This is a genomic window from Mesorhizobium sp. M1403, assembly GCF_040317695.1.
Lineage (GTDB): Bacteria > Pseudomonadota > Alphaproteobacteria > Rhizobiales > Rhizobiaceae > Mesorhizobium.
Genome location: NZ_JAMYKY010000034.1, coordinates 1 through 43748, shown reverse-complemented (window position 1 = coordinate 43748; position 43748 = coordinate 1). Strand labels below are relative to the sequence as shown.

Here is a 43748-nt window from a genome sequence, read left to right as displayed (position 1 = left end):
CAGCGCAAGATCGTTCATGGTGGGTGTGGTCTCCGGGAAATGGTTCGGATCGGCTTAAGCAACCAAATCCTACGTCATTTCAACGATCAGATCCCGAGCAGCCAGTCAGTATTCGACCGTCGCTGGCGCCTCCGCCCACTGAGGCCTTGTGCTTCCTCCAGCGAGTCAAGCCGATCACCATGCGTGTCGCCAGTTCTGGTGCTCACCCACGTGCCATTTGCGATCTTGTGTCGGTGAGAGCACCGCAAGCACCTCCCCTGCTAGAGCGCAAGGCGGCTCGCGTCGCCGTGTTGTTACTATTCTTCGCTGTGGTCGGAGTTTTTTCCTTGGCTTCGGAATCGGGACATTCGGCTTTGCAAAAAAATAGGCCATCGTGGTCGATCGTCACGCCCCCGAGTTCGGCGGCACGATGGGACGACAACGGCAGCGCAAGCTCCATTTGCGCGAGGGGCTCGTCCCTTCAAATACTTGATGCATTTGCGCTTTGCGTCCTCCGTGCATGTTGCTCGATGCCAGGCGGAGACCTCTGTCTAAACGATCGCGCATCGATGCAACGCCCACGCGTAGATCGCCATCATCGCGGCGATCGCTTTGCCGCGATCGCCGCCGCCGTTTTCGAGCACGACAATCATGCCGGCGGTTCGGCAGCGATGCGCATGCAAAAATTCACAGATGCATTCTGGCCAAATGCTAGCTGCCCAGCAAATGTCCGGCATTTCGCAAGGCCCCTAGGAAGAGACTGGCATGGCCGTTGGCATCGATCTTGGCCTGCATCGACAGGGGCATGCTGTGCCAGGTCTCCAAGGGCGCAATGAAATGTGAGAACGTACCGTTGACGATGCAATGGTGGGTAACAAGGCCCTGTCTGTCCAACGCCAGCACGCCGATCTGGTCGCCCTGATATCGGATGGCTGCGACCCGCTGGACCCCCGCATGACCGTCGACCCGCACGTCGAAAAGCAGGATGCCGCGGCTCCTGGTGGCTACCTCGGCGGCCTTTTCAGCGAAGCTTAAGGAGAGCGAGCGGACGCTTTCGACCGCCAGCCGTAAAACCATCAAATCCAGTTCATCCACTGCCATAAGGTACCTGCGCGCAACACATGGGTGATAGCAATCGACCACACCGCTTGTTCACAGATGTCGGCTCACGACCGATCATTCAGGGTTTGCCGGTCGTCCATTGACCGAGGGCGTGCTCCGGTTCGAACCGATCCTGAAGCGGAATGCGCTGGATCTACGGAACCCGAGGCCAAAGTTGCCGCGACAATTGATGTCGTGATCATTCCAGACATCTGCATCGGCGTCGCTGAACATCCCACTGGTAAGTCCGTTCTCTTGCGGCAAGCCCATCTTCGGGCCGTCTTGTACCTGAAACCCTCGCGGTGGCGTCCCTCGAAGCTCTGGACCGCCGGGCGCTTGATCGTCGAGAACTTTGTTTACGAAGGTCCGGACCTCCTGCAGAGCATATTCCGGTGCGCTCGCCTTTGAGCATTCCGCTGAAGCGTGACGTTTCGCTAGTCCGTGTTCCTTGCAGGCTCACCGCGAGGGCGCCTTGCACACAGCGGCACGTCAGCGCATGAAACTCGTCCCCCGTTCACTTCACAAAATGGATTTCCTGAAGTACTGGGAGCGCAGAGAAATCTCCGGTCGCAGCCTACCCGGTTAAAACAAGGACCCAAAAATGAAGACTCTCGTCGTCTGCTCCGGCGGATTGGACTCCGTTACCCTTGCTCACAAGGTGGCAGCGGAGCACGAACTCGCCGGCCTCCTATCTTTCGATTACGGCCAACGGCATAGGAAGGAATTGGGCTTCGCCGCCCTTTGCGCGGAGCGACTGAGCGTCCCGCACCGCATCATCGACATCCACGAGATCGGCGGCGGCCTTTCCGGCTCCGCGCTGACCGATAATGTGGACGTGCCCGACGGGCACTACGCCGAAGACACGATGAAGGTCACGGTGGTGCCGAACCGGAACGCCATCATGTTGGCCATTGCCTTCGGCTTCGCCGCAGCGCACGGCGCTGAGGCGGTGGCGACGGCCGTGCATGGTGGGGATCATTTCATTTATCCCGACTGCCGTCCGGCCTTCATCGACGCTTTCCAGATGATGCAGGACCACGCGCTCGACGGCTACGCGGAGATTCGCATTTATGCACCCTATGTGAATCTCACGAAGGCGGACATTGTTAGGAATGGAGCAGCATACGGCACGCCGTTTGCGCAGACCTGGTCCTGCTACAAGGGCGCCGAGCGTCACTGCGGGAGGTGCGGGACCTGCGTCGAGCGGCGCGAGGCGTTTCATCTCTCTGGGCAGCCGGACCCCACCGACTACGAGGACTCCGACTTCTGGCTCGATGCGCTGCGAAGGAGGACCGCGTAATGTTCCGCATCACCAAGGAATTCCACTTCTCAGCCTCGCATCAGCTCACCTCGTTGCCACCCGATCACCAATGCGCGCGCCTGCACGGGCATAACTACATCGTTGAAGTGGAGCTTTCAGCGAATGGACTGAACGACAACGGCTTCGTGCGCGACTATCACGATTTGGCGCCATTCAAACGCTACATCGACGAGAGCTTCGACCACCGACATCTCAACGACGTGCTGGGACATGAGCAAGTCACGGCGGAATATCTGGCCAGACATTTTTATGAATGGTGCAAGGCACGCCTGCGCGAAACCTCGGCCGTGCGGGTGAGCGAAACGCCGAAAACCTGGGCGGAATACCGGCCATGACCGATACGCATCCCGCAATCCGCGTGAGTGAGATTTTCGGGCCGACGATCCAGGGCGAGGGCGTGCTCATCGGTTTGCCGACGGTCTTCGTCAGAACCGGCGGGTGTGACTATCGCTGTTCCTGGTGCGACAGCCTGCATGCGGTGGACAATCAATTCCGCCATGAATGGGAGATGATGTCCATTGGCGCGGTGTGGCAAAACGTGCTTGCGCTTTCCGGTGGCCGCCCGCTGATGGTGTCGCTGTCAGGCGGCAATCCGGCCATCCAGCCGCTCGGCGCGCTCATCGAGCGAGGCCATGGTGAAGGTTACCGTTTTGCGCTGGAAACCCAAGGTTCGGTGGCCAGGGACTGGTTTGCCGACCTCGACGTGCTAGTCCTCAGCCCAAAGCCGCCGTCAAGCCAAATGACGACCGATTGGGCCGCTTTCGAGGCGTGCCTCCAGGCGGCACAAGGCAGGCCGCAAGTCGTGCTCAAGCTCATTGTTTTCGACGAAAGGGACTACGCCTACGCGAAAGACGCCGCTGCGAGATTTCCGCGACTTCCGATCTATCTGCAACCCGGCAATCACACGCCGCCACGCCCCGCAAATGAAGACGCTCCTGTCGACCTTGACGGAATATTGAAGCGCATGGAGTGGCTGGTTGATGCCGTGACCCGCGACAGGTGGTTCGAAGCCCGTGTGCTGCCGCAGCTGCACGTTATGCTCTGGGGTAACAAGAGAGCCGTCTAGCCTAGGCCCGCTTTTCACTGAAACTGCGCCGGCGGATATTCGGGTGGACGGGTTGTCCCACGCTTGACGGCGCTGCCGGGGTGCTTGCGGACTTTCTGCCACCGGCACCAAGAGCGTGGCCAGCCGCTTACGACTCGGAATGTTGCCGAGGCTCGGTTTCGACGGGCGTCGGCCTGGCGCGAACCAATCAAAGGTTAGCGCGAGCCACGGGTGGATAGTGTGGTGGTGCGATGCGGCGGCGCCTGCTGCAGCTGGCACGGTCCTTGCGGATTCTTGTTGCAAGGCCGAAGGGAGCTGTCGGCCGACAACCATGATCTGGCCAGGACGATTGTCGACTGCTTCCGATACAGAAAAGAGGCCGGACTCGACGTGGCGCTTCAGGGACTGCGAAATGGAATACGGCGCCGGAAGGCACGACCGGACGATATCGTCGCTATACCAAGACGCGTCTGGTCCGCTCCGAATCCTGTCTCGACACGACGGTCGCCGATCAACAGTGAAAAATGTAGCGCAATCGGTTCACGATCGACTGAGAACCATGACCGTTCCTCTGCGGTGCTCAGACTGCCGCTGAGTGCCTGGCCGTTCCACTTTCGAAATATTTGTCGAACTTTGCCGCGATGCTCCTGACAAAGGGCCGGCTTTCCGCAGGCACGACGAAGCGGTCACCATCAAGTTCAAGCAACCGCGCAGGATCTTGGAGGGCCGTGGAACTCGCCTTGAGGAGAAGTCTTTGGCCGGCTTCGCCAAAGCGCTCCACCAGCTCAATCGCCGAGAAGGCGAAGTCACACATCAATCGCTCGATGATCCAGCCGCGAACACGGTCGTCGTCGGAAAGCGCGATACCCCGAACAGCGGCCAGCCCGCCATCAGCAACCATGCGTCCATACTCGGCGGTCGAAGGCATATTCTGTGCATAGCCCTGGCGAAACTGGCTGATGGACGATGGGCCAAGGCCGATCAAGGTCTCGTAGCAGTCCTCGGTGTAGCCTTGGAAGTTCCGGTGCAAAGTCCCGGCGCGTGCCGCAAGCGCCAGCGCATCGCCCGGCTTGGCGAAATGATCGAGCCCGATTGCTTCGTATCCCTGGTCCATGATCGCCCGCGCTGCCAATTGCGATTGGGCAAACCGCTCCGCCGGACCCGGCAACCAGGCCTTGTCGATCATCGTCTGATGTTTCTTGAACCACGGCACATGGGCGTAGCCAAAAAGCGCGATCCGATCCGGTTCCAGGGTCAGCGCCTGTGCAACCGTGGAGGCGACGCTCTCCCTGGTCTGATGCGGCAGGCCGTAGAGCAGATCGAGATTGACGGATTCGACGCCGCGCGAACGAATGCCATCAACAACTGTCTTGGTCTGCAGAAAGCTCTGCTCGCGGTTGATCGCTTTCTGCACCTTCGGGTCGAAATCCTGGACGCCGAGGCTCGCCCTTGTCATGCCGATTTCGGCAAGTGCATCGAGGCGGGCATCGTCCATATCGTTGGGTTCGATCTCAACGCTGATCTTTGCACCGGGGAGAAACGTGAAGCTGTTGCGCAGGACGGTTCCCAGCGCCACGATATCTTCCGGTTTGAGCATCGTCGGCGAACCGCCGCCGAAATGAACCGCGCGAACTCGGCCCTTGCCGGTGACAAGACTGGAGACGGTGGCGATCTCGGCATGCAGTGAGCGCAGATATGTGGTCACTGGTTCGTAGTGGCGCGTCTGTTTGGTATGGCACGCGCAGAACCAGCAGAGCCTGTCGCAATAGGGAATATGCAGGTAAAGCGATATCTCGTCACCACCTTCGAGCGCCTCCAACCAGCCTCGGTAAACGACGGCATCGACCCCCGCATGGAAATGCGGCGCGGTCGGATAACTGGTATAGCGCGGGACGTTCTCGCCAAGTCTGGCAGCTAGCTCCAGTCGCATGTCGTGGTCCACCGTGTTTGCGTCGCCGGAACTGTGGATGCTTGGATGAGCCTAAGCCCTGATTTCGATCAACGTTCAGCACGGACAAACTGCCGCAAGGATTTTTCTACCGTCGATTGCTATCCTGCCCGCAAGTGGACCGGTAGAGCGATCGAATGACATTACGGCAGGACATTCACAGTTCCGGCATTCCCGTTCTTTGCCTGTCTTGCGAGGCACGGCACCGCGGTGTCTGTGGTGCGCTCGAACCAGACCATTTGGCTCAGCTCGCCAAGACGTCGTCGCGGCACAATATCGAGCCGGGGGTCGAACTGATCGGCGACGCCGAGGCGGTCGACTGTTATTCAAACGTGCTTTCAGGCGTGGTGAAGCTCACGAAGAGCCTTTCGGACGGCCGCCAGCAGATCGTCGGTCTCCAGTTCGCGCCGGATTTTCTGGGACGGCCCTTCAAGATGAAAAGCGCGATCAATGCGGAAGCGGCAACAGCTGTCTCGCTATGCTCGTTTCCGAGAGCGGCCATCGAACGGTTGATGAAGGAATCACCGGAATTTGTGCATCGCCTGTTCAAGCAGGCGCTGAACGAACTCGACGAGGCACGCGAATGGATGGTGACTCTGGGGCGCAAGACCGCACCGGAGAAGGTGGCGAGCTTTCTCCTCATGATCGCCCGGAACATCGGTTCCAGTGTTGACCCGGCGGCCAGGTCGGCGTGCTTCGAGCTGCCGATGACGCGTGCCGACATCTCTGATTTCCTTGGAATTACAAACGAGACCGTGAGCCGTCAGCTGACCAGCCTGAGAATGGACGGCGTGATTCGGATCGAGAACAACCGCCGTATCACCGTGGACAGCATGAGCCGGCTGGAACGGCGCTGCGGCGGCCGAGGCGCAACCGCCGTTTGAATGACACCGAAGCTGCATGGCCTACGTCACTTACTTCGTTCGGGGCAGGGCATGCTCGCGTTGGGCGTTAGAAGAAGTCGCATAGCGACAGCCCGCTCTCCATCCGATCGCATGAGCCAGGTGCGTTTCGGCCAACTCGTCGGCGAAGCATCCATCCTCGACGTGCTCGACGTGCAACCGGCTGTTCCAGGCAGGATCGCACTCGGCCGAAGTCAATACGCTTCATACGCAGGGGAAAATCGCCGTCTCCCCGAACCATGTATGTCACGAAGTTAGCGCAACGCTGGCGCTGGCTGTCCCAAGGCATTGAAACGATCGACGTTCGGCAAGGCATCGGCCTACTTTCCAGCGTCACAGAAGGCGCGCTTCCCACACGCCCGCGATCGCCTCCAAACCCGGCCCGACCTGGGACGCCGGGCCTGTCCATAAGCGTGGCGGCCGGTGCCGCGCTTCCACATTCGATCGCCACAGTCTGATCGCACCGAACTCGATCCTGCTCGAAGCAAAATCGTGCGGCTCTGACATGGATCAGGGCGAGCAGGCCACGGCTGCGCAATAAGGCACTGCGGTTTGGCGCCCGCCGGAATCGGAAATCGGGGCTTGCGATGAAATTCGGCACAGAGATCGTCCTTCTAAGCCTGTTTGCGTTTGCGGCCCTGGTGGCTGCCGGCTTCGGCGTAGATGAACCTTTTCGCCGGCATATGTGGGTTTTGTTCTTCGCCGTGGCTGGCTTCACTGCGATTCTGTTGCGCAACACGGAGTTCAAGCCGGCAGTTCCGATCGACCCCGCCGCTTACATGGATGGGCCGATCCGCTACGGTGCCATCGCCACCGTATTCTGGGGCGTCGTCGGCATGCTGGTCGGCGTGGTCATCGCCCTGCAGCTCGCCTACCCGGATCTCAACATCCAGCCCTGGTTCAATTTCGGCCGTTTACGGCCATTGCATACGTCGGGCGTCGTCTTCGCCTTCGGCGGCAATGCGCTGCTCTGCACGTCGCTGTATGTCGTCCAGCGCACCTGCCGCGCTCGGCTGTTCGGCGGCGATCTCGGCTGGTTCGTGTTCTGGGGCTACCAGCTCTTCATCGTCATGGCGGCGACCGGCTACCTGCTCGGCATAACCGAGAGCCGCGAATACGCCGAGCCCGAATGGTATGTGGACCTGTGGCTGACCATTGTCTGGGTCGCCTATCTCATCCTGTTCCTCGGCACGATCCTAAAGCGCAAGGAACCGCACATCTATGTCGCCAACTGGTTCTACCTTGCCTTCATCGTGACCATCGCAATGCTGCATGTGATCAACAACCTGTCGATGCCGGTCTCCTTCCTGGGCTCCAAGAGCTATTCAGCCTTCTCCGGCGTACAGGACGCCCTGACGCAGTGGTGGTACGGCCACAACGCCGTCGGCTTCTTCCTGACCGCCGGCTTCCTCGGCATGATGTATTATTTCGTTCCCAAGCAGGCCAACCGACCCGTCTATTCCTACCGGCTGTCGATCATCCACTTCTGGGCTTTGATCTTTCTCTACATCTGGGCCGGTCCGCACCACCTCCACTACACCGCCCTGCCGGACTGGGCCCAGACCCTCGGCATGGTGTTCTCCATCATGCTCTGGATGCCGTCATGGGGTGGCATGATAAACGGCCTGATGACGCTCTCGGGCGCCTGGGACAAGCTGCGCACCGACCCGATCATCCGCATGATGGTCATGGCCATCGCCTTCTACGGAATGTCGACCTTCGAAGGCCCGATGATGTCAATCAAGGCCGTCAACTCGCTCTCGCACTACACCGACTGGACCATCGGTCACGTCCATTCGGGCGCGCTCGGATGGGTCGGCATGATCTCGTTCGGCGCGATCTATTTCATGGTCCCGAAGTTATGGAACCGCGACCGGCTTTATTCGCTGCGGCTCGTCAACTGGCACTTCTGGCTGGCGACGCTTGGGATCGTCGTTTACGCCGCGGTGATGTGGGTCTCCGGCGTCATGCAGGGCCTTATGTGGCGCGAATACAACGAGCAGGGCTTCCTGGTCTACTCCTTCGCCGAAACCGTCGCAGCCATGCATCCCTACTACATCATGCGTGCCATCGGCGGCGCGATGTATCTGTCGGGCGCCCTCATCATGGCCTGGAACATCGCCATGACCATCCTCGGCTACCGGCGCGAGGAGGATCCGATGCCGCGCTCCATCCCCGCCCTCCAGCCTGTGCGATCAGGAGCCAGAAAATGGGCTTGATGGACAGACACGCGGTCATCGAGAAGAACGCCACACTGCTTCTCCTCGGGTCCCTGCTGGTCGTAACGGTCGGCGGCATCGTCGAGATCGCACCGCTCTTCTATCTCGACAACACCATCGAGAAGGTCGAAGGCATGCGGCCCTATTCGCCGCTCGAGCTCGCCGGGCGCAACATCTATGTGCGCGAGGGCTGCTACCTCTGCCACAGCCAGATGATCAGGCCATTCCGCGACGAAGTCGAGCGCTACGGCCACTATAGCCTGGCGGCCGAGTCGATGTACGACCACCCGTTCCAGTGGGGCTCGAAGCGCACGGGGCCGGATCTCGCCCGGGTCGGCGACCGCTACTCCAACGCATGGCATGTCCAGCATCTCACCGAACCACGCTCCGTGGTGCCGGAATCGATCATGCCGAGCTACGCGTTTCTGAAGGACATGCCAATCGAGGTGAAGGATTTCTCGACGCATCTGATCGCCAACAGCCGTGTCGGTGTGCCCTATTCAGACGACATGATCGCTCATGCCAATGCCGATCTCATGGCGCAGGCCGATGCGAATGCCGACACATCGGGCCTGGAGAGACGCTATCCGAAAGCCAAGGTTGGGGACTTCGACGGCGATCCGCAGCAGGTCACCGAAATGGATGCGCTGGTCGCCTATCTCCAGATGCTCGGCACGCTGGTCGATTTCAGGACTTATGACGAAGCCGCCGGCTACCGCTGAGGAGAATGGCGATGACCTACAATTTCATGCGGGAGTTTGCCGACAGCTGGGGCCTGCTTGCCATGGCGCTTTTCTTCGTCGGATGCGTTGCCTTTGCACTTCGCCCCGGCAGCCGCAGGCAAGCCGAGAGAGCCGCTCACATTCCTCTCAAGGACGACTGATCATGGGCAGCGAGCATATCGACGAGGTTTCGGGTATCTCGACGACCGGCCATGAGTGGGACGGCATCAAGGAACTCAACAACCCGCTTCCGCGCTGGTGGGTCATCACCTTCTACATCACCATCGCCTGGGCGATCGGCTACACCGTCGTCTATCCGGCATGGCCGATGCTGACTTCCGCGACCAGGGGTGTGCTGGGGTATTCGAGCCGCAGAAACGTCAAGAATGAACTGGCGGCGGCCGAAGTGGCCAAGGGTAAATTTGTCGCTGCCATTCAGGCGAAGACCGTCTCCGAGATTACTGCCGACGATACGCTACGCGAATTCGCCGTCGCCGCAGGTGGCGCCGCGTTCAAGGTCAATTGCGTGCAGTGCCATGGCTCGGGCGCTCAAGGGTCCAAGGGTTTTCCCAACCTAAACGACGACGATTGGCTGTGGGGTGGCAACGCCGAACAGATCCAGCAAACGATTGCGCACGGCATCCGCTTCGCATCAGACCCGGATACGCGCCTGTCGGAAATGCCTGCTTTTGGTGACATCATCACGACGGATCAGATCAAGCAGGTCGGCGCCTATGTCGCAAGCCTCTCCGATCCTGTTCAGGACACAAGCCTGATCGAACTCGGCGCCAATGTTTTCGCCGAGAATTGTGCGGCCTGTCATGGTGAGAATGCAAAGGGCAACAGGGAGCTCGGCGCACCCGACCTGACCGACGCGATCTGGCTATACGGGTCTGGCGAAACAGCCATCGCCGCGCAGGTCCGCGCGCCGAAGCACGGCGTCATGCCGGCCTGGATCGGGCGTCTCGGCGAGATCAAGGCCAAGGAACTCGCGGTCTATATCCATTCGCTTGGTGGCGGAGAATAGGTACGCAAGCCTATTCTCGTCCTCCCCCCCACCGCCAAGCGACGAGGCCCGGCGCGAGCCGGGCCTCGGCATCATCCAGAAACCGATGGGTTGGGCTTCCGGCAAAATCGTCGCTGGTGACTGGAGCTTCTCGTGCTCGATAACACGCAAATAGAACGGCTCGAAGCCGATGCGGTCAACTCCGCCAAGACCCGTCAGCCGCTCTATGCCGCACGCAAGAAGATCTTCCCGAACCGGGCCTCTGGCAGTTTCCGCCGCTTCAAGTGGTCGGTGATGGCAATCACGCTGGGGATCTACTACCTGACGCCCTGGCTGCGGTGGGATCGCGGGCCATTTGCCCCGGACCAGGCCGTGCTGGTCGATCTTGCCAACCGCCGCTTCTACTTCTTCTTCATCGAGATATGGCCGCAGGAATTCTACTACGTCGCCGGCCTGCTGGTCATGGCCGGTATCGGCCTTTTCCTGATCACATCCACCGTCGGCCGGGCCTGGTGCGGCTATACGTGCCCCCAGACCGTGTGGGTCGATCTGTTTCTGGTCGTCGAGCGAGCCATCGAGGGCGACCGCAACGCGCGCATCAAGCTCGATGCCGGTCCCTGGACTGCGCGCAAACTCGTGGTGCGAACATCGAAACACGCCATTTGGCTGGTCATAGGGGTTCTGACCGGCGGCGCCTGGATCTTCTATTTCGCCGATGCGCCGACGCTGCTTGGGGAACTCTTCACCGGCACCGCCGCCCCCGTTGCCTACATCACCGTGCCCGTGCTGACGGCGACGACCTATACGTTCGGCGGGCTGATGCGCGAGCAGGTCTGCACCTACATGTGCCCATGGCCGCGCATCCAGGCGGCCATGCTCGACGAGAATTCCCTCACCGTCACCTATAATGACTGGCGCGGCGAACCGCGCTCGCGTCACGCCAAGAGGGTCCTTGCCGCCGGGCAGCCCGTCGGCGACTGCGTCGACTGCAATGCCTGTGTCGCGGTGTGCCCGATGGGGATAGACATTCGTGATGGCCAGCAGCTTGAATGCATCACCTGCGCGCTCTGCATCGATACCTGTGACGGTATCATGGACAAGCTCGGCAGGGAGCGCGGACTGATTTCCTATGCGACGCTGGCCGACTACAACGCCAACATGATGCTGGCGACCCCGGGCGGCTCCGGTTCAGTCAACCCGTCACTGGTCAGGAGCGCTGACGGCCTGTTCTCCGACAAGGTGGCCCGTTTCCATATCCGCAAGATCTTTCGACCGCGCACCTTCGTCTACATGGGCGCCTGGTCGGCGGTCGGTCTCGCGCTGCTCTATTCGCTGCTGACCCGCGAACGGCTCGAATTGAATGTCCTGCACGATCGCAACCCGCAGTTCGTGACGCTGTCCGACGGTTCGATCCGCAACGGCTACATCGTCAAGCTGCTCAACATGATCCCCGAACCAAGAACGATCATTGTCACGATGCAGGGCCTGCATGGAGCCGAAATGAGCGTTGTCGGCATCGACCTGCCGGCGGATCGCTCCTTCGCCATCCCGGTCGAACCCGACCGGCTGAAGATGCTCAAGGTTTTCGTGCGTCAGCCGGCAGATCAGGTTCGGGGTGCAGCGCAAAGCTTCAAGTTCCGGGTCGAAAACAAGGCAACGTTCGAGTCGGACGAATACACGGCCACTTTCAACGCACCGGAGATCGCCAGATGAGCGACACCTCGCGACAATCCCGCGAATTCACCGGCAGGCATATGCTGTTCACCATCCTTGGCTTCTTCGGCGTGGTCATAGCGGTCAATCTGACCATGGCGACGCTCGCCAACACGAGCTGGACCGGCCTTGTCGTCGAAAACACCTATGTGGCGAGCCAGCAATTCAACAAAAAGGCCGAGCAAGGGCGAGCTCAGGCAGCCCTCGGCTGGACTGGCAAACTGACCATCGCAGGCGGTGAGGTCCGCTATGGCGTCACCGACGCCGCCGGCAAGGCGGTTCCCTTGCATGGCGTCAAAGTGCTGTTTCGCCATCCCGCTTACGAGAAAGAAGATGAGTCCATCACGCTCGCCGCCGCCTCGGGCCAGGAGTTTGTACTGCAGCACATCCCAAGGGACGGTGTGTGGATCGTCGAAATCGACGCCGATGCCGGTCTGGCAAGACCTTTCCGCGACGTGCGCAGGATCATGATCTCCGATGGAGCGCTGCAATGAGCTGCTGCGCGCCAGGCGCCGAAACGGCATTGGACCTGGAAAAGGTCACACTGGTCCTGCCTTCTGGCCAGGAAATCAGACTGGCGAGTCGCTCGATTGGCGAAAATCTTCGCCAGACCGACCTCTCGGTGCCGGCTGTGCATTGTGCCGCCTGCATCCAGACGATCGAGACGGCGATCGGCAAGCTGGATCGCGTCGAAGGCGCTCGTGTCAATCTTTCAACGAAACGTGTTTCGGTCCGGTGGCGCGGCGACGAGGTTCCGCCATTCGTCGCCACACTTGGACGGCTGGGCTATGGCGCGCACCTGTTCGATCCCGAGGCTGACGGGCAGGACAGGACGCTCTCGGAACTGATCCGCGCCGTCGCGGTCGCCGGCTTTGCGGCGGGCAACATCATGCTGCTATCAGTCTCCGTCTGGTCCGGCGCGCAAGGCGCGACCCGCGACCTGTTCCATTGGGTCTCGGCCTTGATTGCCATTCCTGCGCTCGCTTTCGCCGGCGGCATCTATTTTCGCTCGGCCTGGAATGCGCTGCGCCACAGCCGCATGAACATGGACGTGCCGATCGCGGTCGGGGTATCGCTCGCTTACGCCATGAGCCTCTACGAGACGATCAACCATGGCGACCGTGCTTATTTCGACGCGTCGGTGTCGCTGCTGTTCTTTCTGCTGATCGGCCGCACGCTGGATCACGTGATGCGGGAACGGGCACGCACGGCCGTAAACGGACTGGCTCGGCTGGCGGCGCGCGGCGCCATGGTGCTGCGCGAGGATGGTTCGCGCGACTACTTGCCGGTTGGCGAGATCGAACCAGGAATGGCGCTCTTGATTGCGGCTGGCGAGAGGGTGCCCATCGACGGCAGGATCATTGGCGGGGCATCGGATCTGGACTGTTCCCTGGTTTCCGGGGAAAGCACGCCCAGAACGGTGGGCCCGGGGGCGCAGGTCCAGGCCGGTACACTCAATATCACCGGTCCGCTGACCATCGAGGCGACGGCCGCCGCGAAGGATTCATTCCTGGCCGAAATCGTTCGGCTGATGGAAGCGGCAGAGGGCGGCCGCGCCCGCCATCGCAGGATCGCCGATCGCGTCTCCGCGCTCTATGCCCCCGTGGTCCACCTCACCGCCTTTGTGACGTTCCTCGGCTGGATGGCGGCGACCGGCGACTGGCACCGGGCAATAACAATCGCGATCGCCGTTTTGATCATTACATGCCCGTGTGCGCTCGGTCTCGCCGTGCCGATCGTGCAGGTGGTCGCTGCGCGGCGGCTGTTTGAAAGCGGCGTCATGGTCAGGGACGGCTCCGCCATGGAGCGCCTGGCGGGGATCGACACGGCATTGTTCGACAAAACCGGCACGCTTACGCTCGGACTGCCCAGGCTGATCAATGCGCCGTCCATCGATCCGACGATGCTCGCCATGGCGGCCGAGATGGCAGCGCATTCCCGCCATCCCTTTTCGAAGGCAATCGCTGGCAATGCAGCCTTTGCCGGCCAGCCGAAACTCGCGTCCGTCAGCGAGCATCCGGGCTTCGGCATCGAAGCCATCGCCGAGGGCAGTACCTGGCGGCTGGGTCGCCGCGGATGGGGTGAGTGGAAAGCCCGCACCGTCGGCGAAGGCAAACAAGGCTATGGCGGAACCGTTCTGACGAAGGACGGGGTCATTGTCGCGACTTTCGATTTCGAGGATGAGCTGCGTGCCGATACCAAGGCGGCCATCGAGCAACTGAACGGCGCCGGCGTGTCGGTGGAGATGCTGTCGGGCGACACAGAAGCTGCCTGCGGCGAAGTCGCGGAAGCGCTGGGCGTCGAGCGCTTCGTTCCCACGTTGCTTCCCTCCGGGAAGGTCGAACACATCGAAGCATTGACGCGAACTGGCCACAAGGTGCTGATGGTCGGCGATGGGCTCAACGACACGCCTGCATTGGGCGCCGCACACGTTTCGATCGCTCCGGCCACGGCGGCGGATATCGGTCGCAACGCCGCGGATTTCGTGTTCCTGCGTAAAAGTCTTCTGGCGGTCCCACTTGCTTTAGACATTTCGCGGAAGGCCGGACTGCTGATCCGGCAGAACATCGCCATCGCGATCGTTTACAATGGCATCGCCGTGCCGGTCGCCATTCTGGGGCACGTTACACCACTGATCGCGGCGGTCGCGATGTCCGCCTCCTCCCTCCTGGTCATCGGCAATGCGCTACGCCTGCAAGGTTTCGTGTCACATGCATCGGTGCAAGATGCCCGACATGACAGGCGCTCCGACATTGGCGCACTGGCACACTCCTCATGACGACGCTCGCCTACCTCATACCTGTGGCCCTGTTCCTCGGAGCGCTTGGGCTGGCCGGGTTCCTGTGGGCCTTGAGGAGCGGCCAATATGAAGATCTCGATGGCGCCGCCGAGCGGATCCTGATCGACCGCGACGAGCCGCGCAGTTGACCCAGCCTGCCCTGCGACGACTCGCTCGAATATTTTCCGCGGTTGCTTCGCGTCATGCCGATTTCGGCGCGCGACGGGTGCGAACGGATCAGCCAGAATACGTTGCCGAACTTTCGGCCAGGAAAGGGCCGCACCGAACGGGGAAGCCGGCCATTCCATGATGACCTGACCAGACCATGGCGTGGCGGTCGACCAGTCGACCGTGAACCCGCCGTTGCCGCGTTTATCGAGCCTGGTTGATCCACATCAGGGTTATCTCTTCATAGGCATGGTTTCATTGAGCATTTTTGAACGAGAACGGATGTCTAACGGACGGTTAGGTCGCGTGGAGACGCTTGGGGAAATGAGCCGCAAACCGTGGATCGATTGCGATGCGTTCCAGTGCCCTTCGTCGCAGATAGCCGACGCAATGGCGGCACGCTGATGGCCGGCTCTGTCGATAGATTCGACGTTATTGTGGTCGGAGCCGGGCCGGTCGGACTTTCCTTCGCCGCGTCGCTTGCCCAGAGCCGACTCAAGGTGGCAGTGGTTGAACGGCAGTCGCTCGAAAGCCTGGCGAATCCGGCTTTCGACGGTCGCGAGATCGCGCTGACCCACGCATCGGTTGGAATCCTTCGCGAGCTCGGCGCCTGGGATGCCATCCCCGCTTCGGACAAATCACCGCTACAAGGCGCGCGCGTGCTCAACGGATCGAGCCCTTTCGCCCTGAGCTTCGACTCTCCCAGCGGATCTGGGGAACCACTCGGAATTCTGGTCCCAAATTGTCGGATCCGCGACGCCCTGTTCAAGCTTGTCCACTTCCAGGATCATGCCCAGCTGCTGTGCGGCCGCTCGGTCGTCAATGCAACAACCAGCCACAAAGAAGCAGTCATAACGCTCTCTGATGGCAGGCAATTGGCCGCTCGGCTGCTCGTTGCAGCGGATTCGCGTTTGTCCGCGACGCGCGACCTGCTCGGCATTGGCGCCGACATCAATCGGCTTGGCAACTCCATGCTGATTTGCCGGGTGAGGCACGAGCGCGCCCATCACCAGATCGCGGTCGAATGGTTCGATCACCATCAGACGATAGCGATGTTGCCGCTCATGGAAGGCGTGTCGTCGCTGCTTCTCACTTTGCGCTCAAGCGAGGCCGACAGACTGCTTGCTCTCGACGACGATTTGTTCCTCATGGAATTGACGAGCCGGTGTCGAGGACGCCTCGGAGAGATGACCTTGGCAAGCACCCGCCATGCCTATCCGCTGGTCACGACCTGGGCGCACAAGTTCTGGGCTCCGAGTGCGGCACTGATCGGCGATGCTGCCCTCGGCATGCACCCGGTGACCGCGCATGGCTTCAACATCGGCCTCAGTGGCCAGAAGCAACTCGCCGATAGAATCCTGGCGGCATGTCGCGAGCGCCGCGACATTGCTGATCCCGACATACTCGGCAGATACGAAAGCCGGCTGCGTCTGTCGGCGGCACCGCTCTATCATGCTACGAATGCACTTGTCGCTCTCTACTCAGGCGAGCACCCGGCGGCACGGCTTGCAAGACATGCAGGGCTTCGCTTTGCCCAATATCTTCCCTTTATCCGCCATGGCATTTCGGCCATGCTCAGGCGGTGAATCGCAGGCAGCGCTGCCGCTCTGGAACGCTATCTCGGCCCGGCTTTTTGTCTCGCCGGGCGCGTTGATGCCGTTGGCAGGGCTGCTTCCATGGTGACGTTGCCGATTCTGGGATGATTCGGATCAAGGCACGCGTGCGGGCAAGAGCTCGATGGTCAGACGGCAAGGCCAAGAGCAGACGTGCGCCCCGAAGACATGGTGAGCGCACTGGTTAGCCCCGCTGGATAGTTAACCCGTCCTTCAGTGGGCCTGCGTAAGCTTGTCCTCGCGAACAACGATGGGAGCAAGCCGGTCCGTCCATGGCCCCGAAGAAAGTAGACACGCTGGAGGCCAAAATCCGTCAGGATCAGCTTGCTGACCTGAGGACCGGCCTCTTCGTGTCGATGCCGATAAGCGCTATCCTGTCAGGCCTGATTTTGACGGTGCACGCCCTTTCTGGCAGCGGCTTTGCCGCTGCAATCTGGTTCCTGGCCGTCAATGCGATAAATGCCGCCCGCCTTGCACTCGCGCGTTATCAGCTAAAGGAAACGGGGCGCCATGACGGTTTAGTGGGGGTTTTGCCGCGGCTTCGCTGGTTTGGCATCCTTGCCCTTCTGGCAGGGTTTGCCTGGTCCTTCCTGGCCGTCCTGACTGTTGGATACACGACACCTCAAGCACCGCTGCATCTGGTCATTCTGGCGGGCATTTCCGCTGGTGCGGTTACATACGGCAGTTCGTATGCCGCGGCGGCGACCAACTTCATCACACCTCCGCTCCTCATCACGGTGGGTTGCCTTTTGGCGAAAGGCAATTTTGAAGACTACATTCTGGCTTTTACCGTTCTGCTCTTCATGGGCGGCTTGGTTCGAGCTTCGTTTGTTGGGCAAGCACGGTTCCGCGAAGCGAGCCGCCTGAGGCATGAGGCCGAGCGGCTTGCGGCGGAGATGAAGGCCAGTTCCAGGCAGGACCACCTGACGGCCCTTCTCAACAGGCGTGGCCTCGAACACGCTATCGGACGGTTCGAGACCGCGGATAGCCCCTTCGTGGCAATGCTGATTGATCTGGACGGGTTCAAATCCGTCAACGATACCTACGGTCACAGGACCGGTGATGAACTGCTTGTCAGGATCGCCCGCCGCATAGAGGAGGAAGCACCGGAAGGCTCAACGCTCGCTCGTATCGGCGGCGATGAATTCGTGCTGTTTTTTCCCTCAACGAGGGTTTCGCTTTCTGCCAGTGATCTCGCCTCCAATATCATAGCCAAAATTGCCCGCCCCTATATCGAGGTCGCGTCCGTCCGGGTCGGGGCATCAATAGGAATATACCTGGCGGAAAGCCCGGGCCTGACCGAAATGTTGTTGCGGGCGGATATCGCCCTTTATACGGCCAAGCGTCGTGGCAGGAACGAATTTTGCCTGTTCGATGCCGAACTCGACAGGGAACTGCAACGCCGCCAGTCCGTCGAACGGGACCTTCATTCGGCGATAAAGACGAGAAGCTTGCAACCTTGGTTCCAGCCGATCGTGAAACTCGACACCGAGGCTGTGGTCGGCTTTGAAGCCTTGCTGAGGTGGTCCCATCCGACTCATGGTGCCATCTCTCCACCCGAAATCATCACAGCTGCACGCGAAACCGGAATGCTTCAGCTGCTGACGCAAACCGTATTCGCCGACTGTTGTGCTTTTATCGACGACTTGGTGAAAGCTGACTGTCGTGATCTCCGTGTGGCGATGAATGTTTCACCGCGCGAACTGGAAGCCGGCGATATCGACGACATGGTTCTGGATGGTCTGGCGGCAAGAGGTCTCCCTGCAACGATGTTCGAGATCGAGATTACCGAAGAATCCCCGGTTGACCCGGACAGAGTGGATGAAAAGCTCGGACGGCTTTCACATGCCGGCATTTCCATCGCGCTCGATGACTTCGGCACCGGCTTTTCTACGTTGGCATCGCTCAAGGACAGTCGGATACGCAAGGTGAAAATAGACCAGGGCTTCATTCGCGGCTTGGCCAAGTCCCGAGAGGACCGACTGCTTGTCAAATCGGTCATCGATCTCGGTAACATGCTCGGGATCGAGGTCATGGCCGAGGGCGTCGAAACAGAGGCGGATCGGCAAACCCTGCACAAGCTTGGCTGCCGAACCGCTCAAGGCTTCCTGTTCTCCAAGGCTGTGCCTCTGAGCCAAGCACTAGAAATGGCAGTCAAACAGCACGCGAACCAGTTGTGACCGCTCCCGCCGCGCCGTCTCTCGCGGCCGTGCGCTCATGAATGGCGGGTATCTGAACGTCCTTGTTTGAAGAGCATGACAGTCCGTGCTGTGCGTCAGCCGGCGAACAGTTCCTTGTAGCCAGTCGTCACAATCCAGTTCGCACGGTCGATATGGCTGCGAAGAGCCTTGCGGGCGCGGACCGGTTCAAGGGCCGGGTCGATGCCGAGAATGAGATCGGCCATCTCCTCTTCGCTGGCATTGTCGGCGCAGGCATCCAGGATCCGCAGGTAGATCGTGAAATGCTGCCTGTCGTAGCTCGTGAGGTTATCCGACCAGGGGACTTCGTCACACAGAGTTGAGCTTCGAGTCTCATCTGTTCCCATTGATCGATTCATGCCTGTTGCGAGCCTCGGCTGTTGAGCGCTGGATGCAACGCAGCATATCCCAAAATGGGATAATCCGAAACCGGGATTAGTCGCTGATCCGGTCTTTACCCGACCGGTTCGCCTACATGCCCAAGTCTCTTCGATCGCCCCGCCACCAGCGGTTTCTGGCCCAGCTGGTTTCCTTGCGCAAGGCCAAAGGCCTGACTCAGGCGCAGGTGGCCGAGAAGCTTGATCGTCCCCAATCCTTCGTGGCCAAGTACGAGGGTGGAGAGCGTCGTCTCGACGTCATCGAGTTTCTCGACTTAACTGCGGCGCTTGACGCTGATCCGTGCGAGATTCTGTCCAGCCTGCGGTCCTAGCGGGCGCCCGCGCGCCTAACGGCTCGCGCCGGTGCCGTGAACCGAGCGCGCTTTTCTTCGGCAAGCTGCCATTCCGCTGCGGGTGGGTCTTTACCAAGCCATGCCGATATAGGATGATAATCCTAGGTGGGGCGATTCCTCAACGGAGATCGCAATGGCTAGGACCAAACTTTCCAAGCAGCTTTCACAGGCTGAAATCGAGCGCTTTCTCGCGGAGGCGGAACGGCTGCACCAGAGCATCGTCCAGCCGCTTCTATCACCTACCAGCAACCATTACCGGGCTCTCCAACGCACCCATGAAGCGCTGTTGAAGACGGTGAAGGATATCACCGGGAAGGATGCGCCGTTCATTCAATGGTTCGGAACAGGACCGGTGAATTAGACCAGACTTATAGACTCCAGGCTGCAAACGTCGCATTCTCTCTTCGGGGAGAAGGGGCGTGGGCAACCATCGCTATCAAGACAACTCCTGGCTGGCTTTCTTGCCTTCGAATCGACCCTCGGCTGCAACATCAAAGCCAATATCAAGCTACAAAACGGGCGAGCGCGTCTATCATGATCCCGGTCAGGAATATTACTGGGACACGCGCCTCAACCTGTTGAAAGGCGAGCGCTGGTTTTGTTCGGAGGAAGCCGCGCCACGGGGGCGATGTCGTCGAGTTTCTCGACGTAACTGCGGCGCTTGACGATGATCCGTGCGAAAAATCTGTCCAGCCTGCCGTCCTGGCGGGCGCCCGCGCGCCTGACGACGCGCACCAGGTGCTCGTGAACCGAGCCCGCTTTTCTTTGGCAAGCTCAGGCGGTCTCGGCCATTCGGCTTCGCCCCTTGGCGTGGGCAGCCCTTCGGGCTGTGACGGCCGCCGCCCTTGCGGGCGGCGCGGTTTGTCTGTTGGCCTTTCCCGGTGGCGCGGGGTGGGCGGCACTCCCTTCTAGGCCCGCCGCGGCAGCCCGCAACCCTTCGCTGCCGCTCAGGGTCCTCCTCTTCGTTCCGGTCCTTCGGATGCGGTCCGCCTACCACGGCGGGCCTTTCCGGTCGCGACTCGCCGCCCACCCCGCTTCCGGGGAAAGGCGCGGCGATTGGCGAGCGGAGGATGAGACGATGCATGCAAACAGCAAGCGTACCCCCAGCGGAGAGGCTGGCGCAGGCAAGGGCGGGCGCCCCGGCGCCAGCCTTTATCAGGAGATCACCGACCGCATCATTGCCGAACTGGAGCGCGGCACCGTGCCATGGGTCAAGCCATGGGGCAGCGCAAAGGCAGGCCTTGGCCTGCCGAGGAATGCATCCTCTGGGCGCATCTATTCCGGCATCAATATCCTCATCCTGTGGGGCGCGGTCATCGAGCGCAGCTATCCCAGCCAGAACTGGCTCACCTTCCGGCAGGCGCTCGTGCTTGGCGGCAATGTCAGGAAGGGCGAGCGCGGCACGACCATCGTGCATGCCGACCGCTTTGTCCCCAAGGACGAGAAGGAGCGCGCACGCCACGAGGGCGATGAACCACAGGCCGTGCCTTTTTTAACGCGCTTCACCGTCTTCAATGTCGCGCAGTGCGATAATCTTCCGGAAGACCTCTATGCCGCCGCCGAGCCGCTGCCTCAGTGCGAGATCGTGCCGCACGCCGAGACGCTCATTCGCGCCAGCGGTGCGGATTTCAGGGTCGGCGGCGATCGCGCTTTCTACATGCCGGGCAGCGACCACATTCAGGTGCCGCCGCAGCCGGCGTTCCATCACCAGATCGACTATTACCGGACCTGCTTTCACGAGCTTGGCCACTGGACCGGCCACCCGACGCGGCTTGCTCGCGACCTCTCCGGCTCGTTCGGCTCCAAGGCTTACGCGCGTGAAGAATTGGTCGCCGAAATCACTGCCGCCTTCGTCTGCAGCAAGCTCGGTATCGAGCCGACCGTGCGTCATGCCGATTACATCGGCTCATGGCTAAAGGTGCTGCGCGAGGACAACCGCGCCATCTTCCGTGCCGCCAGTCTTGCCTCCAAGGCCGCCGATTTCCTGCTTGGCCTTCAGGCCGATGCCGAAGGCGAGGCGCAGGAAGGGATTGCGGCATGACGATGCGCGATCCTCAACTGACCGCGACCGAGCCGACGCCGCAAGGCGAGCAGCTGCTCATTCCCGGCGTTCGGCCGATCACCACGCGCGATCGGCTCACCCTCCTGATGGACGCGCCGATGTGTCCGCGCGCGGCGCAAAAGCCGCTCGATATCGGCCTCTTCGATGAAGCCAGCAGAAATCAACTCGACCTGTTCTGACAAGGAGTCTTTCCATGATCCTGATCACCGATCCACTGCGCGCACGACTGCTCGCCAATAGCGCCGCCGACGCCGACATCGACCATTTTCCCGTTGTGAAACTGTTTAATCCCACAGGTGCCGCCACGTGGCTTCTGAGCCAACTCGACGCCGATGGCGACACGCTGTTCGGCCTTTGCGATCTCGGCTTCGGCTTCCCCGAACTCGGCAGCGTCAGTCTGGCCGAGCTTGCATCCGTAAAAGGTCCGCTTGGCCTCGGCATAGAGCGCGACCTGCATTTCCACGCGCGCTTTACGCTCTCCGTCTATGCCGAAGCCGCCCGCATTTGCGGCCACATCACCGAGGCCGAGCGACTTCTGCGGCAGGCAGCAGACGCCCTTTCAAAGCCCCATTCCGAGCTTCCGCCCGACACGGCGGAACAGCAGCGCCGATAGGGGCAAAAACCGTCCCGCCGCGCCGGCCTTCGGCCTCTGCGGCGGGACAACCTCAACCAAAGCGAAAGAGAGTAACCATGCAGCTTGCCCACATCCCCTTGGATCAGCTCAATATTTCCGCGCTCAACATGCGCCATGGAAAACGCGCGCCCGACATATCCGACATCCTGCCCTCCGTGCGTGCGCGCGGCGTGCTGGTGCCACTCCTTGTGCGGCCCAACGGCCAGCCGGAAACCTTCGAGATCGTCGCCGGCAGGCGGCGCTATTTCGCCGCGAAATCGCTTGCCGACGAGCGCGGCGAAGGCGATCCCTTGCCCTGCGCCATCATGGAGGATGGCGACGACGCCGATGCGCTGGAAGCCTCGCTGATCGAAAACCTCGCCCGCCTCGATCCTGACGAAGTCTCGCAATGGGAGACGTATTCGCGGCTCGTCAGGCAAGGCCGCACCGTTCCAGACATCGCTGCGACCTTCGGCATCACTGACCTGAAGGTCAAACGCATTCTGGCGCTTGGCGACCTCTTGCCCAAAATCCGCGAAGCCTATCGCCGCGAGGAGATCGACGCCGAGACGGTGCGCCATCTCACCATGGCGTCCAAGGCGCAGCAGAAGGACTGGCTGGCACTCTGTGCCGATCCCGATCAATACGCGCCGCGTGGCTTTCAATTGAAGCAATGGCTGTTCGGCGGCCAGTCAATTTCCACCAAGGTGGCGCTGTTTGCCATCGAGGAGTATCCCGGCCTGATCACCTCGGACCTGTTCGGCGAGGACAGCTATTTCGCCGATGCCGACCTGTTCTGGCAAAAGCAGAACGAAGCGATTGCCACCAGACGCGACACATATCTCAACGACGGCTGGAGCGAGGTGGTGCTGCTGGAACCGGGCCAATATTTCCACGCATGGGACCACGAGAAGACCCCGAAGAAGAAGGGCGGCAAGGTCGTCATCACTGTCTCGCATCGCGGCGAGGTCGAGTGTCACGAGGGCTGGCTGTCACGCAAGGAAGCGCGCCGCGCCCGCGAGGGCGGTGAGCAAGAAGAAACAGCCGCCAAGCCGCCGCGCCCCGAACTCACCGGCCCGATGCAGAACTATGTCGATCTGCATCGCCATGCTGGCGTGCGCGCGGCCATGCTCGACCATCCCGCCGTGGCGCTGCGCCTCGTGGTGGCGCACGCCATCACCGGTTCCGGCCTGTGGCAGGTGCGCCGTGAGCCACAGCGCGCAGTCAACGAGACGGTGACTGCCAGCCTTGCCGGCTGCAAGGCTGAAGCTGCATTCGGCAAAAAGCGGCGCGAAGTGTTGGCCCTGCTCGGATCACCGGATGAGGATGGCGTGGTCGCCGGCGGCAATGGCGACGCCTTTGCTATCGCCGGCGTGTTCGCGCGCCTCTTGGCGCTGTGCGACGACGATGTCATGCGCGTTCTCACCCTTGTCATGGCCGAGACGCTTGCAGCCGGCAGCACCGTCATCGAGGCGCTCGGCAACCATCTGAACGTCGATATGGGCACATGGTGGCAACCGGACGATGCCTTCTTCGACCTCTTGCGCGACAAGGAAATCGCCAATTCGATGCTGGCCGAGATCGGCGGCAAGCTGGTCGCGGACGGCAATGTCGCCGAGAAGGTCAAGACGCAAACGAAGATCATCCGTGACTTCCTGGCGGGCGAGAACGGCCGCCAGAAGATTGAGACCTGGCTGCCGCGCTGGATGAAATTCCCGGCCGAAAGCTACACCAGCCGCGGCGGCTTCCGCACCGCCGATCAGTGGACACATGTGCAGCCGCTGTTCGTGCGCGAATGAACCGATTAGCCTCAAGCGGCGGTTCTTTCGAGTGCCGCCGCTCAGGTCGCGCGCGCCGCTCCGGACCGCGCCGGCTGCCGATCGGTCGTCTTGTCGAGCCGGTGCCGCGCGCGAGAAATCCCGACGCCAACTCGCCCCATTTCGGCAGCCCTGCACCACGCCGGGTTGCTTGCCGAGGCGCTCCGCGCATGGGGCCAATTGTCCGATCCGGTTGCCGACAGAGCCCGCGCAGCCAGCCCCCTGCATTGCCGCCCGCTCTTGTGCCACCGATCGCGCCACCTGTCTCCATGGTGTCTCAGGACCATTCCACTGCGGCTGGCTTGACGACCTATGGGCGGATCCGGCCCGCCCGAAACCCTCGCCAGCAGCTTTTTTCCCCGCCGCCTGCGGCGGCTTCCTCGCGCCGCTTCGCTTCAAAAAAGCTGTCCGCTCGGGTCCTCCGCTATCGCTGCGGCCGTCCCGGTTCCGGCGGTCCGGACGCGCCCATCACGGTCCGCCATCGCAGGGGAATGGTCCCCTGCGAGCACCAAAGGAGACTGAAAATGACCGCGATCGGATACGTCACCAAACAGGAAAACGGCGGCTACAAGGGCCAGCTCAAGACGCTCAGCGTCCGCGCCGACATCGACATCGTGCCCAATCAGGCAAAGAGCGCCGACACCCATCCCGACTTCCGGGTGCTGACGCAAGGGGTCGAAGTAGGGGCCGGCTGGATCCGCACCGGCGAGACCTCCGGCAAGGACTATGTGAGCCTGTCGATTGCCGCCCCGGAGTTCGGTCCGCGCAAGCTCTACGCCAATCTCGGCCGCGCCGCCGGCCAGGATGACGACGACACATACGCCATCATCTGGAACCCGGTCGACTGAACCGCCAGCCTCGAGCCCCGCGCCGCAACCGGCGCGGGGCTCTTTCGGGAGGGGGCGGCGAAAACTCGCCCCCCACTCTTCGCCCGTCCCCGAAACGATCTCGCTCGCCGATCCTCGCCTTCGCTTGTCCGTAGCGAAACGAGGATCATCATGGACGACGAAAACGAACGCGCGGCCCGCGCCAAGAAGGGCAGTCCGTTTCTCAACACCGCGCAGGCCGCCTTCTATATCGGGCTGTCCCAGCGCACGCTGGAGAAGATGCGGCTCAAAGGCAGTGGCCCGCAATTCCGCAAGCACGGCCGCTATGTCCGCTATCACATCGACGAGCTCGACGACTGGTCGAAGGGACGCGCGCAGGAGACCCGATCCGAGGATGGCGGGCACGATTCCCGCTCGGCCGGTGAGGGAGGCCGCTCATGAGCCGGCGTCCCACTATCCGTTTGATCGGCAGCCATCTGCGACGCATTCGGGCGCGCAAGACGATCGCCGTGGCCACAATAGGCCTCGGCCTGATCGGCTTCGCCGCTTTCGACAACCCATCGCCCTGGCTGGTCTGGAACGCCTCGGCGAGTGCGCCGGTCGGCCTCTATCGCGTCGCGTCCGGATCGCCGGCTCGTGGCGATCTGGTGCTCGTCCGCCCGCCAAAACCGGTCGCCGATCTCGCCGCCGAACGCTTCTATCTGCCCAGCAATGTGCCGCTGGTCAAGCGCCTTGCCGCGCTGCCTGGCGAGCATGTCTGCGCCTTCGGCGACGCCATCATCATCGGCGGCGAGATTGTCGCGCGCCGGCTGGCAACCGACACGCAGCACCGTCCGCTGCCTTGGTGGAATGCCTGCCGCAAGCTCGCCGCCACCGAGGTTTTCCTGCTCGGCAACGATAGAAACCGCTCCTTCGACAGCCGCTATTTCGGGCCGGTGCCGGCCGAAAATATTGCCGGGAGGCTCGTGCCGCTATGGACCGAGTAACCCTCCTGATGCTGGGCATGGTCGCGATAGCGCCATGCGCCTGTTCCGCCGCGACCGACGCTGAGCCGGCCGCCATCTCCCGTGGTCCGCAGCTCCAACGATGGCAGCCCTTGGTGGCCGAAGCAAGCCGGCGATTCAGCATTCCACAGCCCTGGATTTATGCCGTCATGGATGCCGAAAGCCGGGGGCAGACAATGCTGGACGGACGGCCGATCGCCTCACACGCCGGCGCCATTGGCCTCATGCAGGTGATGCCCGACACCTACGAGGAGATTCGCGCAGAGCTTGGCCTGGGAGCCGATCCGCACGACCCTCGCGACAACATTCTGGCAGGCACTGCCTATCTGCGCGCCATGTATGACCGCTTCGGCTTTCCCGGCCTGTTTGCCGCCTATAACGCTGGGCCGGACCGCTACGAACAGCATTTGCAGCGTGGGCGACCGCTGCCCAGCGAGACGGTTTCGTATCTGGAAGAGCTCAAGGCTGCCGGGATTTCGGCCGCCGACATGGACGCGTTCACCGGCAAATCCCGTTCCGGAAAAGCGCCGGAAATCCCGTCCGGGCAGTCGCTGTTTTTCCTGCGAAACGGTGTTTCCGCGACCGATCCGAATGGCCAAATTGTGGTGCCGCTCGGATCGGAGCGAGCAAGGTCAGACCGGCCGGATCGCAGGTGAGGGCAGGGGTACCGTGGGTCGGGCCGGGCAGGGAGGCAGGTCCGGGAAGGCAAGATAAAGGCATCGCCTCCTGGAGGCGGCGAAGTCTTTGTCTGCACATCGTTTTTCATGGAGGCTGCCTTCAGCGTCAGGAGAGCTTCTGCCGACAAACAGTTGATTTTGCGCAAGATTACTAGGAGGCTCAATGCAGGATGAAGAGTTCAAGCCGAGCCTGGGCAAAATCGGATCGCGCGGCTCGAAGGCAGGCAAGCGTTTCGCCGGCCAGATCCGCGCCGCGATCAACCGAGCCGGCGGCGGCAGCGGTCGCCGTGGCCGCTTCATCGGAAGCCGGGCGGGGCGCGGCGGGGCTGCTGCCGCCGTTCTCAGAGCGCGCGACCGCCACGCGGCGTTTCGGCAGCGGCGCGCCGTCGTCAAGGCGCGTATCGTCAAGCTGGCCGGCAAGGGTGTTGACGGGGCACGTGCACACCTTCGCTACCTCCAGCGCGACGGCGTGACCCGCGAAGGGGAGCCTGGCGAGCTCTATAGCGCCGACAGCGACCGCGTCGATGGCAAGGCGTTCATCGATCGTGCCGATGGCGACAGGCATCAGTTCCGCTTCATCGTCGCACCTGAAGACGGCATCGAGTATGATGACCTGAAGCCGCTCACGCGGCGCCTCATGGCGCAGATGGAAGAAGACCTCGGCACCAAGCTCGACTGGGTGGCTGTCGATCATTTCAACACTGGTCATCCGCATACCCATATTATCGTCCGCGGCAAGGACGACCGCGACGAAAACCTCGTCATCGCGCGGGACTACATCTCGTCTGGAATCCGTGAACGGGCGGCCGAGCTGGTCAGCCTCGACCTTGGCCCGAGAACGGACCGCGAGATCGAGCAACGCCTGCGCCAGGAAATGGAGCGGGAACGCTTCACCAGCATCGATCGGCAGCTGCTCCGCATGCGCGACCATGAGGGGCATATCTCACCGGCCAGCCGAGACACGTTTCGCCAGACGCTGCACCAGGGCCGCCTGCGCAAGCTCGAGCGGATGGGTCTGGCTGAGGAAGTCGGCTCGGGCCGCTGGCGCCTTGATGGCGAGCTTGAAGCGACACTGCGCCGCATCGGCGAGCGGGGCGACATCATCAAGACCATGCACCGCGAACTGACCGGCAAGGGGCTCGCCCGCAGTGCCGCCGACTATGTTGTCCATGATCGATCTGCAGAGCAGATGCAGCCTGTCGTCGGCCGCATCATTGCGCGCGGCCTGGCCGACGAAATCACTGACCACCATTACCTCGTCGTCGACGGCGTGGACGGCAAAAGCCACTATGTTGATATCGGCAAAGGCGAGGCCACCCAACCGACGCCAGAGGGCTGCATAGTGCGGGTCACGCCGAGCGACACCGGGCCAAGGCGAGTCGACCGCACAATTGCCGAGATCGCCACAGCCCATGACGGGCGCTACAGCATCGATATCCATCTCAAGCATGACCCGTCGGCCACCGAACGCTTTGCCGAAACGCACGTGCGGCGACTGGAGGCGATCCGCCGGGCGACCGGTGGTGTCGAGCGCGAGCCGGACGGCACATGGACTATCGCGCCGGACCATCTCGACCGCGTCGCGGGCTACGAGCGTCAGCGAGCGAGGGCCGAGCCTGTTGTCGTCGACAAGCTCTCATCAATGCTGCTGGAGAGCCAAGTCAGCTTCGACGGCGCCACCTGGATCGACCAGGAGCTCGTATCAGCTCATCCTGAGCCCTTGCGTGACTCTGGGTTCGGTCGCGAAGTACGTCAGGTCCAGGCCCGTCGACAGCAGTGGCTGATCGCGCAAGGTCTCGCGCATGAAGCCCAGGATCGGGTCATCTATCGCGCGAACATGCTTTCGATGCTGCGCCAACGCGAGTTGAACCGCGTGGCCGGCCAGTTGTCGAACGAACTCGGTCTGCCCTATTCTGAAGCCCAGAGTGGAGATCGAATAGAAGGCACGCTCCGCCGCTCCGTCGAGCTCGCCGGCGGAAAATACGCTGTCATCGAGAAATCGCGCGAGTTCACGCTGGTGCCATGGCGGCCGGTGCTTGAGCATCATATCGGCAAGGAGGTTTCCGGCGTCGTGCGTGCAGAGGGGATTTCATGGACCATCGGCCGGCAGAGAAGCGGACCAAGCATTTCGTGACATGGCCTACACAACTTCTTTTGCCCGCTCGGCGGCAGGCCGGCGCGCAGACCTGCCGCTTCCGGAGGCGCTACGCGCGCGGAGCTAGTGGCCTTTGTCGGCCAGCCAGAGGCTCACGTCCTGGATCGAGCGCATGAGCACCGACGGATTGTCCCGCGCGGGAATGAAGCCCCAGCTCTGCCAGTAGCGCTCTGCCTCGGCGTCGATCGCCCGCACCACCACCGCGCGGCCGCCGACGATGTCGGCGCCGGCGACGCAGCGATACAGCGCGTCCTTGACCAAGCCGCTACCGACGCCTTGTCCGGCATAGCGGTGGTCGACGGCGAGTTGTCCGATCAGCAGGCAGGGGATCGGATCGGGCGGGCGTCCGGTGCGGATGGCGCGCGGTGCGCTATTTGGCTGGATCACGCCCGGCGCGAGGCCGTAATACCCGACGACTGTTCCCTCGTCGTGAACGACCAGGACGCGGGTAAACCCGCGGGCCTGGTTCGTTCGCGCGAAGCCGGCCAGCCAAGCATTGAGCGCCGGCTTGCCGCAATCGAAGCTGTCGAGGCGGTGTGCGTGGTCGAGGAGTTCGATGCCTGAAAGCGCCACCTAGCGGTCCCAGGGCGGGGACCGACGCAGCCGCTCGGCCGCCTTCGCCGGGGGCGCAGCGGCCGGGGCTGAGATCGCCTGCATGAAGGCGTCATAGGCTTCCGGGGACACGCGGATGACGGTTTCGTTGAGGATGGCCGCCTGCGCCTCGTGCAGCGCGGCGCGCCGCATGAACTCCGTGCGCGACAGGCCGAGCAGCTCCGCGCCGCGGTCGATGATGGTGAGATCATCGTCGCGAAACCGCATCGAGACGGGTGCTTCCTTCCTGGTGGGTGTGGTGGCCATGGCGCGCTCCTGTGCTGCGGACGTATATACGTTAGTGTAACGCGGAACGCAATACTTCGTTCCCTGGCGACGTCTCGTGGCGGATGGTCTCAGGATTTCTCGCCGCATCGGTTCTTCTCGGCTTCTCGCCCCAGTCGCCATTGCCGCAACCCAGAGCAAGGTGGCTTTGGTCAGCTCCGGCGGATCAATTACGGCTTAGAAAGCGCATTTGTTTTTGGCGGCCGGATGAGCGGGTCCAGAAGCGAAGTCGCTGCCATGACTGTCGCCGGACGAGCCCCGGCTATCCCGAAGCTGATGAACATCTGACGCGATGGCGACTTTCGGGCCGTCACGCCACAAAGGAGGAACGGCTATGAAGGCTGGGCGGCGGCACTTTCATTCTCAGGCGCCGCTCTATGCCACCTGTCGGCCAATGTGACATCGCCACTGCGGTCCTTCGAACAAGTCGATTCGATTCTGAATTTCGGCCTTTAGATGATTGTAGCGATTGAATCAGCGACAAGGGCTGGGCAATCGCGGTTGTGGTGACCGCGAGCCACTAAGCTTGTGCCGTACCCTTACAATGATTCATCAAGGCGTTTACCTCGGCAATCACGAGATCCGGCGTGATGTCGAACTTGCATCGGACTTTGACCGGACAATGCCGCACTTGGTCCAGACCACATCCGCGACATTCAATAACACTCATAAGCATGCTGACCAAGGGACCTCGAAACCCCCAAATCTCCGGTAGATGTGACGCCGTGAAAATGCCGATAGTAGGGCGGCCAAGCTGGGCAGCGACATGGCCGGTGCCTGAATTGTTCGAAACGACGAGGGCGGCCGAATTCACGAGACAATTGAATTCCAATTCTGACAAGTCGACAGCCGTCCGAATGTTCGCGGCCCCACGTTCCCTAGCTATCTTCGCAACCTCCTCAAGCGCTTCCAGGCATTCGCCACGGCCAACGAGGACCACCTCACCACGGGTCGAAAGAGCAGCGACAACTTTGCCAAAACTTTCAATCGGCCAATCTCGCAGGCTGGAATTGGAGAACGGAGCCACGACAATCGGGGCATTGCCTGTAGTCGAATTCTGTGGGTGACCCGCTCCGCTTTCGAAATAGGCAGCTGCCTTTGCGACCAGAAAGAGGAGGATTTCTGACACATGCTGGAGACGCACCTGCTTACGGTCAATGAACCAATCAAGCCATCTACGGGGGATTTTGTTAGCAAGCCCTATTTTTTGGACCAGCTTGTAGAAAATGGTTCTGCGCAGTTTCAGATTGAATGGCGCTATCGCAATATCGATCTGATGCATGCTGTACGGATCAACTATCGCCGCACGGTGCCTGGCGGGAACTTCAAGCAAGATCGGCCTTGTTTCTTCCGGAACACGCATATCAATGGCAAGATCAAACTCGCCGGTCAGCAGCGGCCTTATGTCCGCGGCTTCTTTGCGCGTTTTGACTTTTGGGTTGCGAGGAAAAAAGTCAAAAGCAACGTGATCGTCGGCGAGGTCGAACTGTTTTGCAGTAGCGATGTTCCAGCTTCCCACCACCAGCGTAATGTGGGCATGCGCAAAACGCTGACGAAGGTCCTTTAGAGGCCCTAGAGACATCCAAAAGTCGCCGACATGATCAAGCTTGAGGACCAAAATTCTCATCCTTGCGCTTGACTGTTCCGGCTCTTCCCAGCTGCGGTATATAATTTGATTGCCGTCGTGCTTTGTAAAATATGCCATTGCCATTCCGAAGATTATACGGTCAACACTGATAGCCCGGTGACGCGTGTGTAGGTTGGAGTGCTCCCCACTTTGTCCGCGTCTCCGCAAGAATTCTGCCATCAGATCCAAGCCGCGCTCCAGCAGGAGTTGTTGGGCGAAGTCTGCATCTCTAGCGATGGTAGCGCGCCAAGAAAGCCAGCTATGTCCCGACCCGCAATGTGAGGGGCTTCGTCACGGTCTCGCATGCAGTGAGTTCGGCAACGCCGAGTAGACGGTGATCGCCAAGCCGCCGTCCCCAGATCTCGGAGCATAACGGCAGTGGCCTCGCTCTTTGGTCGATGCTGATCCTGAATGCGACCGTCGCCGCCGGCGACGACACCGCCGGCCGCATTGACCGTCTCGGGCACGCCCTGTCGCTGTGGTCCCGCATCACGGTCGCTAGCAAGAACCCGCCGCAGCCGCTTTTTTCTGCGCGTCCGGTCGTCCAAGGTGAAGTGGACGAATCAACCCTGTGATGAAGTCGACTGCCTGCCAGCGGTGAGGTGGCAGGCGGCATCGATGAACACCATTATTCGCCGAGCTTGGATAGCGGCACCTCTATCACGCTGAGAGCCTGTTATGCTGGTCCAGCGTTTGATCGCAGTCTTGATCCATGCGAGCAGCTTGTGAGGGATGCAATCGAACGAGGCGCTGCTCCCACAGCCGTCGCAGGCCCTCCATCAGAGCTTCACGCTTAGCCTGATCCGGCGCAATTGTATTGAGGAGATCTCCCAACACGGCTTCGCCCTCAATCCGCATCAGCAGATTAAACAAGTCGTGTGAAATTCGTACACTGTCACTGCTGAAGTGGGTCGTGCTGATCTCGCAGTGAGTCTCCCGACGATCTGGCGCTTTGTAAGCGCGGGTTTGATGGAGGGACACATAGGGCGGCAACGAAACCGCAAGCGCAGTCCAATCCTGCAGCGTTGCAGCCCGCTTTTTTACCAGGAAGGGCCCGACCACAAGTCCATCCAGCTCTGTCGTCAGAAAGGTGGCAATCGCGTCTGCAACCGAATCCACGATCGGTTCGGCATTGTTGTTAAAGGACGTATTGAGCAGAATTGGAGTGCCTGTGCGCTTCTTGAACGCATTGATGACCTCCCAGTACGCGGGATTGGCGTTGCGCGATACTGTTTGCAGGCGAGCGGTACCGTCGACGTGCGTGATGGCACCGAGCAAGGCGCGCTTTGAGTCACGCACGCGAACGACGAAATTCATGAATGGAAATTCGTGCCTACCGTCCGGGAGGTCGAAAAATTCGCTCGCATCCTCCTCCAGCACAGATGGCGCGAAGGGCCGATAGCCTTCGCGCTTCTTGACCATCGCATTGATCCGGTCCTTGTTTGCGGCGGGCCGAGGGTCGGCAAGAATGCTGCGGTTGCCCAGCGCACGTGGCCCAAACTCCGAACGACCCTGCACCCAGCCGATCACGGCGCCGTTGGCGATCCAGTCGGCTGCACTGCTTGCCACGTCATCAGAGCGTTCAACCTCGAGATGTCCGGCCCATGCATTCAGTTCCTGTTGCACGGCGCGCTCGCTCCCGAGATCAGGACCCCAATAGACCCCCTGCAGTCGCTCACACGGCGCGGGGCGGCCCATCTCGTTAGAGACTATCAGCGCAGCTCCCAATGCGCAGCCAGCGTCGTGAGACGCGGGTTGCACGAAAATGTCTTCGAAAAGCCCTGAATACAGCAGCTTACCGTTCATCGTGCAGTTGTGGGCCACCCCCCCCGCCAGGCACAACCGCTTCATGCCGGTGGCCTCACGGTGATGCCGGAGAATGTGGAACACGATCCGCTCAAGCGCTTCCTGCAGTGACGCACTCACATCTCGATGCTGCTGGGTGAAGGGCATTCCCTTTCGCCTGACCTCGATATTGCGGAGCAACGCCGGACCGATGCGGTCGAGGTGAACACGGTAGCCACCGCCGTTGGCGGAGAGCTCGTAGAACTGCTCGAAGAGCTCGCGATAGGGAGCGGGGTCGCCGTAGGGCGCGAGTCCCATTACCTTATACTCGTCGAACAAGCCGTAGCCGAGATAGCGGATCGTCTCGAGATAAAACAGCCCAAGAGAATTGTTCTCGGGGAAAGCCTCGAGTTGCGTAATTTCTGTGCCAGACCCTACCGCTAAGAGGCCCGATAGGAAATCACCAGAGCCATCAATCGCTAGAATGAGACTTTGTTCGAAGCCCGACATTGCAAAGGCGCTCACGGCGTGCGCCTGATGATGACTTACGAATGAAATACGCGAACTGTCCAACTTAGTGCCGAACTCACGCGTTAACAGATCCTGCACCAACGTTTTAGCATCCAACGGAATGGAGAGAATGTCCGGGTGGGATGCGGACATACCTTCAAGCATGGCGTTGGCATAGGGCTCGCTGGCGTAGAGCGCGACACGATCAATGTCGTTGAGCTGAACCCCCGCCGCTGACAGACAGTATTGAATCGAACGAATTGGGAGCTTGTTGGAGTGTTTCATCCGATTGAGGCGTTCCTCTTCGACGGCTGCTATCACCCGTCCGTCTCGGACGAGCACCGCGGCGCCATCGTGCATAAAGGGGTTCCGAAGCTCGAATCGGTTTTCATGGACTTGGTCAAGTCCGCCGCTAATTCCTAGACACAGCATTTCTTTCTCCACATAGTGACGGGCAAGCCAAATTGGCCTGCCTCAGACCGTTTCCAACTAAATAGGCCGCGTTGTCGCTTGCAGCTGCAACCGCCTGTCAGGCATCACCGGCATCAAAGAACGCCTCATAAGGGTCCGCCTGAATCAACATGAGATGCTTCGATCGTGGCGCCTGCCATTCCATGACGCCGAGAGCTTGGCTGGATCATCGAATCTTGAGCGGCTGCTGACTTGCATGCCGGCGATGCCGTTTTCATCTGCAGCACGAACTTGTGACGCGGGCTGCCTATATCCTTGCGAAGGGGCGGCTGTTGACGAATAATGCCGCGCCGTGAACTGGCCCGATTTCATTCCCCGAAAGACCGTCGCACAGGCGACTGACATGTGCTGCACTGTCCGCCTGCTTCCCGGTCGCACATCCGATAACGCCTTCGCTTGTGCAGGAGGCCGCATCGCGTCATTCGTCGGCCAAACATGGCACCGACTGGAAGCCCGGCAATACCGCGTAGATGTAAAGTGCGCTGATGTTGTATGGTAGCGCTGCCGGCCGGGTCTCCAATCCTCTGCCCAAACGAGCGGACTGCCTGCGGCAAAAAGCCCGCCACAAGCAGAATCGCGCTGGGCAGCTGGCTCGCCTGCAAGACTTCGCAGCTCAGGAACATTGGGGACGACTAGCGTCGAACCGCCGACATGATCGGCCAGTTGCAACTCACTTCTCGGCACGACCTCCACTGCACGTCAGGGCGCATGGAAGATTTTCTCCTTTGGATGGGTGACCGGTGCGGACGTGCTTTTGTCCATGCAAGATTTCCGAAGAGTTATGAAATCGTTTGTTTCGATCAAAGTCATCCACGCTATGAATAGCTGCCGGACATGCGCTTCAAAGGGGCTTAGGCTTCCCGGATGGCTACTCCGATTCGAAGCGCGTGGCATTCCATGCGCTCTATGACAACATTTTTCAGCAAAGGGTATGAGAGCAAACCCACACTTCTTTTTCAGAAGTCGCTTCGAAGCAGCCGAGGCCTTGATGGGCTTCTTCACCAAGTTCGGCGATGGTGCCGCAGACATTCTTCCTCTTTCCGGGCTGAACAAGCGCAGAGTTCGCGCCTTGGCAGTGTATCTGGGCGCTCCGTCTGATCTTGTTGAAAAGATCCCGACCGCCGACCTGGAGAACCTCGTCCCGGTCTCACATACGATGAGATTGACGACTTCCTCGAAGGCCAAGAGATCAACGAAGCGGCGCACAGGCGTATACTTCATGCGCATTCCAGCACAGCCCATAAGCGAGCGCTTCCCGTCACAACGATTGCCATGGCGGGTTCGATATTTAGGCATCGGCAATAGCGTCTCAACATACACGATCGATGGGCTTGCCGCAGTTAGGCAGCTAGCGGCCTGAATTACCGCTGGAGCGAAGCGCTGCTCTTTCAGCCCGCATGCGGTCATGAGGTTGACAGTGTCGGCACGTATCGCCGAGGCCGGCACGCGAACTCATTCTCCCTGAATGCCTGCTCTATCGATCTTCCGCAGCGTACCCACTTGACCGGTCGCTTCGACATTCCAGGCACCTGGATTCTAGCCGATCCTTGCCGCTCTCCTTCGGCCGGTCGCAATGCTGGACGTGCGGCCGTTACGCGATGCAGAGCTGGTTGTCAGATGCGTGATGCGAAACGTGAGATGCAGCTCCAGTTTTGGCGATGGCGGGCTCGCCGCATTGTTGATATCATCCGCACAGAACAGGCGCGCAAATGACATCGGATTCAGAGAAGGCTGAGGCGGTCGAGCAGCTGCTTGATACACCTGACCTTGCAACCGCACTGGAAAGCGAACAGTTCAAGAAATTCCTCGACCAGGTGCCGATCGCCATAGCCGTTTCGGACCTTGCCGGTGAAGAGCGCGTGGTCTACGCCAATCCGGAATTCGAGAAACTCTCAGGCCTGATGGCCGCCAGGCTCACCCAAGAAAACTGGGCGGCCCTTTTAGGCACGGGCCTCCATCAGCAAAAGGACAGGCCGCTAGCCGAGGCGGTGGTCGAGGGAACCGATTTGGTCGGCACCTTCAGGCTGGAGCGCGGCGAGGACAAACCCGCGATTGTCGACGTTTATTCCAACGTGATCGAAGACGATAACGGCAAGGTTTGCTTCCGGCTGGTGGCGCTGGTCGACGTATCGGCTCACGGCGAGGCGGGAGATCAGCGCTCGGTGGAGGAGCGTGTCAGCGAGAAAGACACGCTGCTGCGCGAACTGCAGCACCGGGTGAAGAACAACCTGCAGATGATCACCGCGCTGATCCGGCTGGAAAGCCGCAACGCGACCGAGGCCGACCGGAGACGGTTTGAGCGGCTTGCCGGTCGCGTCGACGCTCTGGCGATCCTCTACCAGACGCTAACGGCCGACGAGCCGAAGGAGGAGGTCGATCTTGGCGTCTATCTCAGCCAGATCGCGTCCGCGGTGATGAGCTCGCATGCAGTCGAGGGGATCCGGCTGGATATGAAGGTGGATACATATCCCGTGTCAATAAACGTCGCCATGCCGGCCGGGCTGGTCGTAAACGAATTGCTGACCAATTCACTAAAGCATGCGTTCCGGGGCCGCGATGGCGGCACGATAACACTGCACAGCGTCGTCGATGGCGACGGCTGCCGGGTTATAGTGGCGGACGACGGAATCGGCCTGCCGGAAGGCGAGGTGTGGCCCAAACCAGGCAAGCTCGGAGCGCTGATCGCGCGATCGCTGACCGAGAACGCCAAGGCGCAGCTAGCCGTCGAGTCCAGCGCCAACAAAGGAACGAAGGTGACCATCGTTTTCAAACGGTCGGCGGCAGCAAGCTGAACGGTTGCTGTCGAACTAGCAGGCTGGCGGCTGGCTTCATGTCGCGGCTTTGAGCAGGTGGCTGCAAATAGGCTAGGTCGCCCTTCACGGCCTGCTTCACATGGTCGAGGTCTTCCATTATGCTCCAGGCTTGCTGCTTCCGACTTCGGCGGCCAGTCCATCCCCACCTAGCGGAAGGCACTCCCGCCTGATTACGTTGCGGCTTGAGTCTTGACGGCGGGGGCACCTGACGCCTTCGCGCTCATCACGCGCGGGCCGGCAATTCAGCAGCGAGTCATCGCTTGGCCAATCTTGCCGAGGACGAAGGTCTAACCTACAAATAAAATTGGTCCGACTGTTCGTGGCCGGAGGTAACCGCGAATTTGCGCTATCGGGACAGGAGAGCAGTGCTGTAGGCAAACCGCGATGCGTGCATTCGTTCGATTGGTTCTACGATTATCCTGACGCCTGGGGTGACCAGTTGCACCAGTATTTCCTACTACGCGCAATCTTTGTAGGGTCATGTGCAGATCATCGCGGCCCGCCAAGACATCGGAAAACTGATCGACGATCCTTCAACCCCTGAGATATTGCGCGCCCGAATGGCATCGGCGGCCGCCACATAATAGTTTGCGGCAAAGACGGCCGCGATCGAACGGCTGAGGACGCGCTCGCCAACAGATTGCGCGACAGACGATGGGGTGGATACCGCGGATACGACGCCTGGTTCGATGCTCCGATCAACAACGCGAAGCTCGCCGCGACTTCCGTCTACAGCGATTCGGTTCAAAGGCTTGGCGCGTTGGACAAAGCTCGCCGCGCCGAAGCGCGATGCATAGAAGCCGGGATAGTCGCCCGAACACAAGTCGAACAAGCGGAGTGGTCGACCGTTTCGTCCTCCCCGGGGACGAGCCGGTTGCTCTGGCCTGGGGCGACCTGATGGGTCTTGCGGAGCACCGTCTCCAGCATGGCGATCAGGTCTTCGGGAAGTATGGCCTCATTCTGCACAGACGGTTTTGCATGGCTGTTACGGATGCCGGCGGGCACGGTGGCGATATGGCGGTCCTTTCGATCGAGCGGCTCGCCACGCTGCGTATAATTCCACGCCAGGGAGGAGAGACGGCGCTCGATCGTCGCCACAGAGTTTGGTTTCTTGTCTCCTGTAACCTTTCTGGATGCACAGGCCGTGATGTAGAGGCCGACGGTCTGCGGATCAGGCGGCAACACATCCGAGGTGCTGCCGGCGCGCCCAGGCGCAAAAAATCCGCTCTCGACCGAGCGGCGTCAGACCGGTATTCTTATGGATGTTCATCCGGTCCCCCTGGAGTCACTGAAGCTTCGACAATCTCAGCTTTCCCGGTTCGGACCGGATGGACAAGCTACTGAAAGCTCACAACTAGCTACCAATGCGATCAGCTTTCGGGCTATCGGGCGCATCCAGGGAGGATGGGTATGTTCTTGGCTAACGGGCTCAAGCTGCGGGACCGCGGGTGCACGCTGGCACTGATGTTGGCGATCATATGTGTATGTGCGCCTGCACTGGCGGCAAACGCGTCGGATCAGGCGTGCCGGTCCATCGCCAAGCTCAAAATTCCAAGCGTGATCTTTACCGAGGCTAGCCTTCAAAAGCCGCAGGAGATCCCCGCAGATCCCTTCACTGCATTCACCGGCGCCTCGCCTCAGGCGGTAAAAGTGGGCGGGCACTGCCTTGTCCGAGGTGTTATCGGGAAACGCCAGGGGGTCGATGGTCAATCATATGGCACCCGGTTTGAGGTGCGTCTTCCGACGACCTGGAACGACATGTTCCTTTTCCAGGGCGGCGGCGCAGTTGATGGCTTCCTGGCGCCGGCCGTCGGGACCATTCCTTGCCGGAACTCGACCGCGGCTCCCGGGCTCTTGCGCGGCTACGCTGTTGTAAGCATGGATGGCGGGCACCCAAGCCCCGATCCGGCTTTCGGGGTCGATCAAGCCGCACGCATTGATTTTGCGTACGCCTCCATTGGCAAAGTCACTTCGGTCTCGAAGCAGGTGATTGCAAAGTTCTATGGGGCGGCTCCGAAAAAGTCGGTGTTCATGGGATGCTCGAATGGCGGTCGTGAGGCGTTGATAGCGGCTCAGCGATATCCGCTCGAGTTCGACGGCATTGTTGCAGGTAGCCCGGGTTTTCGTCTCAGTGCCGCCAACATTGCCGAAGCCTGGGATACTCGCCAGTACATGAGCATCGCTCCCAAGGATGAGGCCGGCCATCCCATTCTATCCCGCGCCTTCTCCCAGCAGGATCTGAACATCGTCGCCAAGGCGGTTCTCGCTGCCTGTGATGCTCGCGATGGCATTGAGGATGGCGTCATCAACGCCTGGCAGCAGTGCCGGTTCGACCCAAAGGTCCTGTCCTGCCAAGGCGATAAGACGGACAGCTGCCTCACGGCTGGTCAAGTGCAGGCCATGAGCCGCGCGTTCGCGGGTCCGGAAAGCTCCGATGGCGAAAAGCTTTACAGCGATTGGCCATATGATACGGGCGTTGCGGGCGCGGACTGGAGAATGTGGAAGCTGGGCAATTCCCCCACTTCCCAGTCGGATGCAAATAACATCGTTCTGGGAGCCCGCTCGCTTCAATACTACTTCATGACGCCCCCGGCGCCGAATTTTGACCCCCTGAAGTTCGACTTCGACAAGGATCCGGCACGCGTTGCGGATACGGCCAAGCTCAATGATGCGACCGGCACGTATCTCGCCAGCTTCGCTGCCCACGGTGGAAAGCTGCTCTTGTTTCAGGGACTTTCCGATCCGGTCTTCTCAGCCAACGATCTGGTGCGCTGGTACAAGCAAGTCGTCGAGGTCACAAGCGGCGGCGATTTGGAAGCGACTCGCCGTTTCGTGCGCATGTTCATAATCCCGGGGATGACCCACTGCGGCGATGGCCAAGCCTTCGACGACTTTGATCCTTTGGCCGCCATCGAGGGCTGGATAAACCAAGACAAGGCTCCGGATTCTCTCGCGGCTGGCAGCAAGGCATTCCCCGGCAAGCACCAGCCGATCTGCGCTTATCCCACTCAAGCTGCCTATGGCGGTAAGGGAAATCCCGATGAGATCGCGAGCTATTCGTGTCGGGGATAAGAGACCTCGTCATTTGTTCGCTTCAATCTGCGCGCATTCCCGGAACAGGTCTCCCGGACCAAGCATCGGTTGGAAAAGCTAAACCCGGAATTTGTGGGCCGTGCCATAACGCAGTTGATGATCATGCCTGACTACGAAGCGTCGGCCGCCGATAGTCTGGACACAGCGCTCGCTGTGCTCGATGAGGTAATTGTTATCGCCTGAGATCTGACCGCCTCATCCCAGCGGACAAAACGGGGGCATCAGAGCCCGGACGCCTTGGTGAGATTTACGCGGAAACGATCGCGCCGGCGCTGATAATTTCGCGTCATCTCCGCGGAGGCATGGCCGAGCTGTTTTTGCACATAGCGTTCGTCGACCTCGGCCGACGAGGCGAGGCCGGCGCGCAGTGAGTGGCCGGCAAATTTCTTGGCCCGTTCGCCCTCCGACAGATCGCCGCGCACGCCGGCGGCGAGCGCCGTGCGCTTGACCAGGCGTGCGACCTCTTGGTCGTTCAAGCGATCGGCACCGACGGCTCTGCCTTGACCAGCAACGCGCCGAAACAGCGGTCCGTGCGCAATGCGCGCCAGTCTTAGCCAGGTCTGCAGAGCGACCACAGGGCAGGTGGCGTCGGAGGAGCCGCGGCCGATTTCGACCTCGCGCCAGCCGGTTTTGCCGCGCAATGTGACAAGCAGACCCTTATCGGCAAAAATCTCGACCCAGCCGCGCCCGTCCTCGGTCTGATCCCTGCCGACGTCGAGGCCGACGATTTCGGATCGGCGAAGGCCGCCGGCGAAACCCAAAAGCAGCATGGCGCGGTCGCGCAGACCACGCAGCGTGCCGCGGTCGAGGGTCTCGAAGATGCGATCAGATCCTCGGGCAGGACCGCTTCCTTCTGCCGGGGAGGGGAGGCGTGGGTGTTTCGAACGCCAGCCATCACCGTGGCGATATGCCGGTCCTTGCGGTCCAGCGGCTGGCCGCGTTGGGCAAAATTCCAGGAGAGCGACGAAAGCCGGCGCTCGATGGTTGAAACGGTGTTGGGCTTTTTGTCGCCAGTGGCCGTACCTGACGCGCAGGCGGCGATATAGAGCCCGACGACCTCAGGATCGGGCGGGAACATCTCGATGCCTTGGCGCCGGCACCAGCTCGAAAAATGCTTCCAGTCGGCTGCGTAGGCGCGGCGCGTGTTGGCCGAACTCGCCGCCTCGATATAATCGCGCGCGCGGCCGGCGAGCGCCTCAAGCTGCGCAGGCAGGCTGGGATTGGCAATGGCTGGAAGGGGAGGGGACGAGGCTAGGTCGGCATCGCCCATCTGCATGACGATATCGATGATGTCGGGCAAAGCCGCGGCGCTTTGTGTGTGAAGCTTGTCCGAAATTCGTAGCATATTTCGGACATCTTGACCGTCACTTCGTCCGAAATCGGACCACAGATTTCGGACAAAGCCCCGGCATCAACCCGCCAATATCTCGATCTGCCGTCGCCGCTGCAAACGTCGCCTGTGAGAGGCGAGCCGCCTCTAAACTGGTCGTATATCCCGATTAATAATAAGAATGTAGTCAACTTCCATATTTTAGAGGGCACGCATGCTGCCACTCAACCGGCCTGATCACCACACAAAGTGAGGAAGAACCTGGTTAGGTGCAAAGCGACAATTGCCTCGACAGCGGGTCCCGGAAGGTTTATGCTGCCCAATCTTACCGCAATCCGAAATGGCGATTGAGTACCTTCACGAGTGAAGGGATTCCCGCGGTCTTAGAGATGAGTTGTCGAATGGCGCGAAGTCGCACAGAATCGCGAAGTCGCACAGAATCGTGTGTTTGATACCGATCAGGATCGCGAGCTATTTCAGGCGCAGAGAGGTCTTGCGCCCGATGCACGAGTTGCTCCCGGTCCAACGGAAGTGAATGGGGTGGAACTGCTTTGTCGACCAAATTGTTGACGGAACGTCCGGCGCCCATTGTTGCTACATGTCTGGATTCTTGGGGCGTTTTGGATGATGCAATCCACCATCTCACTCCAAAGGGCAGTGGAATCTGGAACAATGTCGCTTTTGTACGCAGGACATCCTTCGCGCCCGATTGGCATATTGTCTTTAACTCTGCTTCTATTTTTGGGCTCCCTGTTGATATCGAGGCGAGTCCAAACAGGACAATTTTTGCAATCGGCGAACCGCCGACGAAAGCTCATCGCGCATTTCATGAAGGGCAAGGGAAAAATACCATCGTCCTGACGTCTGACGCAGAGCTGGCTGCTCGGCAGAATGCAGAGCGCCGATTCGTTTTGTCTCCACCTATCACTCGGTCTTGGTCTGTAACAAAGACATATGACCAACTTCTGGTCAGCGAAGTCGTGGACAAGCCGCTTCGGCTCTCATGGATTACCAGTAACATCGCCCTGCTTAAAGGGCATCGATATCGGCTGGCGTTTCTGGAACGGCTGAGAGAGGAGCTCGATTTTGACCTGTTCGGCCGAGGTTTTCGGCTGATTGGAGATAAATGGGACGCACTCGCACCGTACCGTTACAGTATAGCTTTCGAGAATACTCGTGCTGATTACTATTTTACAGAGAAGCTTATGGACTGCTTCGTTGCTGAAACAATGCCGATCTATTACGGCAGCCCGGCAATCACGAGGTTCTTCCCTTCCGACTCAATGGTTCTGATTGACCCAGAGGACAAGAACGTAATCCAAAAAATTCAAGAAATCATCGACTCGGACCTCTGGAAGGAGCGTCGCGGCGCAATACAAGAGGCGAAGCGGTTGGTTCTTGAGAAATACAATACGTTTGCTTATCTCGCGGGCTTCATCGAAAGCGTTCACGATAAACCCTTACCGCCGGAAGTTATACACATCGGTTCGCCTGCGGTCGATTTTGGGACAGACGAATGAAGTACTCCAACGCTCGCTTCGCGTGCCCGGCGGTTGGTGGTCTGGCGAGATCGGTACGGAGCGCTCGGCGGAGAATGCCTACCTGCGCAGACGGGCCGGCACGGGCGCACGAGGTCATGCGCCCCCGGCTGCCGCTGATCAGACGAACTGGGGAAGGCCAGGAACGGAATTGAGGACCTCGTCCACGAGTTCGTCGCCGGCATGTTCCTTGGCGAAGGCGATCGTCTCGTTGGCGATGGCGGCGATCTTTAGAATGCTGAGACCCTCACTCATCAATTGCTGGCCGAGCCCCATGAGGCCGCCTCCGCCCTCTGGGTCGTTGCCATGATACTTCGCCACTAATTCCGAAGCTCCGGGAATGGCCGCGATCATGCGCGCAACGGGACCGTCGGCCGCGTGGCGTTGCAGGAAACCCAGCATTAACCCAACGGCCTTCTCTGCGAGAGCCGGGCCGATGCCGGCACCAGTGGCGATGCGCGATAAGAATTCTTCCATGGCAGGGTTCGTCTCTCTTTAATGAGGTTTACACGGGGCCGGTCCGGCGCCCAAAGCGCCCTTGGCCGAACCACAATTGAACTCCACAAAAATAGGCCGGCGGAAGTGCTATTGCAACTGCGCGTAAAACCGCCTCTGTCAACGCAAGCTGCGTCGGACGTGCGTATTTCGCAAAAACGGGACAGTCGTTCCGCTAAATCGCGGACAGCAGTTTCACTAATTCGCGGACAGCAGGATGGGGTCGGCGCTCGGTTGCCTGGTTGAAGTCATTTGCGATTGATTTCGCCGTTTTCGGCGCCGGTCAAGGGCGGCGGTGTTTTTTGCTTTCTCATGCTGTCGCCTTCGAGGGTGATGCGATGGGCGTTGTGGATGATCCGGTCGAGAATGGCGTCGGCTATTGTCGGCTCCGCGAATGCTTCATGATGCACCTTTCCTTGATCGCCTGGTCCGTTGCAGTCGGCGTTGAAGTTGATCGATCTGGTCGCTGGAAAGGTTTCCGCTTGGCCGCGGGCGTCACCATTTCTTTCCCACAAGATCCTTCAATGCGGCATTGTCGAGCATGGCGTCGGCCAGAAGCCGCTTCAGCCGCGTGTTCTCGTCCTCCAGAGCCTTCAGTCGCCGAGCCTCGG

At 60.7% G+C, this 43748-nt stretch carries 39 protein-coding genes and 5 pseudogenes; 31 read left to right on the top strand and 13 right to left on the bottom strand.

All coding sequences use genetic code 11. The annotated features are described in order from the left end of the window. Nucleotides 1-690: 690 nt before the first annotated feature. The gene (locus NKH01_RS31340) at nt 691-1080 is read right to left on the bottom strand and encodes a hypothetical protein (protein WP_352453859.1); all 390 of its coding nucleotides are present in this window, start codon (nt 1078-1080) and stop codon (nt 691-693) included. 601 nt (nt 1081-1681) lie between these two features. Between NKH01_RS31340 and queC the strand changes: the two genes are divergently transcribed. Genes queC through queE form a run of 3 tightly spaced genes read left to right on the top strand, consistent with a single transcriptional unit; the run spans nt 1682 to nt 3467 of the window. Then, entirely contained in the window at nt 1682-2380 is a 699-nt protein-coding gene (gene queC, locus NKH01_RS31335; protein WP_031194962.1) for a 7-cyano-7-deazaguanine synthase QueC, read from the top strand. After that, a complete protein-coding gene (gene queD, locus NKH01_RS31330) occupies nt 2380-2736 on the top strand; it encodes a 6-carboxytetrahydropterin synthase QueD (RefSeq protein WP_023722053.1) in 357 nt (118 codons plus the stop codon). Before queC ends, queD begins: the two co-directional genes overlap by 1 nt. Continuing rightward, the gene (gene queE, locus NKH01_RS31325) at nt 2733-3467 is read left to right on the top strand and encodes a 7-carboxy-7-deazaguanine synthase QueE (RefSeq protein WP_023722052.1); all 735 of its coding nucleotides are present in this window, start codon (nt 2733-2735) and stop codon (nt 3465-3467) included. The genes queD and queE overlap by 4 nt, the downstream gene beginning before the upstream one ends. A 559-nt stretch (nt 3468-4026) precedes the next feature. Here the strand turns inward: queE and hemN are convergent. Continuing rightward, entirely contained in the window at nt 4027-5376 is a 1350-nt protein-coding gene (gene hemN, locus NKH01_RS31320) for an oxygen-independent coproporphyrinogen III oxidase (RefSeq protein WP_352690207.1), read from the bottom strand. Between the two features lie 155 nt (nt 5377-5531). On the opposite strand from hemN, the gene NKH01_RS31315 reads away from it, so the two are divergent. The 11 genes from NKH01_RS31315 to NKH01_RS31265 all read left to right on the top strand — a co-directional run bounded on the left by NKH01_RS31315 (nt 5532) and on the right by NKH01_RS31265 (nt 18696). Next, on the top strand, nt 5532-6278 hold the full coding sequence (locus tag NKH01_RS31315; protein WP_352690206.1) for a Crp/Fnr family transcriptional regulator: 747 nt from the start codon (nt 5532-5534) through the stop codon (nt 6276-6278). Between the two features lie 605 nt (nt 6279-6883). Beyond that, on the top strand, nt 6884-8515 hold the full coding sequence (ccoN, locus tag NKH01_RS31310) for a cytochrome-c oxidase, cbb3-type subunit I (RefSeq protein WP_352468490.1): 1632 nt from the start codon (nt 6884-6886) through the stop codon (nt 8513-8515). Then, nucleotides 8506-9237 (top strand): cytochrome-c oxidase, cbb3-type subunit II, encoded by a 732-nt coding sequence (gene ccoO / locus NKH01_RS31305; RefSeq protein WP_352610875.1) that lies wholly within the window; start codon nt 8506-8508, stop codon nt 9235-9237. Before ccoN ends, ccoO begins: the two co-directional genes overlap by 10 nt. 11 nt (nt 9238-9248) lie before the next feature. Next, nucleotides 9249-9398: a cbb3-type cytochrome c oxidase subunit 3 gene (locus tag NKH01_RS31300; protein WP_352690201.1), complete on the top strand. Its 150-nt coding sequence runs from the start codon at nt 9249-9251 to the stop codon at nt 9396-9398. 2 nt (nt 9399-9400) lie between these two features. Then, the gene (gene ccoP, locus NKH01_RS31295) at nt 9401-10264 is read left to right on the top strand and encodes a cytochrome-c oxidase, cbb3-type subunit III (RefSeq protein ID WP_352690200.1); all 864 of its coding nucleotides are present in this window, start codon (nt 9401-9403) and stop codon (nt 10262-10264) included. Between the two features lie 132 nt (nt 10265-10396). After that, the gene (gene ccoG, locus NKH01_RS31290) at nt 10397-11956 is read left to right on the top strand and encodes a cytochrome c oxidase accessory protein CcoG (protein ID WP_352690198.1); all 1560 of its coding nucleotides are present in this window, start codon (nt 10397-10399) and stop codon (nt 11954-11956) included. Then, nucleotides 11953-12450: a FixH family protein gene (locus tag NKH01_RS31285; protein WP_352457384.1), complete on the top strand. Its 498-nt coding sequence runs from the start codon at nt 11953-11955 to the stop codon at nt 12448-12450. Before ccoG ends, NKH01_RS31285 begins: the two co-directional genes overlap by 4 nt. Next, nucleotides 12447-14735 (top strand): cation-translocating P-type ATPase, encoded by a 2289-nt coding sequence (locus NKH01_RS31280; protein ID WP_353024152.1) that lies wholly within the window; start codon nt 12447-12449, stop codon nt 14733-14735. Before NKH01_RS31285 ends, NKH01_RS31280 begins: the two co-directional genes overlap by 4 nt. Then, the gene (ccoS, locus tag NKH01_RS31275; protein ID WP_023679633.1) at nt 14732-14884 is read left to right on the top strand and encodes a cbb3-type cytochrome oxidase assembly protein CcoS; all 153 of its coding nucleotides are present in this window, start codon (nt 14732-14734) and stop codon (nt 14882-14884) included. The genes NKH01_RS31280 and ccoS overlap by 4 nt, the downstream gene beginning before the upstream one ends. Nucleotides 14885-15307: 423 nt before the next feature. Then, nucleotides 15308-16489 (top strand): 5-demethoxyubiquinol-8 5-hydroxylase UbiM, encoded by a 1182-nt coding sequence (ubiM, locus tag NKH01_RS31270; RefSeq protein WP_352690237.1) that lies wholly within the window; start codon nt 15308-15310, stop codon nt 16487-16489. A gap of 299 nt (nt 16490-16788) precedes the next feature. Next, nucleotides 16789-18696 carry a putative bifunctional diguanylate cyclase/phosphodiesterase gene (locus NKH01_RS31265; protein ID WP_353024149.1) on the top strand — a complete coding sequence of 636 codons (1908 nt, stop codon included), beginning with the start codon at nt 16789-16791 and terminating at the stop codon, nt 18694-18696. Nucleotides 18697-18791: 95 nt separating this feature from the next. Here NKH01_RS31265 and NKH01_RS31260 read toward each other — a convergent pair whose 3' ends face one another. Then, the gene (locus NKH01_RS31260) at nt 18792-19061 is read right to left on the bottom strand and encodes a DNA -binding domain-containing protein (RefSeq protein ID WP_352690192.1); all 270 of its coding nucleotides are present in this window, start codon (nt 19059-19061) and stop codon (nt 18792-18794) included. A 128-nt stretch (nt 19062-19189) separates the two neighbouring features. Between NKH01_RS31260 and NKH01_RS31255 the strand changes: the two genes are divergently transcribed. Further along, nucleotides 19190-19423, top strand: a complete 234-nt coding sequence (locus NKH01_RS31255) for a helix-turn-helix domain-containing protein (protein ID WP_023679646.1) — start codon at nt 19190-19192, stop codon at nt 19421-19423. A 154-nt stretch (nt 19424-19577) separates the two neighbouring features. Next, nucleotides 19578-19805, top strand: coding sequence for a hypothetical protein (locus tag NKH01_RS31250; protein ID WP_352453620.1), 228 nt, complete (start codon nt 19578-19580; stop codon nt 19803-19805). A 209-nt stretch (nt 19806-20014) separates the two neighbouring features. Here the strand turns inward: NKH01_RS31250 and NKH01_RS31245 are convergent, their stop codons facing one another. Next, nucleotides 20015-20179 (bottom strand): hypothetical protein, encoded by a 165-nt coding sequence (locus tag NKH01_RS31245; RefSeq protein WP_352690190.1) that lies wholly within the window; start codon nt 20177-20179, stop codon nt 20015-20017. A 343-nt stretch (nt 20180-20522) separates the two neighbouring features. Here NKH01_RS31245 and NKH01_RS31240 point away from each other — a divergent pair, with 343 nt between their 5' ends. From NKH01_RS31240 to rlxS, 9 genes are all read left to right on the top strand, one after another. Next, entirely contained in the window at nt 20523-21485 is a 963-nt protein-coding gene (locus NKH01_RS31240; protein ID WP_353024147.1) for an ArdC family protein, read from the top strand. After that, nucleotides 21482-21685, top strand: coding sequence for a hypothetical protein (locus NKH01_RS31235; protein ID WP_352502724.1), 204 nt, complete (start codon nt 21482-21484; stop codon nt 21683-21685). The genes NKH01_RS31240 and NKH01_RS31235 overlap by 4 nt, the downstream gene beginning before the upstream one ends. 14 nt (nt 21686-21699) lie before the next feature. Beyond that, the gene (locus NKH01_RS31230) at nt 21700-22119 is read left to right on the top strand and encodes a DUF2958 domain-containing protein (RefSeq protein WP_353024144.1); all 420 of its coding nucleotides are present in this window, start codon (nt 21700-21702) and stop codon (nt 22117-22119) included. Between the two features lie 77 nt (nt 22120-22196). Further along, a complete protein-coding gene (locus tag NKH01_RS31225) occupies nt 22197-23918 on the top strand; it encodes a ParB/RepB/Spo0J family partition protein (protein ID WP_353024142.1) in 1722 nt (573 codons plus the stop codon). Nucleotides 23919-24460: 542 nt separating this feature from the next. Continuing rightward, the gene (locus NKH01_RS31220; protein ID WP_023672372.1) at nt 24461-24784 is read left to right on the top strand and encodes a DUF736 domain-containing protein; all 324 of its coding nucleotides are present in this window, start codon (nt 24461-24463) and stop codon (nt 24782-24784) included. Between the two features lie 150 nt (nt 24785-24934). Then, entirely contained in the window at nt 24935-25204 is a 270-nt protein-coding gene (locus NKH01_RS31215; RefSeq protein ID WP_352618491.1) for a helix-turn-helix transcriptional regulator, read from the top strand. After that, a complete protein-coding gene (lepB, locus tag NKH01_RS31210; protein ID WP_352618488.1) occupies nt 25201-25749 on the top strand; it encodes a signal peptidase I in 549 nt (182 codons plus the stop codon). Before NKH01_RS31215 ends, lepB begins: the two co-directional genes overlap by 4 nt. After that, on the top strand, nt 25737-26423 hold the full coding sequence (locus tag NKH01_RS31205) for a lytic transglycosylase domain-containing protein (RefSeq protein WP_353017599.1): 687 nt from the start codon (nt 25737-25739) through the stop codon (nt 26421-26423). Before lepB ends, NKH01_RS31205 begins: the two co-directional genes overlap by 13 nt. A 184-nt stretch (nt 26424-26607) precedes the next feature. Further along, nucleotides 26608-28578 (top strand): relaxase/mobilization nuclease RlxS, encoded by a 1971-nt coding sequence (gene rlxS / locus NKH01_RS31200; protein ID WP_353017601.1) that lies wholly within the window; start codon nt 26608-26610, stop codon nt 28576-28578. 84 nt (nt 28579-28662) lie between these two features. Here the strand turns inward: rlxS and NKH01_RS31195 are convergent, their stop codons facing one another. The 3 genes from NKH01_RS31195 to NKH01_RS31185 form a co-directional block, all read right to left on the bottom strand. Next, a complete protein-coding gene (locus NKH01_RS31195) occupies nt 28663-29172 on the bottom strand; it encodes a GNAT family N-acetyltransferase (protein WP_352453588.1) in 510 nt (169 codons plus the stop codon). Continuing rightward, nucleotides 29173-29457, bottom strand: coding sequence for a type II toxin-antitoxin system TacA family antitoxin (locus tag NKH01_RS31190; protein WP_352453587.1), 285 nt, complete (start codon nt 29455-29457; stop codon nt 29173-29175). Nucleotides 29458-29995: 538 nt separating this feature from the next. Further along, nucleotides 29996-31180, bottom strand: coding sequence for a glycosyltransferase family 9 protein (locus tag NKH01_RS31185; protein WP_352453586.1), 1185 nt, complete (start codon nt 31178-31180; stop codon nt 29996-29998). Nucleotides 31181-31500: 320 nt separating this feature from the next. Here NKH01_RS31185 and NKH01_RS31180 point away from each other — a divergent pair, with 320 nt between their 5' ends. Continuing rightward, nucleotides 31501-31677, top strand: a complete 177-nt coding sequence (locus tag NKH01_RS31180; protein ID WP_353017603.1) for a hypothetical protein — start codon at nt 31501-31503, stop codon at nt 31675-31677. Nucleotides 31678-31762: 85 nt separating this feature from the next. Here the strand turns inward: NKH01_RS31180 and NKH01_RS31175 are convergent, their stop codons facing one another. Next, entirely contained in the window at nt 31763-33829 is a 2067-nt protein-coding gene (locus NKH01_RS31175; protein WP_353024156.1) for a carbamoyltransferase family protein, read from the bottom strand. A 1012-nt stretch (nt 33830-34841) separates the two neighbouring features. On the opposite strand from NKH01_RS31175, the pseudogene nadE reads away from it, so the two are divergent. From nadE to NKH01_RS31160, 3 genes and pseudogenes are all read left to right on the top strand, one after another. Continuing rightward, nucleotides 34842-35173: pseudogene (gene nadE / locus NKH01_RS31170) on the top strand (NAD(+) synthase); the annotation flags it as partial. 404 nt (nt 35174-35577) lie between these two features. After that, nucleotides 35578-36660, top strand: coding sequence for a sensor histidine kinase (locus NKH01_RS31165; protein WP_352474131.1), 1083 nt, complete (start codon nt 35578-35580; stop codon nt 36658-36660). Nucleotides 36661-37321: 661 nt separating this feature from the next. After that, on the top strand, nt 37322-37579 hold the full coding sequence (locus NKH01_RS31160; RefSeq protein ID WP_352453904.1) for an aminopeptidase: 258 nt from the start codon (nt 37322-37324) through the stop codon (nt 37577-37579). 2 nt (nt 37580-37581) lie between these two features. On the opposite strand, the pseudogene NKH01_RS31155 reads toward NKH01_RS31160, so the two are convergent. Beyond that, nucleotides 37582-37900, bottom strand: a pseudogene (locus tag NKH01_RS31155) (integrase); the annotation flags it as partial. Between the two features lie 191 nt (nt 37901-38091). Between NKH01_RS31155 and NKH01_RS31150 the strand changes: the two are divergent. After that, nucleotides 38092-39753, top strand: a complete 1662-nt coding sequence (locus NKH01_RS31150) for a tannase/feruloyl esterase family alpha/beta hydrolase (RefSeq protein ID WP_352493621.1) — start codon at nt 38092-38094, stop codon at nt 39751-39753. 242 nt (nt 39754-39995) lie between these two features. Here NKH01_RS31150 and NKH01_RS31145 read toward each other — a convergent pair. Beyond that, nucleotides 39996-41119 (bottom strand): annotated as a pseudogene (locus NKH01_RS31145) (site-specific integrase). Between the two features lie 536 nt (nt 41120-41655). Here NKH01_RS31145 and NKH01_RS31140 point away from each other — a divergent pair. Continuing rightward, the gene (locus NKH01_RS31140) at nt 41656-42624 is read left to right on the top strand and encodes a glycosyltransferase family 10 domain-containing protein (protein WP_352453731.1); all 969 of its coding nucleotides are present in this window, start codon (nt 41656-41658) and stop codon (nt 42622-42624) included. A gap of 138 nt (nt 42625-42762) precedes the next feature. Here the strand turns inward: NKH01_RS31140 and NKH01_RS31135 are convergent, their stop codons facing one another. The 3 genes and pseudogenes from NKH01_RS31135 to NKH01_RS31125 all read right to left on the bottom strand — a co-directional run. Further along, nucleotides 42763-43119, bottom strand: coding sequence for a hypothetical protein (locus NKH01_RS31135; RefSeq protein ID WP_352453730.1), 357 nt, complete (start codon nt 43117-43119; stop codon nt 42763-42765). Nucleotides 43120-43385: 266 nt separating this feature from the next. Beyond that, nucleotides 43386-43541, bottom strand: a pseudogene (locus NKH01_RS31130) (ATP-binding protein); the annotation flags it as partial. 71 nt (nt 43542-43612) lie between these two features. Then, a pseudogene (locus tag NKH01_RS31125) lies at nt 43613-43748 on the bottom strand (IS3 family transposase); the annotation flags it as partial.

What these genes read in the sequence shown, in the direction of transcription:
- NKH01_RS31340 (WP_352453859.1), bottom strand. Translation starts at nt 1,080, where the DNA reads ATGGCAGTGGATGAACTGGATTTGATGGTTTTACGGCTGGCGGTCGAA.
- queC (WP_031194962.1), top strand. Translation starts at nt 1,682, where the DNA reads ATGAAGACTCTCGTCGTCTGCTCCGGCGGATTGGACTCCGTTACCCTT.
- queD (WP_023722053.1), top strand. Translation starts at nt 2,380, where the DNA reads ATGTTCCGCATCACCAAGGAATTCCACTTCTCAGCCTCGCATCAGCTC.
- queE (WP_023722052.1), top strand. Translation starts at nt 2,733, where the DNA reads ATGACCGATACGCATCCCGCAATCCGCGTGAGTGAGATTTTCGGGCCG.
- hemN (WP_352690207.1), bottom strand. Translation starts at nt 5,376, where the DNA reads ATGCGACTGGAGCTAGCTGCCAGACTTGGCGAGAACGTCCCGCGCTAT.
- NKH01_RS31315 (WP_352690206.1), top strand. Translation starts at nt 5,532, where the DNA reads ATGACATTACGGCAGGACATTCACAGTTCCGGCATTCCCGTTCTTTGC.
- ccoN (WP_352468490.1), top strand. Translation starts at nt 6,884, where the DNA reads ATGAAATTCGGCACAGAGATCGTCCTTCTAAGCCTGTTTGCGTTTGCG.
- ccoO (WP_352610875.1), top strand. Translation starts at nt 8,506, where the DNA reads ATGGGCTTGATGGACAGACACGCGGTCATCGAGAAGAACGCCACACTG.
- NKH01_RS31300 (WP_352690201.1), top strand. Translation starts at nt 9,249, where the DNA reads ATGACCTACAATTTCATGCGGGAGTTTGCCGACAGCTGGGGCCTGCTT.
- ccoP (WP_352690200.1), top strand. Translation starts at nt 9,401, where the DNA reads ATGGGCAGCGAGCATATCGACGAGGTTTCGGGTATCTCGACGACCGGC.
- NKH01_RS31285 (WP_352457384.1), top strand. Translation starts at nt 11,953, where the DNA reads ATGAGCGACACCTCGCGACAATCCCGCGAATTCACCGGCAGGCATATG.
- NKH01_RS31280 (WP_353024152.1), top strand. Translation starts at nt 12,447, where the DNA reads ATGAGCTGCTGCGCGCCAGGCGCCGAAACGGCATTGGACCTGGAAAAG.
- ccoS (WP_023679633.1), top strand. Translation starts at nt 14,732, where the DNA reads ATGACGACGCTCGCCTACCTCATACCTGTGGCCCTGTTCCTCGGAGCG.
- ubiM (WP_352690237.1), top strand. Translation starts at nt 15,308, where the DNA reads ATGGCCGGCTCTGTCGATAGATTCGACGTTATTGTGGTCGGAGCCGGG.
- NKH01_RS31265 (WP_353024149.1), top strand. Translation starts at nt 16,789, where the DNA reads ATGGCCCCGAAGAAAGTAGACACGCTGGAGGCCAAAATCCGTCAGGAT.
- NKH01_RS31260 (WP_352690192.1), bottom strand. Translation starts at nt 19,061, where the DNA reads ATGGGAACAGATGAGACTCGAAGCTCAACTCTGTGTGACGAAGTCCCC.
- NKH01_RS31255 (WP_023679646.1), top strand. Translation starts at nt 19,190, where the DNA reads ATGCCCAAGTCTCTTCGATCGCCCCGCCACCAGCGGTTTCTGGCCCAG.
- NKH01_RS31250 (WP_352453620.1), top strand. Translation starts at nt 19,578, where the DNA reads ATGGCTAGGACCAAACTTTCCAAGCAGCTTTCACAGGCTGAAATCGAG.
- NKH01_RS31240 (WP_353024147.1), top strand. Translation starts at nt 20,523, where the DNA reads ATGCATGCAAACAGCAAGCGTACCCCCAGCGGAGAGGCTGGCGCAGGC.
- NKH01_RS31235 (WP_352502724.1), top strand. Translation starts at nt 21,482, where the DNA reads ATGACGATGCGCGATCCTCAACTGACCGCGACCGAGCCGACGCCGCAA.
- NKH01_RS31230 (WP_353024144.1), top strand. Translation starts at nt 21,700, where the DNA reads ATGATCCTGATCACCGATCCACTGCGCGCACGACTGCTCGCCAATAGC.
- NKH01_RS31225 (WP_353024142.1), top strand. Translation starts at nt 22,197, where the DNA reads ATGCAGCTTGCCCACATCCCCTTGGATCAGCTCAATATTTCCGCGCTC.
- NKH01_RS31220 (WP_023672372.1), top strand. Translation starts at nt 24,461, where the DNA reads ATGACCGCGATCGGATACGTCACCAAACAGGAAAACGGCGGCTACAAG.
- NKH01_RS31215 (WP_352618491.1), top strand. Translation starts at nt 24,935, where the DNA reads ATGGACGACGAAAACGAACGCGCGGCCCGCGCCAAGAAGGGCAGTCCG.
- lepB (WP_352618488.1), top strand. Translation starts at nt 25,201, where the DNA reads ATGAGCCGGCGTCCCACTATCCGTTTGATCGGCAGCCATCTGCGACGC.
- NKH01_RS31205 (WP_353017599.1), top strand. Translation starts at nt 25,737, where the DNA reads ATGGACCGAGTAACCCTCCTGATGCTGGGCATGGTCGCGATAGCGCCA.
- rlxS (WP_353017601.1), top strand. Translation starts at nt 26,608, where the DNA reads ATGCAGGATGAAGAGTTCAAGCCGAGCCTGGGCAAAATCGGATCGCGC.
- NKH01_RS31190 (WP_352453587.1), bottom strand. Translation starts at nt 29,457, where the DNA reads ATGGCCACCACACCCACCAGGAAGGAAGCACCCGTCTCGATGCGGTTT.
- NKH01_RS31185 (WP_352453586.1), bottom strand. Translation starts at nt 31,180, where the DNA reads ATGGCATATTTTACAAAGCACGACGGCAATCAAATTATATACCGCAGC.
- NKH01_RS31180 (WP_353017603.1), top strand. Translation starts at nt 31,501, where the DNA reads ATGCTGATCCTGAATGCGACCGTCGCCGCCGGCGACGACACCGCCGGC.
- NKH01_RS31175 (WP_353024156.1), bottom strand. Translation starts at nt 33,829, where the DNA reads ATGCTGTGTCTAGGAATTAGCGGCGGACTTGACCAAGTCCATGAAAAC.
- NKH01_RS31165 (WP_352474131.1), top strand. Translation starts at nt 35,578, where the DNA reads ATGACATCGGATTCAGAGAAGGCTGAGGCGGTCGAGCAGCTGCTTGAT.
- NKH01_RS31150 (WP_352493621.1), top strand. Translation starts at nt 38,092, where the DNA reads ATGTTCTTGGCTAACGGGCTCAAGCTGCGGGACCGCGGGTGCACGCTG.
- NKH01_RS31135 (WP_352453730.1), bottom strand. Translation starts at nt 43,119, where the DNA reads ATGGAAGAATTCTTATCGCGCATCGCCACTGGTGCCGGCATCGGCCCG.